This window comes from Thermococcus sp. LS1, from assembly GCF_012027395.1.
Taxonomy (GTDB): Archaea; Methanobacteriota_B; Thermococci; order Thermococcales; family Thermococcaceae; genus Thermococcus.
This window is the reverse complement of record NZ_SNUJ01000003.1, coordinates 1-51,722: the sequence shown is the minus strand read 5'-3', so window position 1 is coordinate 51,722 and position 51,722 is coordinate 1. Positions and strand designations below refer to the sequence as shown.

The window sequence follows — 51,722 nt, the reverse complement described above, 5'->3', positions numbered from 1 at the left end:
TCAAGCGTGAGAACATTGAGTTTCATGTTCTCGCCGTAATCATGGTAGATTATTGCCCCATGCCCGGAACTCGTTGCTATTGAAAGCCAAAGCTTATGTTTTGCCACTGGGTCATGAGTGTTATAGGCAAAGGTGGCGTTCAGCGGAAGGCCCCAGACAGTTTTGTTGAAAAGAGCGGCAGTTGCCGAATGATTCTTAAACAACACGTATCCTTCAAGTGATCCAGAGAGCAACACTTTGCCCCGAGGAGCCGTGATGCTCAGGTAAAGCCCATTCTCGGTGGGTTCCATGGAAAGGTTTTCCTCCAAAATGAATCTCCCTGCGACAGCCTTCACGGAGGGCTTGTTGATGATGACATTCCCCTTTGAGAGCTTCATATAATAGACCTCGATGGGGCTACCAGGTGGGAGCTCGGGAATCAGAACTCCGTAAAAGTACGTCCGTCCGTTCGGGTAGTACAGTCCATCCCGGAGGACGAATCTGTGGATATCGTTACTTACCGAGTCTTTAATGATGAGCTCCGTCGAGTTCAAATCAACCCTGACCGCTAGGACAAAGGCGTTGATACCTCCACCATTGCTGAGGTTCGTAATCCCCAACTCCATAACTAAGCTTGGGGATTCCATGGAGGCATAGGTGCAGGCCGGCTCCGAAGTTCTGAGGATCCAATACGCTAGCGACAGGACTATGATTATCAAAGCAACCCACAAAATCCTCCCACCCGGGGTTCTCATATTACACACCCAAGTTAGAATATATCCACCGTCCATAAAAACTTTTCGAAAAGGTTATTAGGATAAGGAAAAAAGTGAGAAAAACCCTCACTCCTCCTTTTGTATCTTCTTCCAGCGGCTCCAGCGGTAGAGGGCAGCAAGAGCCTTTATCGCCCTCTCCGGCTCCGGATAGGCCGGGATACCCTCCTCGTTGAGCATGTCGATGGCTTCCTTGGCCTCTATGCCGCCGACGATGGCAACGACGAGTGGCTTCTTCCTGCCGCTCTCGTTGTACTCGCGGATGACTATCTTGGCGAGGTCCCTCGGGTCGAGCACGGCCGTCTGACAGTAGAGCACAGCAATGCTGTGCATGTTCGGGTTCGCCAGGGCGTCCCTTATGGCACCCTCGTAGGCCTCCGCGCCGGCCATACCGGTGAGGTCAACTGGGTTCTTGTAAGAGCCGAAGGGCGGCATGTGGTTGGCGAAGACCTTCAGGTCTTCCAGGTTGTCGTAGAGGTGCAGACCCTCTTCCTCAGCGGCGTCGGTGGCCATAACTCCAATTCCACCGCCGTTGGTGAGTATGACGAGGTTCTCGCCCTCTGGCTCGGGCAGGTTGCTCAGCGTTCTCGCCCAGTCGAAGGCCTCGCCGATGGTTAAGGCCCTGAGGACACCGCTCTGCTTGAAGGCGGCCTCGTATATCTTGTCGGCACCGGCGAGCGAGCCAGTGTGGGAAGCTGCGGCTTTGGCTCCGCGCTCGCTCCTTCCGGCCTTGATGATGATAATTGGCTTCTCCATGCTGACCTCCTTGGCAACTTCCATGAAGCGCCTTCCGTCCTTGACGCCCTCCATGTAGATGAGGATGGCCTTGGTGTTGTCGTCGGTCTTGAAGAACTCAAGCAGGTCGGCGTCGTCGATGTCGCTCTTGTTTCCAACGCTGACGACGGCTGAGAGACCGACCTTTTCGAGGATTGTCCAGCCCATGAGAGCAATTCCAAGGGCACCGCTCTGGCTGATGAGGGCGAGGTTACCTGGCATGACATCGGTTGGGCCGAAAGTGGCGTTCATCTTGGCTGGAGTGTAGACGACGCCGAAGATGTTCGGGCCAAGGATTCTCATGCCGTACTTGTTGGCTATCTCCACGAGCTGCCTCTCGATCTTCTTGCCCTCCTCGCCGAGTTCGCCGAAACCAGAGCTTATGATGGGAAGGACCTTAACGCCCTTCTTGCCGCACTCCTCGACGACCTGCGGGACAAACTTGGCGGGAACAACTACGACAGCCATATCGACATCATCGGGAACATCGAGGATGCTCTTGTATGACTTGAACTTTCTGCCGTTAATCTCGATCTCGACACCCTTGACGTTAACAGGATAGATCTTGCCCTCATAGCCGTATTCGACGAGGTTTTTCATAATTGCGTAACCTATCTTGCCCGGTTTCTCCGAAGCTCCGATGACGGCGATGCTTTTTGGTCTGAAAAGCGCCTCCAAACTCATTTTCACCACCCCTGATGATATTTACAGTTTCACGTTAGTAAAACAAGTTATAACTTTTCTCTTCTCGTTTTGACGATAACCGAATCGGCATCCGTCAAAGGAACCCTTGGTTTCTAACCTTTAGAATAAAGCATTTAAAATCTGCCGCCCAAACTTCCGAGTGATGATGATCCTTCCCCTCACCTGAATGGTGATGAGCCTACGGTAGGCTGATGAAGATGACGAAGATTGAGAACGAGAAAACGGCCCAATACACGCAGGTGCACAGGCTGTTTAGGAAAACCCTCGAGATAAGCTTTGACTTCGTGGTGATGGCATTTCTGTTTTTCATACTCTATCTCACAGTGTACTCCATCTACCTGAACTTCAAGCTGACATACGGTGTAACTGAACCGAAGCTCCTTATAGCCAATGTCCTCGTTACGGTAATCCTGATAGAGACCTACCGCATACTCATAATATATTTAAGACAGCACCGTGTGAGCCTGACCCACATCCTCGAGGTTGGTATAGTGGCACTCATCCAGAAGCTCATAGTGACTTCGGATTTTGAAAACATGGATGCGTTCAAACTGCTGTCAATAGCGGCCCTGCTTTTTGTTTTGGGATACCTCTACATCAAGGTGGGTGAGGAGTGATGGGGGTACAGATTGGCGAGCTCATCCCGAGGAAGGAAATTGAACTGGAGAACCTCTATGGAAGAAGGGTTGCAATAGATGCCTTCAACGCCATCTACCAGTTTCTCTCAACCATCCGCCAGAGGGACGGAACTCCGCTGATGGATTCCCAGGGGAGGATAACCTCCCATCTAAGCGGGCTCTTCTACCGCACGATAAACCTCATGGAAGCGGGTATAAAGCCGGCCTATATCTTCGACGGCAAGCCGCCGGACTTCAAGAAGAAGGAGCTCGAGAAGAGGCGCGAGGCGAGAGAAGAAGCCGAAGAAAAGTGGTACGAGGCACTGGAGAGGGGCGACCTTGAGGAGGCCAAGAAGTACGCGATGCGTGCAACCCGCGTCAACGAGGAGCTCATAAACGACGCCAAAACGCTCCTCGAACTGATGGGCATCCCTGTTATTCAGGCTCCGAGCGAGGGTGAAGCGCAGGCTGCTTACATGGCTGCGAAGAAGAAGGTCTACGCCTCCGCTAGCCAGGACTACGATTCCCTGCTCTTTGGCGCGCCCAAGCTCGTGAGGAACCTCACGATAACGGGAAGGAGAAAGCTCCCGGGGAAGAACGTTTACGTCGAAGTCAAGCCCGAGCTGATAGTTCTGGAGGAGGTTCTCAAAGAGCTCGGAATCGACAGGGAGAAACTCATTGAGATGGCGGTTTTGGTCGGTACAGACTACAACCCAGGTGGGATTAAGGGAATCGGCCCGAAGAAGGCTCTAACGATAGTCAAGCGCACCAAAGACCCGCTCAAGAAGTACCAGAAGGAGAGCGAGGTCGACCTCTACGCGATAAAGGAGTTCTTCCTCAACCCGCCGGTCACAGATGACTACGAACTCAAATGGCGTGAGCCCGACGAAGAGGACATTATAAAGTTCCTCTGCGATGAGCACGACTTCAGCGAGGAGAGAGTGAAGAATGGCCTTGAAAGGCTGAAGAAAGCCGTAAAGGCAGGAAAGCAGTCGACGCTCGAGAGCTGGTTTGGGCGGAGGTAGTCTCTCTTTTTCCTTCAAACCGGAATCTTGAGGTTCAGCTTCTCCACCAGCTCTTTGTATCTGTTCCTTACCGTTACCTCGGTGACGCGCGCAACCTCCGCAACCTCACGCTGCGTCCTCTTCTCGTCCTCAAGCAGGCCCGCTATGTACAGGGCCGCCGCAACAAGGCCGGCCGGGCTCTTCCCGCTCGTGAGGCCCTTCTCGTAGGCCTCCTCAAGGATCGCAATGGCCCTTCTCCGGACCTTCTCGCTCAGGCCGAGCTCGTCGGCAAACTTGTTGACGTAGTCCGTTGGTTTGACGAAGAGCTTCTTTGGCGTGAGGTTGAGGTTCCTCGCGATAAAGCGGAAGCTCCTGCCTATCTCCTTCTTGTCGACGCGCGATATGTCCGCTATCTCGTCGAGCGTCCTCGGAACCTTGAGGAGCCTGCACGCAGCGTAAACACAGGCCGCTATAACACTCTCAATGGAGCGGCCCCTTATGAGGCCCTTCCTGACGGCCTCACGGTAGAGACGAGCAGCCTCCTCCTCGACGTGCCTCGGGAGCTTGAGCTGGCTCGCTATCCTGTCAAGCTCGCTCAGGGCGAATGCCAGGTTACGCTCGGCGGCATCGCTGACTCTCAGGCGAGACTGCCACTTCCTCAGGCGGTACATCTTCTCGCGCATCAAACCGGAAAGGTTCCTGTCGATGCCTATATCGGTTGAGAGACCCTTATCGTGAAGGAGAATGCTCTCTGGGGCACCAACGCGGGCCCTCTTTTCTCTTTGAGAAGCGTCAAAAGCGCGCCATTCCGGGCCCATATCTATGACGTTTTCCTCTATAACATAACCGCAAACCTTACAGACAACCTCTCCCCTACCCGGATCATAGATGAACTCCGTTGAGCCGCATACCGGGCAGACCCTACGCTTGCTCACTCCAACACCCCCAACCGGCCGGCTATTTTATAAAGCCCTTATAAACCTTCGCCCTTTTTCTTCGCCACATACCTAAGAATCCAAGCGAGGTCTTCACGTTTAAATGTGATCCTCTCAAGAACCCTAACTTCCCAGTCCTCCTCAACTATGTTGGCGTAAATCCAGAGGAAGACGGGATCATCGTCGGTTCCGACGTGAAGGTTCTTGTACAGAATATCGACCGTCCCATCCTTGTTCTTCTTAACGGAGACGGCCTTCCAGGTCTCGAGACTAACCTCTCCCTTTTCGTCGAGTATCTTAACTATCTCCTTGGCGTCCATGGAGTCACCTTCCGGACTCACCACTTAATCCTGAAGTCCCTTCTCGTCCTCGCGTCGATCTGGGCCAAAATCTTCTTCAGCTTGGCGTCGTCTATCGGCTCGCGTATCTGTCCAGCCTGATACAGCTGGACGAGGACGAGCTCCACTTGGCGGGCCAGCTCGGGCCTGACAAGCTTAACGCGCCCGAGTCTCTCCCTCGCCTCAGGGGTAAGTATGTGCCTCATTATGGCATTGAGCTGGGCCTCAAGCTCCATCTCCTGCCTTATGGCTTCCTCCTGGGCCTTCTGCTGCTCGAGGTATCTCTTCTGCAGTTCGAGGAGCTTCTTTTTTCTAATCTCCTCTATGTCCTCGGCCATTCTCTCACCTCCAAGTTAAGGTTAGACCCCGAGTTAAAAAGGTATTGGGAGCAAAAAACTTAAACGGTTCGACACAATCTTTCGATGTAACTCAAAGAATTAACGTTGGTGATAAAAATGAGAGCCCATTCGATAGTGTCCGTACTCATTGCGTTTCTCCTGCTCACCACACTTCTCCCACCTATCAAAGCGTACAGCACCGCTTGGTGTGAAAGTTGCCATCAGTTTATCGTCGAGAATGATGGCGTCTTTGCGTACAATGGAAGCACCTTCCAAGATTTGACCTGGGAGCTCCAGGCAAAAGGGCTAACACGTGAAGAGTTTCTGGATTTTGTTCAGACGATTAGCGTTGCTAATGCTGGGAACATCACATTGCTCTATTTCTTCCCCTACGACAGCCTGTACATGGCCATATACAACGGCGACACCCCTGTCGTTTTTAAGCCCGTCCTCGGCTACTGCGTCAACGGCATATGGGACTTCGTTTACTACAACGGGAACATCTTTTTCGTTGCCTCACTCGGAACACCTCACTTCGCGGCTGATTCAGTTATACGGCTCGACCCAGAGACGCTCAACGTTACCGAGGAGTGGAACCTGGCCTGGGACGCTCGCGAGAGGATAGCGCCAGAGAACGCGACCCTCATTCCCTATGCCTGGGTTCGTCTCGGTCTCGATGACCACGAAAGGCTTTGGGCCCGCGTGGACCTGATCATGCCTAACACCACTCTCTACTACCTCTACAACGGAACGAACTTCACACCCGTGAACGCGAGTCCGAAGCTCCACATCCCAAAGCCGAAGGCATCCTTCAGGATTGAGGTTCGGCGCGGGGTAACCTACTCCCTACCCTACCTGCTGCCCAAATACACTCCAACAAGATACTTCCTCGTCAAAAACGAAACTGAAAGGGATGTAACCGGCGAGGTAAAGGCTCTCGCCTATTCGGTGGAACCCCTACGCGCACTCTATGGCTTCTGGGATGATGAAAGGAAGGAATGGGTAGTTTCCTTTGGAATGTACGGCCTCACGGTTACCTACGCGGTAAGGGGAAGCTGCCGCGCACCGCTCGATGTGAGCGGCCTGCCCCTCGCGGCCTACAAGGGTTCCTACGTTATCCTGAGCAATGGTACGCTGAGCTGGAAGAACCACACGGTTAAAACACCCATCCAGAGCGAGTACTGGCTTGACAATCCCAATTACTCGCGCGGCTATGTCTCAGTCAGGGTTTACCAAAAGAGCGGTCATCAAGTAATAGCCTTTCCCTGGGAAGTTATCGGAAACGGAAGCATAAGACGGGGTTTCATAGCCTACGAAGTTACCGGAGATGGTTTCGTAATCTTCAACACGACGGACGAGAGGGAGCTCGGCCAAAATCTCGTTCCACTGCGTGTAATTCCAGAGGGCAAAGGAGACTCAAAGTGGAACAACGTCACCGGGACACTGATAATAAGCGAGGAGAACGGAACCGCGTTCCTAATAACGGAAGATGGGAGGGTTTCCGTAAACTTTACAGTTGCACGCAAAACGTGGAGCGTTATTGTCGGCAACGGCACGTTCTTGATGGTCGGGTTGAAAGATGCATACGTAGTCCCACCGTATGACAAGCCTGTGAGCGTTCTCCGCATCCCTAGCTGCGAAACACAAGGAAAAGGAGGAAATAACTGGTCGGGTGTGGTAACTCCACTCCTCGCTGGCATATTGGCTATTGCGGTCTTTGCCACGTTGCTTTTGATTAGAAAGCGTTAAGCCCGGTGCTCATAATCGGAACATCTGTGGACGTTGCTCAGAGCTGCCGCTGATGCTCAAAATCTGGACTGAGATATGGACAACTAAGAGAGAAGAGAGGCTGAAAGCCCTCAGTACTTCTTGAGCTCCGGAATCTGCTCCTCAAGCTCCTTCTTGAGCTCGGTGGCAATCTTGTCGAGGAAGCTCTGTCCCTGCGGGGTGACGATTCTTCCTTCGCCGGGGACCCTCTGAACAAAGCCGGCAGCCTCAAGCTGCTGGAGGGCCTTCCTGATAATGCTTCCACCGGCCTTATAGAAGTGCTCCGGGGCGTGACCGCGGTTCTTCCTTCCACCGTACCAGGTCCTGAGCCTCTCAATTCCGACCGGCCCGTCAATGTAGATCTTCCTGAAGATGCTGGCAACCCTGTAGTACCACCAGTCCTCCTGCTCTGGAAGGCGCTCCTTGTGCCTGCCGGTCTTGACGAACGGGGCCCACTCGGGCGGCTTTATAGCCTCTATCTCCTTGAGCTTCTGGGCAACCCTCTCGACGAGCAAATCACCAGGAACGTCATAAACCGTAGCCATCCTTCAATCCCTCCCCTTCTTGAATTTCCTCCTGAATTGAGCGATGTCGAGCTTGACTTTCTTAACGGGCTTCTCTTCCCGCTTTTCCTTCGAAAGCTCCTTTCTCTGGAGCTTCCTTAAATACTTTTCCCACCCCTCTCTCGGCTTGAACAATATAAACCTTTTGCCCCTGACTTCGATGAGTTCGCTGTCGGTGAGCTCGGCCACCTTCTCTGCCAGCTCCCTTCTTTCCATGCCTGTGCTGATGAGAGCACCCTTCCTGATCTCGACCTTGAGTATGCCGTCCTTCTCGAGCTGGGTGTTAATCTCACTTATAACGCTCTCATCGAGCCCTCTCTTGCCTATCCAGGCTCTGGGCTCGATGTCGTAATATTTAGCGCGAATGGCTCGCCTCACTTTTCCGGGTAAGCGTTTCTCCATCTCTCTCACCTCTAAGGCCTCTCGCCGTAGGCTGAAGGCTTTATAAAAGTTTGGCTTTTAAAGGTTGCCTAGCAAACTTCGCCTTTGCAAAGTTGCTCGATAGAGATTCATCAAAGTTTGTACGTCCCCTAATTAAACCCCAAGACCTTTAAATCTCTCGTCATAGTGGGAAGCATGAGGTGAAACAATGAAAGTCCACCATCTCTACTCCGGCGGGAAGGATTCCAGCTTAGCTGCGTGGATTCTAACGAGACTCGGCTACGAGGTTAGACTTGTAACGGTGAGTTTCGGCCTGCTCGACAACTGGAGATACGCAAAGGAAACCGCCCAAACCCTCGGCTTCGAGCATGAGGTTCTTTATCTGCCGAGGGAAGTGCTTGAGAAAGCGGCGGAGATGGCAATTAAGGATGGTCATCCCAACAATGCCATCCAATTCATCCACGAAAAAGCCCTGGAAGCTATAGCCTCCATGCCTGAAGTCGAGAGAGTGAGCGACGGTACGAGGAGAGACGACAGAGTTCCGTTCCTCGACCTCCCAAAGGCCCGCTCGCTGGAGGACAGGTTTGGCGTCGCATACATAAGACCGCTCCTCGGCCTCGGCTACAAGACGATAAGAGAGCTTACGGAATGGCTGTTTATCGTTGAAATCAGAGAGAGCGAAGAACTTCAGAAGGCGGACTACGAGGTCGAGCTGAGACACCTGCTCCGCGAGAAGGGCATCGACCCCCTGGAGATATTTCCAAAAAGGCACTACCAGTCGAGGGTTCTCGGCTGGAGGGAGAAGTAGAAAAGAAATCAGAGCTCGAGGCTGAGCTTCCTGACGACGGGGTCTTCAGCCTCTTCCGGCTTTATCTCTTCGATGCTCTCAATCCATATCTTGGCCCTCGGAACCCTGTGCTTGCTGCCTATCTCAGAGTAAACGAGCTCCTTGACGTGCTCCTGCTTGAGAGCCCTGTATTCCTTGGTGAAGGGCTGCTTCTTTCCGAGCCTCTCGAACACACCCTTAACGCGGAAGACCTTAACGTCCATTCCTCACACCTCCCTCAGTCAAGGAATCCCAAAGCCTCTTCAATCTTCACAATCTCGGGTCCAGTAGTGAGGTGTCCGACAACGACACCGTGAGAGTTCGCCAGCATGCACGAGCCGACGAAGGGAACGCCCATGTTGGCGGTTCCGACGTATATATCAACCTTGAAAAGGTCGCGGAGCCACTCAAGCTCCTCATCGGTGGCCTCTGGGTGAACGAGGCCGCCCCTGTTGGTGACGACACCCACACTGCCAACCGCGTGGTAGTCGCCTATCATTCCCCTCTCGACCTCAACGCCGAGTATGTCCTCGAGCTTCTTTGCCTCCTCTCGGGTGAACTTGACGCTTATGAGTGCGGCTTTGTCGTTGGCAAGGATCAGGTTGCCGAAGGCTGTAAGCGTGCTCTGGAAGGGCTCTATCCTCATGTCGATGTCGAGTTCGTTGAGTTCGTTCTGGATGTGCTCGAGCTCGGCGTCCCAGATGTACCAGGGGACAACTATCGCGTTGGAATTGCCGGCGGCGAATACGCCAACTATCCTGGATTTCATTATGCTCGTCTCGATGAGCGGAACCTTGAGAACCTCGCGGAGAACCTCGAGCTTCCTCTCTCCGAGACCCTCCCTGATAAGGGCTACCCTATCCGTAGCGGTACCGTAAACACCGAGGTACGGCGAATTCTCAAAATCGAGTCTTTCGATGTGCATCTCGTCACCTCGTGGGAATTAAAAGGAAAGGAATTCAGTCGGCAAGGTTGACGTAGGCAACCCTCTTGCCGTCCTGCTCCTCGACCTTGACCTTAACGCGGAGCTTGTTGGGCGGCTTCTCAGTGCCCCTCTCCCAGAGCTTCTCGTTGACGGCCGGGTCGATGATGACCTCCTCGGCCTTGGCGTGCCTCGCTATCCACTCGCGGACGAAGCGAGCCGCTCTGGGGGCCCTCTTCCAGCGCGGAACCCTCTTCTTAACCTTCCTAATCGGAACGGTGAATATGACCTCGTCTCCCGACTTAATCGGCATCTACATCACCTCACTCCTTAAGCTTGGTCCTTCTCCAGTGTCTCCTCTTGGGGTGGGTCATGACCTTTCTGTTGGTCTTAACGATGACCCAGACCGGAACACGCCTGTTCTGCTTCGCAGCCTTGGCAAGTCTGAGCTTCTTTGCAAGCGGCTTGTTTCTCGCCATTCACAATCCCTCCCGAGGTTATCGTGATGTCTAACGTTGCTTGACCTATCCTTTTTTAAGCTTTTTCGTGGGGTTTTAAGGTTTTCTGAAGGGCGGGATGAGAAAAAGGAAAGGCGAAATTCAGAATATCAGCGGCGCCCTGTACTCGCCCCAAACCTCGCGCAGGACGTCGGTGACCTCTCCAAGGGTCGCGAGGTGCCTGTGGGCCTCGATGATGTACGGCATGAGGTTCTCGTCCTCGGTTTCTGCCGCCTTCCTGAGCTTGTCGAGAGTCTCCTCGACCTTCTTGTTGTCGCGCTCGCTCCTGAGCTTCTTAAGGCGCTCTATCTGCTTCTCCCTGATGCTCGGGTCGACTTTGAGTATCTCGACGTCCAGCGGCTCGTCCACGATGAACTCGTTGACGCCGACGATGATGCGCTTCTTCTCTTCAACTTCCCTCTGGTACTTGTAGGCACTCTCCGCTATCTCCTTCTGGATATAACCGCGCTCAATGGCCCTCATCATGCCGCCCATCTTCTGGATCTTTTCGATGTACTTCAAAGCTTCTTCGTAGATGTGGTCAGTGAGCCACTCGATGTAGTAGGAACCGCCGAGCGGGTCTATCGTATCAACGACGCCGCTCTCGTAGGCGATGATCTGCTGGGTCCTGAGGGCGATCCTAACGCTCTTCTCGGTCGGAAGGCTCAGAGCCTCGTCGTAGGAGTTGGTGTGAAGTGACTGCGTTCCGCCGAGGACAGCCGCGAGGGCCTGTATAGCAACGCGGACTATGTTGTTCTCTGGCTGCTGGGCGGTGAGCGTTGAACCTGCCGTCTGCGTGTGGAAGCGCAGGAGCATTGAGCGCGGGTTCTTGGCGTTGAACCACTCCTTCATTATGTAGGCCCAGAGCCTTCTCGCGGCCCTGAACTTGGCAATCTCCTCAAGGAAGTTGTTGTGGGCGTTGAAGAAAAAGCTCAGCCTTCCGGCGAACTTATCAACGTCCATGCCCCTGTCTATGACGGCCTTAACGTACTCTATACCGTCCGCCAAAGTGAACGCGACCTCCTGAACCGCGTTTGCCCCAGCCTCGCGAATGTGGTAGCCGCTTATCGAAATCGGGTTCCACTTCGGCACGTGCTCGGCGCAGTACATGATGATATCGGTGGTGAGCCTCATGCTCGGCTGCGGCGGGAAGATGTAGGTTCCCCTGGCTATGTACTCCTTCAGAATGTCGTTCTGAACGGTTCCCCTGAGCTGGTGGGGCTGAACGCCCTGCTCCTCGGCGACGAGAATGTACATGGCGAGAAGGTTGGCGGCGGTTGAGTTAATCGTCATCGATGTTGAGACCTTATCGAGCGGGATTCCATCGAAGAGTATGCGCATATCCCAGAGAGAATCGATGGCAACACCGACCTTTCCGACCTCACCCTCGCTCATCGGGTGGTCGGAGTCATATCCTATCTGAGTGGGCAGATCAAAGGCGACGCTCAAACCCGTCTGTCCCTGGCTGAGGAGATACTTGTAGCGCTTGTTGCTCTCCTCCGCCGTTCCAAAACCTGCGTACTGCCTCATCGTCCAGAAACGGCCGCGATACATGGTTCCGTAAACGCCCCTCGTGAACGGATACTGCCCAGGGAAGCCAAGCTTCTCAAGGTAGTCCCAGTCCTCTCCGAGGTCAGCAGGTGTGTAAACGCGCTTTATCTCGAAGCCATCATCCGTCATGAACTTTTCCTTTCTTTCCGGCCTCTTCGCTATGAGAGGCTTGACAACTTTCTCCTCCCATTCCTCCTCAGCCTGCTTAATGGCCTTGAGCTTCTCCTTATCGAAAGTCATGCCTACCACCTGCCCTTATTTGGGCGAGCGACTATAAAAAGCTTTTACATAACGAAAGATCAAACTTGATGTTGGATATATTGTCCATCACTCAGGGAACTCCCTCCGGAGGAGAACAGCCCACGCTAGCAGCAGGAGAAGAACGGTAGCAGCTCCAAAGAAGAGTGCCGTATGGGCAGGATTTCCATGGAAATCAGTGAGATTAAGCTTATCGAATCCTGACTTAAGCAGCACGACCGTCTGATAGCCAAGGGTATAGCGCTCAGAGTTTTTCACGTAGGGTATCTGGGGAAGAAGGAACTGCAGGAGGAAAACGAGACCGAAAGTAGCTATGGAAGCGTAGAGCGGCCTCGTGACAATGACAGAAACCAGCATTGCAAGGGCTCCAAGGGCCGCGAGAACCAGTAGCGTCGCCCCTAGGATGAGGGCGAAGTCGGAAAGACCTTTCCACAGCCCCTCTATTCCTGTACCGTAAACGACAGGATTGTAGAGCCAGATTATTAAGTATGGAACTCCAAAGAGAACCGCCAGGGAACTCATCCCTGCCAAGAATTTTGCCGTTACGACCTCGCTTAAGCGAACTGGACGCGCAAGGAGTAGTCTTATCGTGCCCCGGTCGATTTCGCTCGCGAGGAGGTCGCTCATGAGGATTATCGCGAGTAGCTGGCCGATTATTCCGAGCCAGTAGTTGGGTACGAGGTCGAGCATAAGGGCCTGGAATGCTTTCTGCATAGCATCGACGCCCGTTCCAGTAGCGTTCGGGCTTATTAGGTAAATGAGTGTCGGAAAGAACGTGACAACGAAGAGCACCTTGAGCTTCCTTGAGCGAAGGTGCCTCCTGAATTCAGTCTCGAAAATAATCCAGAAGCCGCTCTTCGTCAATCCCCTCCCGCTTGTTGCAGCATTCTCGCTCATCCTTTCCACCCCACATTGAAGCGCTTCATGAGGATTCTCTCCAGCGGACTGGTGTGGGGCTTGAAGAGCTTAAGGGCGAGTTTCTCGCGGGCGAGGAAAGCTGGAACCTCCTCGAAGAACCGCTCGGCAAAGCGCTCGTCGAGCTTCACCCGGAGAACCCCTTCCTCCTTCCATGCCTCGCGCACGTAAACCTGCCCCTTCAGGAATTCAAGGAGCTTGGTATTGTCCGAGACGATGACATCGTAGTCAGTGCTTTCAACGTTCACCAGATCCCTCACGCGGCCCTGCTCTATGAGTTGACCGTCCTTGATGAGCCCAACGTAGTTGCACATCCTCTCTATCTCACTAACTATGTGTGAGCTAATGAATATCGTCTTGCCGACTTTTGCCAGCTCAAGAATCTTCCCGATGAACTCCATTCTGCCGAGCGGGTCGAGGTTGCTGGTAGGCTCGTCAAGGATGAGCATTTCGGGGTCGCCAAGAAGGGACGCGGCGAAGCTGACACGCTGCCTCTGGCCGCTAGATAGCTCCTTGATTTTGTTAAAGGCGAGTTTACCAACTCCGGTGTAGGCCATCAGCTCACGGGCCTGCTTAATGGCTTCTCCCCTTGGAAGGCCGAGCAGGCGCCCCATGTAGGTGAGGAACTCGAAGATGGTCATGTCCTCGTAAGCCAGGGGCTTCTCGGGCATGTAGCCGACCCGCTTCATTATTCCGACCCTCTCGCGCGGCATCTCAAGGCCGAAAATCCTTATCTCGCCGTAGGTCGGCTTGAGCGCACCGGTCAGCATCTTTATGGTGGTGGTCTTTCCGGCGCCGTTCGGCCCTAGGAAGCCGTAGACAGCCCCCTTAGGGACCTTGAGATTAAGATGATAGACGACGTTTCTTTTGCCGAAGAACTTGGTCAGTTCACGCGTCTCGAGTATGTAGGTGACCATCTCAACACCGAGATTACTATCGAAACGAAGCTAAATAAGGATTTCGGGCACTTATTCAAGTAATGATAATACGGAACCTCGGCCTCGACAGTTCGGCTAAGATTGCCTTCCAGAGTCATGCGCATACAGATCATTTCGTGAGCGGCGAGGTTATCTTCGCCACCAAAGCGACAAAGTTCCTCAGCCACCTCCGTAAGGGCGGCTTCTATCGCGAGGTCGAGTTTGGAGAGACCTTCTACCTCGGCGAGTACAAAGCCAGGCTCTATCCAGCAGGCCACATGCTCGGCTCGGCGGGAATAAAGCTCTGGCTGGACACAGAGACGGTTTTCTATACCGGCGACACCAAGTGGTTCAAGCTGAGAACCGCCGAAAAGAGCCACTTTCCGAGGGCCGACGTTCTCATAATCGAAGCTACCTTTGGGGTTCCCTCGTTCACGTTCCCATCCCCGCGAGAGGCCGAGAAAAAGCTGGTGGCCTTCGTGGAGGAGGCTTTAGACCGGGGAAAGAGGCCGACCCTCTACGTCAACCAGATGGGAAAGGCCCAGGAGGTCATGAAGATACTCGACGTTCATGGCTATACTGTGAAAGCCTCTAGGGAGATAGTGAAGGTCGCTCGGATTTATGCGAAGTTCGGAATCGAGTTTCGCAACATCGAGGGGGATGGCGATATCGTGCTTCGCTCCTATCGCTCGCCAAGGGTTGAGAACTCTCTTTCACCGTGGGAGCTTACTGTTTCGGGCTTTGGGAGGCTGAAGCTGAGCAATCATGCGGATTTCTGGGAGCTGATGAAGATAGTGGAGAGGGTAAAGCCCGAGAGAATTTTCACAGTCTATGGTTTCGCCGGGGAGTTCGCCCGTATACTGGGGGGTCTGGGTTACGAGGCGAAGGCCCTCGAGCCTAACTCTGTTCTGGAGCTCTAACCTTAAAAGGCGCAGGAACAACCTAAAATAGGGAAATCCCATGGAACTCGAAAAGCTGATTTATGCAATCCTCATAATCGTGATTGGCTCTCTAATCTCAAAGATCATAGGAATTAGCATAAGGAAATCCATGAACAGGTTTAACATCCACGACCTCATCCTCGACTTCCTCGAGGACTTTGTCGTCGTTGTAGGAGTCATGTTCTCAATCTTTACAGCTTTAAGTTACTTGGGCTACCAGATTGAGGGCCTGACGATAAGCGTGACCGCCTTCATCGGCATCCTCATGGGCTTTGGACTGCACGACATGCTGAACAACATAGCCGCAGGGGCTTGGATATCGGCAGTGAGGCCCTTCGAGATAGGTGACTACGTGAACCTAAAGGGCTACAAGGGCGTCGTTAAGGAGATAAACGCCACGAACATCGTTCTAATTGGGGACGACGGAGAGACCGTCACCATCCCCACCAAGCTCGTCTGGAACGCGCCCATTGTGAGGTTCAAGGAAAAGAAAACCAAAGAATGAAGCAGGTTTTAGTCACCGATGCACACTAAAAGACACAAAACTTTATAAACTCTTCTTTTTTAGTTACTACTGGTAACCAAAAGGTGAAGGGGGTGGTGCCGGTGGTCTGGAGGAGGGACCGCCCCTACTGGGACCCGTTCGACATAATGAGAGAGATTCAGGAGGAGATTGACGCAATATTCAGGGACTTCATGCGCGGGCCAAGGCTCTGGAGCCATCGCGAGGGGCCAGCTTACGAAGAGCTTACCAGCGAGGTCTGGAGGGAGCCATTCGTTGACATCTTCGACAGGGGCGACGAGTTCGTCATCACCGCTGAGCTTCCAGGAGTCAGAAAGGAGGACATCAAGGTCAGGGTCACCGAAGATGCGGTTTATATCGAGGCCCAGGTCAGGCGCGAGAAGGAGCTTGAGCGCGAGGGAGCCATAAAGATCGAGCGCTACTACAGCGGCTACAGGAGAATCATCAGGCTCCCAGAGGAAGTCATCCCAGAGAAGACCAGGGCCAAGTACAACAACGGCGTCCTTGAAATCAGGATTCCAAAGAAGCACCCGACCAAGAAGGAAGGAGAGGGCTTCGAGGTTAAGATTGAGTGACGCTTTCGTTTTAAGGGAAGGCAAGGGGGCACCCCCTTATCTTCCTCTACCATCAAACCCCCCGTAGTGGGGCTTCGCCCCACAACCCCGCCTTTCCTTAAACTCCTGAGGGGGCTCCGCCCCCTGCAACCCCAGATAAAATCAAGCTGCAAAAATCAAGATCATCGGTCATGAAAAGTTGGAGGTGGTAAATAATGGCCGAAAAAAGGGAAGCTAAGCTGAAGGTCGCGTCTGCATATCAGCGCGACGTTGGAAGAGGGATAGTTAGGATAGACAGGAAAGCCATGCGCGAGATTGGCGTCCAGCCGGGTGATATCATCGAGATCATCGGAACCAAGAACACCGCCGCGGTCGTTTGGCCAGCGTACCCAGAGGACGAGGGACTTTCCATCATCAGAATGGATGGAACCATCAGGAAGAACGCTGGAGTTGGACTTGGCGACGAGGTTACTGTCAGAAAGGCAGAGGTCAAGGAAGCCAAGAAGGTCATAGTTGCCCCGACCGAGCCGATACGCTTTGGACACGACTTCGTTGAGTGGCTCCACAGCAGGCTCGTCGGTAGGCCAGTCGTCAGGGGAGACTACATCAAGGTAGGTATACTAGGTCAGGAGCTCACCTTCGTCGTCACCGCGACCACTCCAGCTGGTATAGTCCAGATAACCGAGTTCACCGACTTCACCGTCAGCGAGAAGCCCGTCAAGGAGGTCAGCAAGACGGCAGCACTCGGCGTCACCTACGAGGACATAGGCGGCCTCAAGGACGTCATCCAGAAGGTCAGGGAGATGATAGAGCTCCCGCTCAAGCACCCGGAGATATTCGAGAAGCTCGGCATCGAGCCGCCGAAGGGTGTGCTCCTCTACGGTCCACCTGGAACTGGAAAGACGCTCCTCGCTAAGGCCGTCGCCAACGAGGCTAACGCTCACTTCATAGCCATCAACGGGCCGGAGATAATGAGCAAGTACTACGGCGAGAGCGAGGAGAGGCTCAGAGAGGTATTCAAGGAGGCAGAGGAGAACGCCCCAGCGATAATCTTCATAGACGAGATTGATGCAATTGCTCCCAAGAGAGAAGAGACCCACGGCGAAGTCGAGAAGAGAGTTGTCAGCCAGCTGCTGACTTTGATGGACGGCCTCAAGAGCCGCGGAAAGGTCATAGTCATTGCCGCTACCAACAGGCCCGATGCGATAGACCCTGCTCTAAGGAGGCCCGGACGCTTCGACCGTGAGCTTGAGGTGGGTGTGCCGGACAAGCAGGGCAGGAAAGAGATACTCCAGATACACACCAGAGGGATGCCAATCGAGCCAGAGTTCAGGGTCAGCAAGGTCAAGAAGATACTCGAGAACCTCCGTGGTGACGAGCGCTTCAGAGACGTCATCGACAGGGCCATCGAGAGAGTCGAGAAGGCCAAGACTGAGGAGGAAGCCAAGGAGATACTCAGGGAGCTCGATGAGAGGCTCTACGATGAGGTCAAGGTCAAGCTCATCGACGACCTGCTGGAGGAGCTCGCTGAGAAGACCCACGGCTTCGTTGGAGCTGATCTGGCAGCGCTGGCAAGAGAGGCAGCGATGGCCGCTCTGAGGAGGCTCATCAAGGAGGGCAAGATAGACTTCGAGGCTGAGCACATACCGAAGGAGGTCCTAGAGGAGCTCAAGGTCACCAAGAGGGACTTCTACGAGGCCCTCAAGATGGTCGAGCCGTCAGCGCTCAGGGAGGTGCTCCTCGAAGTCCCGAACGTCCGCTGGGACGACATCGGTGGCCTTGAAGATGTTAAGCAGGAACTCAAAGAGGCTGTCGAGTGGCCGCTCAAGTACCCGGAGGCCTTCCTCGGACTGGGCATAACCCCACCGAAGGGAATACTCCTTTACGGTCCTCCGGGAACCGGTAAGACGCTCCTCGCCAAGGCCGTCGCTACTGAGAGCGAGGCCAACTTCATCGCCATCAGGGGTCCAGAGGTGCTCAGCAAGTGGGTCGGCGAGAGCGAGAAGAACATCCGCGAGATATTCAGGAAGGCAAGGCAGGCAGCTCCAACGGTGATATTCATCGATGAGATCGACGCAATAGCCCCGCGCCGCGGCACTGACGTGAACAGGGTCACCGACAGGCTCATCAACCAGCTGCTCACCGAGATGGACGGCATAGCCGAGAACAGCGGTGTGGTTGTCATTGCTGCAACCAACAGGCCAGACATCATAGACCCAGCCCTGCTCAGGCCCGGAAGGTTCGACAGGCTGATACTCGTGCCAGCGCCAGACGAGAAGGCCAGACTGGAGATATTCAAGGTGCACACCAGGAACGTGCCGCTCGCTGAGGATGTCAGCCTCGAGGAGCTCGCCAGGAGAACGGAGGGCTACACTGGAGCCGATATCGCAGCAGTGGTCAGGGAGGCTGCCATGCTCGCCATGAGGAAGGCCCTCCAGGAGGGAGTCATCAAGCCTGGAATGAAGGCGGACGAGATAAGGCAAAGGGTCAAGGTTACAATGGCCGACTTCGAGGAGGCGCTGAAGAAGATAGGCCCCAGCGTGAGTAAGGAGACCATGGAGCACTACAGGAAGATACAGGAGCAGTTCAAGCACTCACGCGGCGCGTGAGCCAGTGAACGATAGTTCACGCGGGGCGAGGGGCCGATGCCCCAGCCTCTAACCTTTTAACCTTTTGAAACCATCTTTTCTGGGGATGCTATGGAAGTAATAAGAAAGCTCCAGGGAGCCTATGGGCTAACTCTAATTCTCATGATGTACCTCTACCCCCCCACTATAGTGGGCCTGCTCCTTCTTAGGGGAGCGCTCGAAAAGCTCGGCAGGGAAGAGCTCGGCCGCGCGGTTAGGCTTTCGATAGCTGCCTTCCTCCTCTCTGTGCCGCTCTACGTGGCAAAGATATTCCTGGGCATATCTGGCTGGGCGAAAGTGCTTGGGATAACCCCGATTGAAACGAGCCCGCTCGTTTACAACGGCGTTCACGTGGTCTTCCTGTTCCTGCAGGCGCTCTCGCTCTATTACCTCTACAAGACCCTCGATGTGCTTGCCGAGATGACCGAACAGACGATACTGAAAACCGCCGGACTGATTTTGATACTCGCAATCCCGATGCACTTCGTCAGCATCAAAGTCTACTTTGCCGCGACGCTAACTGGACTGGTGCTCATCCTGTTCGGTTTAGAAAATGCCAAGGAAGCAGTTGCATGGTAGCGTGCTGTTGAGCATGCCCAAAAGCTGGTCTCAAATACGAGGACGTCGTCATGCTCGCCCGCTCGAACGGGGCGGCCAAGAGATAGCTACCAAGCTTAAAGAGCTGCTAATCAACGTCGATGTGATAGAAATCGGAGGATGAGACTAAGCTATCATCTCGACTTCGAAGTCTACGGCCTTAAACTCTTCCATCTTCTCCTTTGCAATCTTCTCGGCCTTTTCGATGCTGTTAACTGCAATAACGAGCTCCTCCGGAAGGGTGTTTGCCCGGTAGTAGACTATCCTCGCCAGCATGAGGTCACCCCCAATATATCACTGAGAGTGATAGAAAATTTTGACCTTTTTTAAAAACATTGCTGCACAATTGAGAACGTCAATGAACGGAAAACCACAGCCGAAAGTGAGCATTGGTGCCTATTACTTACAAGGGACCCAAATGTGGGCATCAGCGTGGGGAAGAGTAAGAAGAAAGAAAACCACATAGAATTCACTCAAGCTTCTCGAGCTCGAAAACCCTCGCGTCCTTCCGCTTCAGTTCCCTGACCGCGACCCTTCTGGCCTCGTCGGCGGTTTCAGCGTGGAAAACAATCCTTTCGCCAGGGTTCTTGCCACCGTGGAGGGTGAGGGCCCATTTCATTTTACCACCGCAAAATCCTGTCACTCGTCCAAAATTTATAAGCTTAACGGGCATATTCTCGAACATGAAGTTAACGATTCGACAAGGAAATCTAAAGCAGATTATCGAGACGGCAAGGAAATCCGAAATCGAAATATGCGGCTTCCTATTTGGGAGGAAGGAACAAGAGGAGGCTATTGTTGAAGAAATTCGCTTCATCACCAATCGCCTGAACTCATCCACGGGATTTGAAATGGAGCCCCTTGAGATGGTGCAGGCCATAGATGAGGCAGAAGAAAGGGGACTTGAAGTCGTCGGCATCTTCCACTCACACTTGAAGTGCCCGCCGAGGCCGAGCGGGCATGATCTGCCTGGTATGAGGCTCTGGCCAGTTGTGTGGCTGATAGTTGATGATAATGGGAACTACAGGGCTTTTGTGCTTGAGGGAGAGAAAGTGCGGGAAGTTCCGGTTGAAATTGTGGGTAGCATTACGGACTGATGGCGAATATAGTCAAAGAAGAGAGAATGTTGAGGGAAGAGGATCGAAAGTGTGGGATTTGGGAGACTTCAAAAGGTTCAATCCTCCCTTATGATTATCTCTATCTTCTTCCCACCTCTGTAGCCCTTCATGGCCGAGAGCATACCCTTAATCGTCTTCTCGACGAGCTCCTGTACCCAGTCCTTCATCGGAAGAACCTGGCCGTCTATCTTAACGGTGACCTTCGGCTTTGAGCTGAGAACCACACAGTCGTTGAGCGTTTTCTCGCCTTTGACAATCATCCTCGCCATCTCGGCACACTTGTACCCACACATCCTGCAGTCTATATTGGGCAGCATGAAGGCGCGCTTTTCCACGAGGTCGGCGAGCCTCTCGGGCTCGGTGAGGGCGTTTATAACCGGCAATCCATCAACCTCGTCAATTCCGCTCTCGGCTATGACCCCGCTCACCGCTATCGCTAGACCATCGCTGAGCTCGAGGACGTCCTTGGCGTCTCTGGCGCAGATGACCCTGGGCAAGTGCTGCACCGATTTAAAGCCCTCCAGCAGAAGAAAATCGGCGTTGACCATTGAAAAGAGGACATTTATGTCCTTGGCCCTGAAGAGGAGCGCATCGGTGTCGTGGGCCTTCACGATGACAGCGTCGGCAATCTTTGAGAAGCGCCAGGTGTCGCTGTTCTCTTTGTCAAAATCTGCATGCATGCTCTTGGCTATCGCAACTCTGTAACCGCGCTCTTTCAGAACTCTCGCGACCGCCTCAACCGTCGCCGTTTTTCCACTCTTTTTGTAGCCAACAAATGCTACGGCCTTCATAGTATCCCCTCACAGGAGCATTATCCAGTTAAGGTCATCGATTTTAACTATCAACGCCTTGGCCTTGTTTCCGGCTATGTCCACGACGTCCCTCAGGAGGATAACCTCCTCGTCGAAGTCTTCGAGTATTCCCGTGAAGGAGTGCTCGTTGCTTACGGCTAGGGCCACCCTCTTACCCTTCCATGTTTCAAGAGTCTTGTCGAGGAGGTACTGCCTCTCGCTCATATCCTCACCTCCAGAAACCAAAAACCTATAAGGCTTTTAATCGTTTCCCGTTCGGTGATAGAATGAGGTTCGTCACGAAGAACGAGGCGGTCAAAAGGTCGCTGCTGGAAGACCTCAAGAGAGAAGGTATCAAGTTCGAACTTCATGAGAGACTGAGCTTCGAGAGCTTCGTAGGTTATCTTCTCGAGGGAACACTTGAAGAGATAAGTGCTCAGATAGACGTCATGGAAGGAGCCGACAGGGAAGCGCTCAAAGAAGGTTTTCTGTCCTTCAAGGAGAGTCTGAACCACATTCTGGAGCACATAAAGGTTGGCGAGAGATTCGAGACGCTCATCCAGGAGGGCCCGTGGGTCGCTGAAATCCTCGACCAGCTCACGAGAAACGAGGCGATAGAGTACAGCGACGGGATAATAAAGCTCAAAGAGGGTGTTGATATCACCAAGCTTAGGTTTGAGTTTAAGTTCCCCTTCAACCTCGTTCACAACCCGGAGAGCACCGAGAAAATCGCCAAGCAGTTCGCCTTCACCGACCTGACCATGGAGTACGAGTTCGAGATTCTCGAGCTCGACATACGCAAGATAAACACCCTCGGAAAGCTCGCCGCCAGGTACTTCCCCGAGGACTACCTCCTAAAGGTCTACTTCGGGCTAATCGGCAGGGCTATTCTCGCAGGGGAAATCCTCAAGGCCCTCGAAAACGAGAAGGTTCCCGAGGAGGATCTGGTGAAGGGCTTCGTGAGGGTTTCACCGATGGCCATACCCACCGAGAAGGGAACCCTCGTGATAAACTATTCGCCGAAGGCTCTGGAAGAAATCCTTCGCCTCCTGAAGAAGCTCGGTTACCTTGAGATAAAGGCAGGAAAGGTGAAGAAGCTGAGGGACCTCGTTTGAGTCCCTCTTTTTTAACATTCAGGACAATCGGAGGATTTTTCGAGTTTTCAATGGGTGGACGGTTCTGAGGGGAGCAGTCTGACCTCCTCCCCGCCTTAGCCAGGTTCCAACGAATTAACCCCTCGCCAAAGGCAGGGAGGTTTGAGGGGCTTCATTAAAGCCTAACAAGGGTGGGCTTTTTAGCCCCTCGGGGAGGGCCTTCCCCCCATTACCCCTACCTCCCGACAAAGCAGAGAGGCTCGGGGTTATGGTTCTTACCACCCTCTTCAAAATGTTGAAGGCTCCAACAAGGTCTGCGTTCATAACAACACCCTCTCTACGGCACTTAAACAAACCTCTGAAAATCCTCCCGTTTGGATGGCGTTGGCCGCAGAAAGGGCAGGATTGAGAAGTAAAAGCCTCATCAACAACTACAATAGAAATACCATACTCTTCAGCAACCTCTTTAAGGCGTTTTATGACGTAGTTAAAACGCCAGACGTGGGAGAGTAGGTAATTCTGTTTTCTGCCTTTATCAGAGTCCCTACTGATGCCTTTCGGGTAACCGACGACTATTCTTGAAACTCCAAGATGATAGAGCCTTTCCACAGTTTGCCTCACGGCAGTGTTAATGTAATGCCTCGCTTGAAGCTTAGCCCTCTCATGCATCTTTCTGAGCTTCCTGCTCTTTTTAGCTCCCGACTTGTTGAGTTTGGACTGATACTCAGCTATTTTCTTTCGCCAGTAAAAGGCTATGCTCTTCAGAGGCCTACCGTTCACGAGAAAGCTTTCACCATTCTCGACGTAAACGGCCATTAAGTTGTTTACTCCCAAGTCAATGCCCGCTGAGAGAGTTCCTAACGGTTCCCTCGGAACTTTAACCCACCTTTCTTCCCACAATCTCTCTTCTACCGTGAAGCTAATGTGAGCATACCATTTTCGCTTTACGGGATTGTAGGCTATTTCTAAGCGTCCTTGCTTTCCCCTCAAATGAATCCTGCCCTTGAACTGTATCCTTAAACGCCCGAACTTTCCGAGCCGTCTTAACTCTATGACGTTGCAATCAATCCGATACTGGTCGTTTCTCAGAGGAATAATGAACAGTTTTCTACTGTTTTCTTCCCTGATGAATTTCGGTGGTTTCGGCTTGAACCATTCTGGTAATTCTCCTGACTTTTTCTTCCTGTTGATGGAGAAAAAGCTTCTCCACGCTTCGGCATTCTTTCTGGCAAGAGTTTGGACTGTTGAGCCACCAATCCAGTCCTTAAACTGATAATATGCCTCTTGTTGAGTCCCCAAAAAGTCTATTTTACCGAACTCTTTGAATTGTTTTAGTCGTTCATAGTTGAGCTTGTTCCAGATTACGGCTGTTGCATAAGCTAACTCAAAGAGCGCTTTTTCCTGTTCTTTTGAGGGTTGTAGTTTCACTGTAACTGAGCGCTTCATCACAAGTTATGGTATCTCTCTAAGGTTTTAAAAGAGTAACGCTTTCCCATTAAAGAGCTGACTTTCAGAAATCCTTATCCCGCTCTAAAGGGTGAGATTTGATGAGCGAAAATATAAAAAAGTTATCCTCCCCCACCTGAGACGGAGAACCGGATAATCTTCGCTTTTCCATTTTTGGCCAACCAGTCCAGCAGCTCCTTCGCAAAGGTGAACTTCTTTCGCTTGCTCTCCCACACCGGCGAGTGCTCCTTCAGATCAGGTTTGCTCCATCTGCCGACCGTTTCACCGAAATCAAAGCCGACCAGGACTACCTCCTCGGCCCCCAAGGCCTCAGCCAGAAAAGCCGCCCTGTCACCGTCGGTGAAGCCACCGAAGTTGTAGACGATGTCCAGAGGTTCGGTCTGACACGTTCCGAGGATTCGCTTGAAAATGGGCACGTAAACACTCATCTTATCGATGTTGTCTCCGTGGGCGTGGATTACCATAAATGCCCCCCTATCGTTGGCTATCTTCAAGTCAGAGATCCTCCCATCGAGGTCAGTGACGACAATGTCTGGAACCAAGCCGAACTCAAGCAGTGCGGAAGTTGCCCCATCGGCCGCTATGAGCGTCCCATCGGAGAAGTCAAACTCCTTTAAGGCCTCCTCGAGGCTCGGACCGGCGCCAAAGATATAGACCTTTTTATCGATAATCGCCCCGAGTTCCTCCTTCAGGATGTACTCATCTCCCTCAAGAAGAAGTGCACGGAGTATCTGGGCTGCTTCGCGGTCCTTCTCAATGGAATATCCCATCTCCCGAATGATTCTCAGGTAGAATGGCTCCCACTCGCTCCACTCCATTTGCTCACCAAACCGAGTTAGGGAGGAGGTTTTTAAATCCTCCTCAGCCTTCCGTCGATTTTCAGCATCTCCTTCCACTGCCTTCCCGGCCAGTATATCTGACCACAGCTCTCGCAGATATAGAACTCGTCGTACTTCGCGTGAACGCTCGACGGAACTTTGTCTCTGATTTTCTCTTTCTGAATCGACCTTATTAGCCCGTTGCACTTCGGGCATCTCGCGTTGGCGGGAAGGAGCTCTTTGAACTCCAGCCCATGCTCCTTGAGCTCCTTAACCTGCCCCTCAAGTGAGTTTGAGTGGATAAGAATCACTTCTGCGCCGAGCCTTTTCGCCACTCCGGCCAAACCGAAATCTCTCGTGAGTATTATACGCCCCTCCTCCAAGGCAATCCTGAGTATCTCATTGTCATTCTCGATTCCGTAGAGTGTATCGTAGCCGTAGAGCCTCAACCAGCGGGCCAAACGACCGAGCATCATGTCGGCGATGAACCTCATGGATTAGAGTTGGTGGTAATCCTTATAAGGGAGTTATTTCACGACCGTAAAATAGGTGGTGGGATGATAGTCTACTTTATCGGCACCGGCGGGAGCGAGGGAATTCCGGCTCACCTCTGCACCTGCTCCTCATGCAACGAGGCGAGGAACTTTGGCTTCGCCCAGAGGAAGCCCTCTACAGTGGCAATAATCACGGAGAACAAAAAAGCCGTCCTCTTCGACGTTGGAACGGACATAAGAGACCATCTCAACGTCCCCCTTGCGACCATTTTCCTGACACACTGGCACCACGACCACATCTACGGCCTCTACAAGCTACGCTGGATGGCACTGAAGACGCCCCTATACGCCCCGGAGGGACACGCGGATGCGCTGATACTCAACGACCCCAAAAACCTGCAACCGAACTTCATAAAGCCCGGCGATACTCTGAAAATCGACACGCTTAAGATCACTGCCCTAAAGCTCAATCACCAGGTCGAAACTCTCGGTTATTTAATCGAGGAGGACGGAAAGAGTGTTGCAATACTCTACGACACAAAGGGACTTCCAGAGGAGACGTGGAAGGTTCTGGAGAAAAAGGCCCCACTGAGGCTGGCCATCGTTGACGCCACTTATCCCCCAGGTTTCGATGATCCCTACCACAACAACGTTGATGAGGGCGCTGAAATCGGGCTTGAGCTTACCGAGAGAACCGTTCTCAGCCACATATCTCACAAAAACCTGCCCTTCCTCGAACTCACGGAGTACGTCCGCAAAAGATGGGGCAACAAAGTTCTGGTCGCATATGATGGAATGGTTTTCTACGTTTGAGGCTAAGGTTTTTATCTCCGTTCTCCTAACCCCTACGGTGGTGGCATGAGAGTTTTTGAGCTCGCAAAGCGGAGAAAGACTGTGAGGCAGTTCCTACCGGATAAACCATCACTTGATGCAATCATGAAAGCCCTCGAGGCTGCAAAGGAAGCTCCATCCGGAATGAACGCCCAACCATGGCGCTTTGTTGTAATAGACGACGAGTGGCTCAAGGGAAGGATAAGGGAGCTCTGCGAGGAAGAAGAGAAGAAGTTCTACAAGAAAGTCTCAGGAGATTTGATGGTCTGGCTCACCGATAAGGGCTTTTCGCCCGAGAAACCTTTCCTAAGCGAGGCTCCATACCTAATACTGGTCTTCGGCCACACAAAGGCCCCCTACTGGCTCCAATCAACGTGGATAGCAGTCGGATATCTTCTTTTAGCACTTGAAGAGCTGGGCCTCGGGACGGTAACATACACACCGCCCAACCCGAAGCCTGTCGAGGAACTTTTGAACGCCCCCAGAGACTACAAGCTTCAGGTCATCCTGCCCGTTGGATATCCGGCAGACCCGAAGCCGAAATATGAGAGGAAAAAGCTTGAGGAGGTAGTGAGCTTCAACGGTTTCTGAGGAGCTCCTCAAGCTTCTCCAGGACTTCAATCTGCTCCCGAGTCTCAACGGCGCTTGGTTTAAGTGAGCGCACCCTCGAAAGGGCTTTACGAAGGGACAGGCCTTGAGAGTACATCAGCCACGCGGTTGCCACCGTCCCGCTCCTGCCGGAGCCACCCATACAATGGATAAGAACGCATTTGTCTTCCGCAGTGTTTTCCTCAATCCAGCGGAGGATTTCAAAGAGCTGTTCGATGCTCGGCGCCATGAAGTCAGGAATCGGGCTGTGAAGAACCTCAACTCCGCGCTTTTTCCATTCCTCCAGCGAATAGGGGAGCTCAAACTCTTCGACGAGGACAACGATGGCATCGAATTTCTTCGCTACCTCGTCCAGCTCTCTTTCCGTCGGCATCCTTGAGAAGGCAACTCTGCCGGACACGAACCTTGGATTCATGATATCCCAAGAGCAACTCGCAGAATGTGAAATAAACCTTTCGAAGCAAAGTTTTATTTCATATCCATGGAAGAACCAAAATGTATTTATGAACCTCGGAATAGATACCATTTTGGGAAGTCTAGGGAACAACTCCCCGAATAGGTGATAATATGAAAAAGATTTACGCATTTTTCCTGATGGGGATGTTTGTATTGAGCGTTCTCGCAGCAGGGTGTGTCAGCACAACAGAGACTTCAACGACCTCCACAGAAAGCCCAACTCCAACGGACACGATAACAATAGTCACGGACTTAAACGGGACCGTTGCGGTGGGTGATTTACAGTCCTACATAAACTCCCTCCCAGCGGCACCACTGACGGAGGAGGAGAAAGCGGGCCTCCTCTACATGGTCGAAGAAGAAAAGCTGGCCCATGACGTCTACGTCAAGCTCTACGAGAAGTGGGGACTTCCCATCTTCAACAACATAGCCCAGAGCGAGAGCACCCACGTTGAATCTGTAAGACTGCTCCTCGAGAAGTACAACCTCACTGATCCGACGGCAAATAGGGGAATAGGCGAATTCCAGAATCCTGACCTCCAGGCACTGTACGACCAGCTCATCGAGATGGGCATGAAGAGCCAGATCGACGCCCTGAAAGTCGGAGCGCTCATAGAGGAGACAGACATAGTTGACCTCCAGGAGAGAATAGCCCAGACAAACAAGATAGACATCATAACCATCTATGAAAACCTCATGATGGGCTCAAGGAACCACCTAAGATCCTTCGTTAGCACCCTTAAGAACTACGGCGTAACCTACGAACCGCAGGTTCTCAGCAAGGAGGAGTACGAGGAGATCATCAACAGCCCGATGGAGACCGGTGGACAGAGCGGACCGCAGGGACACGGCAACAGCGGATGAACTATTCTTTTTCTATCCTTTTCCAAGTTCGTAGATCAAAATCTCTTCCCCACGGCTCTGGGCTAGGAGCTCTCCGTTCCCCTCAAAGACCCATGCTCCACCAGGCGAATGAGCGTTAACGATAAACGTCCTAACCCCCAAAAGCCTAACACGTTCAGACATCGCTTCGATGTCCTCCACGGCGATTTCTCCACCCTCTGGGGAGTACTCCATAGGCACAAAGATGTAGTCAGGCCTTTTTCTCCGAATCCACTTCACTATCCTCTTGTTGTAGAGGTCGCCGCAGATGATTATCGCAACTTTGCCGAACTCCGTTTGAGCTGTTTTCACGGTGTTGCCGGTGCAGAACTCCATCGGCTCCTGGAACTTGCGGTGCTTGAGGAGAACCCTCCCATCGCGGCCAATCAGCAGGGCAGAGTTGTAGGTGCAGTTCTTGTAGGGCTCAAGGAGGCCAAAGATAACGTAGACGCCGTATTTCCTCGCAAGAGTGCTTACCCTTCTGACGATCTCATTGTAAAGCTCCGCCCCACTGAAGTCCCACTCTCGAAAACCCATAAGGTAGTACTCGGGGAAGACTACAAAGTCGGGACCGTGCTCCAGGGCCTCCTTAAAGCGTTTCTTAAACTCCCGCCAGTTGGCCTCGAAGTTTCCAACTTCAACGCGCATCGGGATTAGAGCTACCTTCATTTTTCAGCCTCCTGATTGCTGAAACCGTCACGAGAACGGTGAAGATAGTGAACAGCCTCCAGTCCCACCTCCCGAGCCTCTCCATCATGAGGTGAGCGAGCACGAGGGCAAAGAGGATAGATACAGCCTCGGAAAGCCATCGGGGACCCCACCGTTCCGCCAGATAAAGGCTCACGAGGTATAGGAAGGCGAACGCAAAGTAAACCGGCCCAAGTAGCAGGGCGGGGGCAAAGAAAAGAGCCACGGCTATGGCGACCAGAACTATGGCGAGGTCCTCCCTCACGAAGCCCACCGGAACCAAACTCGGGGATAACCTTAAAAACTTTTTTGTGTGGTAATTTTGGGGTGTTGAAATGAGAACCTACTCCTTCGGCGTCGAAACGGTTCCTGTTGCCCTCGCCGGAGATTTAATTGTTGGAAGCGTCCATGACGGAAAGAACTACAGGATAATGCTGGCAAAGCTCTGCGGTGAGGAAATAAAGGAAGTGAAATTCCTCTCAGGCAAGAACGACTGGGAAGGGCACTGCGTAACAAAGCTCGACGACGGCTACCTCATCGGAGGAGCGGTTGAAGGAATCGCAACTCCTGAGGGCGGCAGGAACTGGAAAGCATACCTCGCAAAGATTAATGAAGACCTCGAAGTTCTCTGGGAGTGGAAGTACCGCATCCTTGGAAACGAGTGCGTTTATTCAATCCTCTCCCTCTCGGACGGCTTTCTGCTCGGCGGTGAAGCATCAGACGAGAATGGGCGAAGCCTCTTCCTGATGAAGGTTGATAGAGAGGGGAATCCTATCTGGACGAGGACGCTCGGCCCGTGGAAAGACGCTGTGTTTGGCGGCCTCCTCAGAAGGAAAGACATCCTTACCCTTATCGGGAGCGTGAAGGAAGAGGGATGGAGGGTTACAGCATTTGACTTTAACGGTGAGGGTAACCTAACCGGCAAAAGGGAGCTCACAGAAGGAATCGCCCTCAGCATGACGAAGCTGGACGGCAGAACTCTAATTGCTGGCTACAAGGGCAGGGACTTCTGGGTCGCTTTGGTTGGAGAGGGAATCTCGTGGGAGGTAACGCTTGGAGAGGGCACTGCAACCGCTATCCTGCAGGAAGAGGACGGCATCCTCGTCGGAGGAGAGCTTGGGGGAAAGGCCGCCGTTTTGAAGCTCGACTTTGACGGAAAGCCCCTCTGGAAGAAAGAGCTCTGGGAGAACGGCTGGATGGAGGCGCTCGGAAAGAACATCGCGCTTGGGGTTAGAGAGGAAGGAGAAAAGACGGTGATGGTCATTCAGAGGCTTTAGTGCTATTTTTCTTTCTCAACTTAACTCCTGCGTAAGCCATGATAGGCATCGCTCCACCTATGGCAACGCCCCACAGCAGACCATCTGGCGAGTAAATTCCCTTGAGGTAGTCCCAGACTGTCCTGAGTTCGTCCCAGAAAGCAATTGGCGGCACCACAGCGAGAAGAACAATCGCCGCAGTGAGCGTTTTTCTCGCCCTTTCATACTTTATCAGCGCCCATGGAATCATGTTGCCGAGCCAGTGGATCGCCATGACAACGAGCACGCTTTTTGTGTAGAGATAGCCAAGGCTCAGCACGAAGCCCGTGAGGACGTTGGAAACGAGCATCCCACAGCCCCTCTCCGGATGGGAGAACTTGTGGCTGAGACCGAAGAAGATGGAGACAGCGATTAGGCCCGCAAAGGGATTCCAGAGCGAGAGGAGGCCTAAGAAGACGTACCGGAAGACGAGCTCCTCAGGGAGGACGGCGCTTATGATTTGAAGAACCGCAAGCTGGATAAAGCTCGCCTTCCGGATTAGCTCCACCATTTCCCTCTCTTCTTTGGACTGCGGGTTGAGAAAGCGATGAAACTCCCCAATGGCAGGTAGAAAGCTGAGAACGGCGAAGGCGAACAGGATTAGGAAGTCCCTGACCGGAAAGCTCCAGCGGAGGAAGTAAACATTTGGACAGAGGAGTGTCACGAAAATTGCGAGGACTACGTCAAAGATCGAGACAACAGTCCAGTAAGCGGCTATTTCGTTCGTCCGCATGCTCAGGCGTTCTACTATGGGGCGCAGGTAGAGCCCCTTGGAGAGCCAGAGGGCGAACGCCAAGATGAAGACCGCAAGAGAATTCATAACGTTACACCCTTTTGTTTCTCTCTACCCCAACGAGGTACACCGGAATCAAAAGGAAGGCCCCGATGAGAGGTGTGATGGTTAGGATTACACCCCCTCCCCCACCTCTCCACCAGTATCACTGAATTAAACTTCAAGGATAAAGTCTTTAAAACCCTTATCCATAGTAATCACGGTGGGAGAATGAGAAAGCTCGTCCTCTTCGCCCTCACTGATTAGATAGGGGTGATCGAATGCGCCCGATAATACTGAAAGGTGAGAAAGTCTCTCTGGGCGTAATCCTCCGAGAAGACATTCCGAAAATCTGGGAATGGAACAATGACAGAGAAGTTACCAAGACTCTCGCCGACCCCTCAGATGTTTCGACGCTTGAAGAGTGGATGAAGTGGTACGAGAATCTGACAACCAAAAAGTTAACCAAAAGGGCCTTTGCAATACTCAACGAGGAGGGCAAAATCGTTGGGACAGTCATCGTGAGCAGAATAGACTTCAGGAACGGAACGGCAGAGATAGGATACTTTCTTGGAAAAGAGCACTGGAACCGGGGTTATGGGAGCGAGGCAGTAGAACTAACCTTAAAGTACTGCTTTCGCTACATGAATCTGCGCAAGGTCTTTGCGAGAACCTATGAAAACAATGCTGCCTCAATAAGGATTCTTGAGAAGAACGGCTTCAAGCTGGTGGGAAAGTTAAGGAAGCATGCGTGGACACCAGATGGATATGTTGACATTTTGCTCTATGACATAATGAAGGAGGAGTGGAAGGATGCGGCGGATTCTGACCGCTGAGGATGTCAAAGAAACAAGCGCCCGTGGATTATTGCGCTTGCTTTGATTATCTCTGCCCCATTCATAGCAAACCATACTCCGGAAGAAATCAGGCAATACGCAAGGCTGGCGTTCCCATACGTTGTCATAATAACCCCAATCGTTGCAGGCTGGTTCGCCGGACGGAAGATAAGAAGGAGGCATGATAAGTATGACTTTCCCGATCGAAGAGGTCTTCCGCGTTGATGATTACATGTATTTCTACTCCGAAAAGCTAACGATTCTCATGTTTACGGCGGGTTCGGCGGCAGGGAGCTTTCGCTTGACGCACCGAGAATAATTGTGATTGCGAAAAAGATTTGAGAACCGGAAACGTTTAATCAGTGGGGGCCAGAGCATGAAATACCTTTCGTTGAACCTCGTGCTGGACTTCGAGACTGCCACAATTTATGGATATGCTAAAATAGAGTTTGAGAACCCCCAAAGAACCGTTCTCCTCAACAAAGGGCTTGAAGTTGTAAACTCTTCCGTTCCCTTCGCCCAGAGCATTAAACCACTTAAAGGATTTGAAGACTTTAAGGTTAGAGCTGTTGAGCTCGAAAGCTCGGCTGGAGAACTGTCCCTAGAATACCGCGGAAAGCTTGAGAGCTATGCTGGAGTTCTGCCATACCTCAAGGACAGCGTGAATCCCGAGTACACGCTCCTCCGCACGGATTCACTTTTCTATCCAGTCCCGAGCAAAGCCAACGTTCAGGAACTCATCGGGAAAGTCTCCTCCTCGAACTTCGATGCAGAGATAAAGCTCTCCGGAGTTTCAGAGGGATACGCAATAGGCTTCGGGGGCGAAATAAAGGGAAATATTCTGAAAATTAGAGGCACCAATAGGCTCGACATAGCCATCGCTCCCTTTGATGTCGTTGAGAGGAAAAACCTCCGCTTCTTCGTTCTCGACGTGGAAGGAATAGAAAAAACTGCAAGACTCGTCGAGAGAGCCTTTGAATTCTACTCAGGCCTCTTCGGTGAGAGAGACGTTTTTTATACCATCATCGAAATCCCTGACGGCTACGGTGGGCAGGCCGGCAAGGGTTACCAGCTGGTTGAGGGGAGAGCCCTAAGGGCTGAAATACCAGCTGGCATCTATCACGAACTCGCCCACCTATGGAATCCGAGGGCGACTCCGGAGGCCCATCTAAGCAGGTTCTTCGACGAGGCCTTTGCGAACTACCTGACGGCCCTCGCGATTAGGGAAATTCACGGGGAAGACGCCTTCAGGCGCTTCATGGAGAACCTGCGGAGGAATTACAGGGCAATAGTTAGGAAGTTCCCCGAGGCGGAAAGGCTCAAGCCCTCGGAGTGGGGAAGGCTTGGCCTCGGGGAGCTCTCCTACACGAAAGGAGCTTTGATTCTCCACGAACTCCACAGGAAGGCCGGCAATTTCTTCTATGAAATCCTGAGGAGGCTCGTTAGAGAGGAACGCGTTGACTTCGAGGTGTTTCGGGAGATTGTGAAGGAAACCACCGGGCTTGAGCTAGATATTTAGGTTAGCGCCGTAGAAACAACTTACGAGGGAAAAGTATTTATGATCCAAAATCCAAAAATATCCGGGGTTCCATGAGACGCATCAAACTTATTGTTTCACTTATCCTTATAGTTCTGATCACAATGTCCAATGGATGTATCAATAGTCCCGGAGAGGAAAAAACAGAAAGCCCGGTGATTGAGACGGTCCACGAAGGCGTGGACGAACGTATCTCCGAGAACACGTCACCTCCGGAGGAAGCAAAAGCCACGTTCCCCACGGGAACGTTCGGACCGAAGCCGCCTGATTGGTTCCTGTATTCTCCAAAGTACGCAGTTCTCGACGTGATCTCCAGGATTTCGAAGAGATACAACGTCACAGAGAGTCCCGCGAACATACCCCAACCCCCGAGGAGCCTCTCAAGCTTTACCGGAACGGCGAACGACACCGAGTTCGGCCTCTTTGCATACCCCAATTCAACCGCGGCCAGAGAAGCCATGAAATACGTGGTGGAAACCCTGAGGGAGAAGGGCTTCCAGCAGGGAGACGGAGGAAAAGCCTTCTGGGAGAGGGGAAACGAGACCTACACGGTGTTCTACACCTACGAGCATTACTTCTATGTCCTGTTTGTTGCGAGAACCGCCGGAGGGAGCGCGGAGGAGAGAACGGCACGCCTCTCAGAATTCGCGTGGAGCGTCATCACGGTTGGACCCAGTCCCGGCAAGGTTCTTGGTCTCTTCCTGCCCATCAAAGTGGTCGAGGACAACTGGAGCGAGGGGATGGGTTTGAGGTTCTCCGGTTACTTGGACGCCCTGAAGGGAACCGTTGAGGGAACCAACGTGAGTGCAGTTTTCCTTGTTTACCGGCCTCGTGAAGGGAGGGAGGTTTACCTCCAGCTCAAGGAGGCTTTCCTGGACAACGGCTGGGTTGAGAGGGAGTACATCAACACCTACACACAGAATCCAGCGGGACGTCTCATGGCGAGCGACTACTTCGAGGCCAACGGCTCCGGAATCTACATTGAACTGGCCGATGTGGCAGGAATGGAAAGGCTGACCCTGCTCTTCGGAGACGAGAGCGAGATTAAGGAAACCGTCCGGGAACTGTGGGAGTGGGGCGATCCGACGAAGGGCCTATCTGTGGAAGGAAACGGACTGCCGAGGGGGACCTTCCAGCCGGTCAGTGAGAGAGGCGTGAGGCCGGGGACGGTAATATCGATGGTTCTAGATGACCTCAGGAAGGACTTCAACATCACGACTGACTTCGTCGATATTCCCAAAGTCCCCGCGGCGGCCTGGTACACGGGCAGAACCGGCGACGTCGAGTTCATGCTCCTCGTTTATCCGAACGCCACAGCCTACCTCACCGCGCTCGACGAGCTGACCGAAAGACTCCTGGCTGAGGGCTGGGAGAGAACCGACAATGGAAGGGAACCCTACGCGAGAACCTTCGCTCGGGACTCAGATACCATAACGGTGTTCGTCCAGTACCGCTACAACCACTACCTCGCGATCGTCGTCAAGAAGCCCAAATACTCGACCAGCGACTTCTTCTGGCACGTGGTTGGCACGGGTGGAGCCAGTCCCGGCGAACTGCTCTCCTTTGGCAAACTTAGAAACGACGTGAAGCCATTGAACTGGACGGCGGAGGAGGGGCTGAGGTTCGACGGATACATATACAAGCTGGAGGGAAACGTTTCCTCCGGAGGCGCAAGGGCCACGGTGCTGTTCTACCCCCATGGCCTCGGCTGGGAAGTCTATCTCCAGCTAAAGAAAGCGTTCCTTGAAACGGTGTGGGCCGAGGAGGACTACGTCAAGCTTCCGTCCCACGATGAAAGGAGACACCTGGTGGCCAACGACCTCTTCGAGAAAAACGGAAAAGCGGTTTACATTGAGATTTCCACCTACGGGGACATGGACGTCCTGATACTGCTCTATGGGGACAAGCCAGGCGTTAAAACCTCCGCCAGGGCGATGTGGGAGTGAGAAGGGGAAGTGGCTATCTCCTAGAAAACCTGAAAAGCGTCTCCCTGAGCGGCGTGGAGGGGTCAAACTCCTCCACCAATCTCTCAACGATGTCCTCAGGAAGACTGCTCTCGATTAGAACCTTTCTGAACCTCCTCTTTCCGCAGTTTATTACACCCACTAACCCGGCCAGCTTGAAGAGTAAAAGGGGAAGTCGGAGAAAAAAGCGAAGGGGAAGTCTCAAGCCCCCTCCTCTCCATCGTTTCCAGGCTTTTTAGGTGCCTGCCCCATCATCTTCATCCAGTTGCCCTGCTCTTTCCCATAGCCCATCACGCCTCCAAGGGCCTCCATGAGCTTCTTGACGACATTTATGCTGTCCATGTACTCTTTGGTCAGAGTCAGGGCCTCCTCTTTATCCATACCCGCTTCAACGAGAGTTTTGTAGAACTCTGCCACGCTTCTGCCCATGGACTCTATCCTATCGGGGCTGTAGAGCTCTGCGAGGAGGTCCTTCAGCGGCCCCATAAGGTTCTCCATAACGTCGCCGAGCTTCTCCACGAGCTTTCCGACCTGCTCAAGATCTTTGTCTCCCTCGTAGGCTTCTATCAGCTTTCTGGTGATCTTCGCCTTTTTCTCAAGCAGCTCTACTTCCTCCGGCGTCTTGGCGTTTCTTATTCCCTCGGCCAGCTCATCTAAAAGCCTTTCCAGCTGCTCGGGAGTTTTCTTCCCAATCTCAACATCCACCATATCAACCACCTCAGTAATCATTAAGCTGGTCAAGCCTAATCGGCATTCCGATCATTTCAAGCCACTTCCTGACCACTTCCCTTGAGAGGGAGTAGGTCTTCCCCCTCTCGCCGGGAACCTCGATGATGATGCCGAGCTCCTTAAGCTCAGTCAGCTTTGCACGCACGGTATTTCTGGAGGCCTTCCCACGCCTGCCTTTGAGCTCGCGCGCTATCTGACTCACATTCGCGCGCTTGAGGTCAAAGAGAATCCTCACTATCTCCCTCGCTATGGGATCGCCCCTTACCTCCGGGACTGCCACATCGATGCTCAGCTCCCCATACTGAGCGTAAATATTGAGCAGCTTGAGATAAGCCTGGGCCAGTTGAGAGACCAGGTTGAAGCTCTCCCTGAGCTCGGCAAGGGCTTTCTTGAGCTCCTGGACTTCCCTGGCAAGGTCATCGTCAGGCATGTTTAAGGCTATGGTGGTCAATGCTTTAGCCTTTCCGGTCAGGGGTGAGCAACAACTCCGCAATCCAGATGTATCTATTTACCCTCTCGAACCGGTATCGGAGGTCAAACTTTTCGCAGATTTCCCGCAGGTGCTCTAAGGTTGCGAAGTACTCGTCCTCTATCTCATCGGTTATTCCGTCCTCCCCACCAATCCTTCTTTTCTCCTCTTCGGACTCAAACATGACGTCTCCTATAATGATCCTCCCGCCCGGTTTCAGGATTCTGAGCATCTCTTTCAGCGCGGCTTCTTTTTCCTCGTCGGGCACGTGGTGGAAGGCATAAGTGCTTATCACAGCATCGGCCGTTCCGTTCGGCAGGGGGATCCTGAGAAAGTGCCCATCGAGGGGCTCAAAGCCGTGTTTTCCCCTGAACTTCACCCGCATCCCGCGAGATGGCTCAACCCCTATATAGCGCTCGCATTTGAGAAAGCGCAGGATGTTCCCAGTGCCACAACCGATGTCCACAACTACGCCTTTAGCCTTCTCAGCGACCAGCCTTAAAACTTCCTCGTAATCTGTATGTATCCAGTCGTTTCTCATAACGTCCTCATCATAACTTTCCGCCCAGCTGTCAAAGTCCCACTCCAAACAAACCACCAATGAACGAAAGTTCATAAATCTTTTAACTATTATCTTCCTCAGATTCACTCATGAAACGAACCCTCTACCGCCTGCACATGCTCACATCCTCCTTTAGAATCGTTGGAGATGCCATCGAAAGCATCGCCTTACCCTGGAGCCTCCTCAACAGCACAGGCTCGCTGGTAAGCATAGGCGGCTATGCACTCTTCACACACCTGCCGTGGGTTATCCTGCCTCCCCTTCTCGGCAGAACCCTCGATAGGACGACCAAAAAAGTCAGGCTCGCTTTTCTCGCGCTCATTCTCCAGGCTTTCCTGGCGGTTCTCATAATCCCCTCTCCTCAAACGTCTGGGCCTTCTATCTCCTCGTTTCAGGGATTTCAGCTCTGGACATACTCCACCGCTACTACGGTTTCTCGCTGATAGCTTCGATGAACCTTGACTCTTCAGAGCTTCAGGGCCTCAACGCAAGGCTCGCAACCGCCGGAAATGCTGTCTCCCTCCTCGCTTTCCCGCTGGCCGGCTTCTTGGCCTATCGTTTTGAGATAAAGGCCATGCTCCTTGATGCACTGCTCCTTCTTCTCGGAGCGCTCACGCTGGTTCCGTATCTGAACGTTGAGGTAAAGAGGGAAAGGATTAACAAGGTAGCGGAAGAGAGGCCCATGGGCCTAAACAGAAAGCTCGTGATTGGAACCCTTGCCTCTGTGCTCCTCTTCAACTTCGCCCTCGGCTCCTTCAGGGTATTCGTCTTCTCATCTCTGAGGGAACTAGGAAAGGGGGAGGTCATCTACGGCCTCCTTCAGTCACTCACAACGGCCGGAAGCCTCGCGGCGGTGGTTTTACTGGCTTATTTGGCGCGAAGAAAGCTGGCTGGTTTAAAGCGACCACTTGTTGTAGGAATGCTCCTCCAGAGCTTCGCGTTACTCCCCACCGGATTTCCCGCCATGGTGGCCCTATTCCCTGCGGTCTTCCTGCTCGGCTTTGGCGGGGAAATGCTCAACGTATCATTTGATAGCCTTATGCAAAGATATATCTCGCTTGAGACCCTTGGAACTCTGAGGGGAGTTTTTGACGCACTCGCGACGCTGGTGATTCCACTCTCGCAGTTGGCCTTTGCGTGGCTGATAGGGAAGGGTATTGAAACGTTTAACCTCTCCCTAGGGGCTTTCCTTATTGGAGTCTCCGCCACTGCCTTCTTTGCCCTCACCACGAGAGACCTTCCGTCAGATTGAGGAGCTGGGCGGTCATGTTTTCGGTGACGTTGCCCGTTGCCCACACCTGATATATCCTTGAGATCTCGCCCTCAATCCTCAGGAGGACGTCCAGATTCCCGGCCACGAGTTCCCCCGGATCCTCGCTGTTCCTAGCGTGATTGAAGAAGTCGGCGAGGTTTGCAGATGCAACGTGAACATTCCAGTACACTCCTCCCCGGTGATGTCGTAGAGCGACGCCGAGGCCTCGCTGGGGGTGAGGGAGCAGAAGGCGTACCTCCCAATTCCCTCCCTCACGAGTTCCTCGCTCGTGTTGTTTTCGAGCATCGTTTCGAGCGCACCTATGTCCGTCAGGCAGAATAGGGCAGTGTTGGAGACAGCTATTAAGCCTCTCTTGGCATCATCAACCTCTGCTCTCTTCTCGTAGTAGGTGTAGCCAAAGGGGGGATGAGAGTATAAGCAGGATAAAGACAACAACGAGGAGACGCCTCATTAACACCATCAAGCGTAATTGAGAAAGGGCCTTAAAAGGTTTCCCCAACTACATGGGGGAAGCACGATGATTGTTCGAGAGGCACTGCCAGAGGACAGGCCGTTCATCGAGGAGATAGCGAAGCTGACGTGGGAAGGGGAAGACTACCTCGCGAGGGTCTTCGACGAGTGGCTTAAAGACGGCGGTTTTTACGTGCTCGAAATGGACGGAAAGGTAATCGGGACGGCAAAGCTAACCCTCCTGCCCGGAAAGGTCGGCTGGCTTGAGGGGCTGAGGGTTCATCCGGACTACAGGGGCAGGGGCTATGGGTGGAAGCTCCACTACTTTATGCTCCAGCTTGGCGAAAGGCTTGCGAGGGAAGGCAGGATTGATGCCCTTGAGTTCGCAACCTACTTCCTCAACCGCGAGAGCATTGCGATGGCTGAAAGAACCGGTTTTCACGTCAAAGCAAAGTTCTTCGTCTTTGGGACCAAAACGGAAAACTTTGAGCTGGAGGAGCCGGAGAGGGTAGAACCAACCATGAGTGACCTAACTTTAGGCCTCATTCCCGTTGGCTGGCGCTTCGTGAGGAGGAGCGAAGAGGCCTTAAAGTGGATTAAGCTCAACGCAGAGCTTTACGACTTCAACGGCTTCCGCTTCCTCGCTCCGAAGGAAGGGGAAACCTTCACGCCCCTCGACGTCGGTTTAGCCACGCTCAAGGCGATGCTTCCGGCGATGGCGTGGGTTGCAATGGAGAGAGAAAGAGAGAGCTTTGACGTAATGCTCCCGAGCGGGGTCAAACCGCTCCTGCCCGGCCTTAAAAGGCTTGGTCTCCTACTCTGGGACGAGACGGAGGAGCCAAACGTCCTGGTGTTTAGGAAGAGGCTCAGGTGATGTCGGGGGCACTTTTTCAAGTATCGTTCACGGCAGAGGAGGTCTGCATCATGGACATTCGTCTCCTCAGTAGAGCGGATGAGAGAACTGACTGCCTCCAGATAGCCAAGGGTCTTCCGGAGTGGTTTAACGAGGCCGGCCTAAAGGCGATGGAACGGGATTTGCAGAGGGAAACAACTTTCGTTGCGGTTGAGAAAGACCAAGTTCTCGGCTTCATAACTGTCAAACCCCTCAACGAGAAGGCCCTCGAAATTCTCTGGACGGCCGTTCGGCGGGAGTGCCACGGAGAGGGAATCGGAACGGAAATGCTCCGCTTCATCGAGGAGTGGGCAAAGGGGAGAGGCTTTGAGGTTCTCGTCGTTAAAACGTCGGGCGATTTATCGTACAAACCCTACGACGAGACAAGGCGGTTCTACGAGCGGAGGGGCTTCATCAGGATAGCGCTGATTGACCCCTACCCCGAGTGGGGCGAGCCGGCTCTGATTTACACCAAGTGCTTAAAGAGAAAGGAAGAGCGTTAGGCTTATAGGTCCGTTCTAAAAACCTATACGGTGTTCCTATGCGCTGGAATGAAATTCCGCGAGATGCCAAAGCTTACATGCTTTACCACACCATTATAGCACCCCAGCTCATAGTCTGGATTCTTCTGCCTCTCTACATGATGTACTCCGGCTACTCCGTCCTCGAGGTCGGGGCGTTCTTCACAGCCGTCAACATCATCGCAATTCCACTCACCTATCTCCTCGGAAGGGCGTTCAACAGATGGGACATCAAAAAAGGGCTGATGGTGATTGACGCCCTCGACGGAGTAGCATACATCCTCTACGGCTTTGCCAAAGGTGCTATAGCTCCGATCATGCTCTTTGCAGGAAGAACAGTAGAGAAGCTCTCGACGGTGCTTTACCCTCTCTACCGTGCCTATGAGCAGATTATCTACCCGGAGGACAGGTACGAAGAAATCTTCGCCTGGCACCTGCGCCTGCCCGAGATAAGTCGGCTGATAACCTTCCCGATCCTCGGCTACCTCTTCGGCTACGTCTGGAGCTCAGCAGAGCACTACCGCCTGGCGTTCATCTTCTTCGGCCTGCTCTCGATACCGACCATCGCCTACATCTGGCTCTTCCTTCCGTCGGTTGGCAAAGAGGAGAGGATAACCCCTGAGGGCTTTACCTTCAGGGTCGGCGAGTTCAAGCTCCTGCTGGTCTTTGAAGCGCTGCTGACTCTGGCGTGGTCCCTCGCGCCTGAGCTGGTGCTCATCAACTACGTTGTCTTCGTGCTCCACAAGACGGTCTTCGAGGTAACGCTGATAGCCTGCGCGAGCAGTCTGGCCTCGATAATTGGAACCTATGCCATCGAGAGAGTCCCGAAGGAGAGGGGTTTTCAGGCGATTGGCCTAGGAATGTTCCTCAACGCGGTCTATGCCCTCGTCATGGTGCTCTCGCCGCCATTCTGGCTGGCGCTGGCGGTGTACGCCCTCGGCGATTTCGGGAACACACTCTGGTTCCCGTTCTACCGCTCGTGGCAGTTCTCGCTGATTCCGAAGGAGCGCGCCAGCGAGTTCCACGCGGCGATATCGAGCTACAACAGGCTGATTGGCCTTGTCACGCCATTCATCGCCGGCGCACTGGCGAGCGTACATGCGACGCTTCCTTACGCGGCGAGCTTGGGGCTGTTCCTCTTAGCCGGGGCACTTTTCGTTAGAGGGGAAGCCTTTAGAAAGGCGAAGGTAAGAAGCAACCTCCAGTGAGGGGATGGAAAATGAAGAAGGTCGCGGTAATAGACATCGAGGGGACTTTAACAGACTTCGAGTTCTGGAGGGAGATGGCCAGAATAACCGGAAAACGGGAGATAGAGGAGCTTCTTGAAAAGGGCCTCTCCGGGGAGGTGGAGTGGCTGGATTCCCTCCTCAAACGGGTGGGGCTCATAAGAGGTATCGACGAGGGGACGTTCCTCAGGACGAGGGAGAAGGTAAACGTGAGTCCTGAGGCGAGAGAGCTCGTTGAAACGCTCAGGGAGAAGGGCTTTAAGGTGGTTCTCATCAGCGGTTCCTTTGAGGAGGTTCTTGAGCCCTTTAAGGAACTCGGAGATGAGTTCATGGCCAATCGGGCAATCTTTGAGGATGGGAAGTTCCAGGGAATAAGGCTAAGATTCCGGGATAAAGGGGAGTTCCTCAAAAGATTCAGGGACGGTTTTATCCTCGCTATGGGAGATGGTTACGCGGACGCCAAGATGTTCGAGAGGGCCGACATGGGGATAGCCGTCGGCAGGGAGATACCCGGGGCGGATCTTCTGGTAAAAGACCTGAAAGAGCTGGTGGATTTCATAAAGAATCTAAAGCCTTAGTTCTCAGCCGCCAGCCGTCAATATCAAAACCACCCATTTTCTCAAAGATGTGCGTTATGACTCTCTCCAGATTTTCAGCCTTGCTTCTCTCAAGAGCATTCAGGAACAGCTCTACGAACTCCCTATCAGGAAATTCCTCAAACATGTACGCTTTTCTGAACCTCTCGTCTCTGAAAAGGCGGTAAGCCTTGCTCACTGGAGGAATTTCAACACCCAAGAACTTCGAATAAACCTCAAGGGCTCTGCTGAGAGCCAGGTGGTAGAGGTAGCCAGAGCTGGGATCGTTCCTGTCTTCAGCGTCCTTCAGACTGTCGAGCATGTCCCAGAGGGAGTACTTAGCTACTTCCACCCATGTCTCATCGGGCCGTTCAAAGGGTCTCTTCATGTATTCCAGCGCTTCTGCTTTGAGAACCTCAGCTATTCCAGTCCTGTCAAAGAGCACTTTCCCAATTACTATAATCCTCGCCGTGGCCCGGCTGTTCTGGGCAAACTCCTCCTCAAAGTAGTGTCTGATCTGTCTTACCGGGTTTGCGAAGTACTCGATTAAAGTCCCATTTATAACGACGTTTCCCCTCTCCCTCCATTCCACGTCATCGGAGAGCACGATGTAAACGTCTACCTCGGAGTATTTGGTCTGTAGCCCAACTGCATAACTTCCAGTTAGCAGAGCGGCCTCAACGAAGTCCTTAATTTTCCAGTCCTCGATGAACTGTTCCAAAGCGAGTTTCCAGTCTGCCTCCATACATATCTCCTCTATTCAAAGTAAAATAAAGAGATCCAAGGCTTCTAAAACTCCGGAATCCTTATCGGCGCCTGAAGTTCCTTCTCCGAGCTTTCGAGATTTGTGGCGAGCATCTTTATCCTTTCAACACCCTTGATTTCCTTTATGAACTCGGCAACGCTCTTCGGCACGAGCTCCTCCCAGGGTTCTCCTTCCACCATGCGCTTTCTTATTTCGGTTGCCGAGAGGATGTCCTTCCTGAACATGGGTTGTACTATGACCTCGTATCCCCGCTCACGGAAGAGCTGAGCGACAAGAGAGTTTCCAGTGAAGACGACGTCAAATCTTGGAACCATGCTCTGGACGTAGGTTGACCAGATGGCGTTGAAGTTGATGTCCGGTAGTGGAATCAGATAGTAGCGCTTCTCCAGACCCGCCTCGTCCAGAGCCCTTATGAGCATCTCCATCCTTTCGCTCGTCGTGAAGGGGTTCTTGAGCGTGTGGCTGGCCTGGGCGCTACCGATGCCTATTATCACCTCATCCACCTGCGAGAAAACAAACTCAAGGGCCTTTATGTGCCCGTTGTGAACCGGCTGGAAACGGCCGACGAACAGACCGCGCTTCGGCATTTTAATCACCTCTCATTGAACCAACCTCACCCTCACCTCATCCCCAACCTTCAGCCCGAGCCTCTCAGCAGCAGAGCCCTGGTTGACGGCTATCTCGAGGTAGTCGTGACTTCCGGGTAAAGCCAGAAGCTCACCGGGCTTTACCAGGCCATAGGTTTCGAGGTAGGGAATGAGTAACTCAAAGTCGATGAGCTCAACGGCTTTTGGCCTTCTGTAGTCCTCAAGGTTGAGTATGACGTTCCCAAAGTCGTCTATGTAGATTACCTTGAGCTTCCAGATTTCTCCTTCTTTTTTGGGCTCGACCTCAAGCCTAATTAAGCTTTCCAAGGGAATCTCCCGGCCGAGCTCTTCTGGAGAATGCCCAGCATCCAGCAGGGCTCCAGCTGGCCCGAAGATGTCCCTTCCATGGAAGGTCGAGCTTATCCTCCAGCCAGTAAAGCGCTTTATCTTCTCAAAGTCTATTTCGTAGGCTGCTCTAGGTTTTATGTGCTTCATGGGGAGTGTTGCCAATCCATTGTCGGGGACAACCAGAAACTGCTCGCCCTCTATAATGATAGCCCTCCTGCTCGTCCCGACACCAGGATCAATCACTCCAACGTGGACGGTGCCTTTAGGCGAATACTTGACAACCTGCTCCATGACAAAGGAGCCTTCTATAATTGAGTGCCTCGTTACTGAGTGGGTTACGTCAACGAGCACTGCCCCTGGGTTAACCCTGAGCATTGCCACCTTCATCTCGCCGACGTAGGGCCCCTTCAAACCGAAATCTGTCGTCAGCGTTATCACTGCCACCACCCAAACTTTATTAACGTCAGTGCTTAAGAGACTTTGGAAGATGGTTATGAGGAAAGGTCCCGCGGTGATTCTCCTGGTCCTCCTGGTGCTGGTTTCAGGCTGCCTCTTCAAGCCACCGGCCGAGGTCAGATTCTCGGTTGACAAGACCCTGGTAAGGCCTGGTGGAACGCTCCATGTGATGGTCTTCGTAAACAACACCGGAAAAGTCGGCCTAACGGGAGCAACCCTTGTCCTGGGTGATGACAACTTCCAGATACTCCAAGAGCCGAAGTTTCCCGATGTCCTGAGGGTTGGAGACAGCGTTCAGCTCGTCTGGATCCTGAGGGCACCCATGAAGCCGGGCGTTTACAACCTCAAACTCTCCTTAGAGCTGACCGATGAACTCAAACGCTCTTGGACAGGCTTCTATGGACAGTTCAGGATAACAGTCTCGAACGAGGCCGGTCCTCCTGACGAGCTCAAACTCAACGTGGAAGCCCCAACAACTCTGAAAGGAGGAGAAACGGCTAGGATAACCGTCACAATCGAGAACACCCTCGAGGTTCCAGTTGAGCTCCGCGATATAAGCTTCAACCTCCTCGACGGAATGAGGCTCGTCAGTGCCAATGCCCTTCCTGACACAATAGATGGCAATGGGAAGATTAGACTGAGCTATACCGTCAGCGTGCCCTACGCATACAGGGACGGTTACGTCTCGGTAATACTCAAGTATGCAATCAGCGGGGCAGAGGGCAGCGTGGTGAAGAGTGTGCCCCTTAAAGTAGTGTGGACGCCCTGGAACGAGAGCAACGAGACCCTGAGAGAGGCATATGGACTCAAATACCACTGGATAACCGACGAGTACATAGTTGACGGCTACTGGGCAGAGCGCTACAACTCAACGCCGGCTTTCAAGGGAAGCGAGCTGAGGGACATGGCCCTCAATATTATCGGAAACGCTGTGTCAGAGTCCCATGCAGTGAAAGCCATCTACAACTGGATGATGAGGACGTACTCATTCGGAGACACAACCTCAACCCTCGAGCCGTCCAAGATACTCCAGCAGGATAGGATAAGCTACGCTGAGGCACAGATACTTATGACTGCCATGCTGCGCTCCGTTGATGTCCCTGCCAGGGTTATAACTCTCTCCAACGGCACGGACTGCACGCTGAGACCGATGACAGAGTTCTACACCGCCGACGGCTGGTACGTAGTTGATATCAGGCACGGCTTCGTGGGTTCTCTCGATGAGTACCTGGCGAGTCCCTACTTCCCCAAGCTCTATCAGCTTGTGACGCGTGACGGTTATCGTATAGTCGCTCAAGCCCCAGAGACGCTCGAGGGCCATGAGCATGTGGACGTTACCGGGGATTTCTTGGCCAATCTGGAGGACAGGCTTCTCAGGATTGTCACAGAGAGACTCAAACCAGAGCTCCGTTCCAAGCTAATGCTCGTGATGAGCAACCTCGACGAGAACGAGAGGCTCTACGCACTCTTCCTCTTCGCCTCGGCTCCGAACGAGGAGGACCTCAACAGGGTCATCGCGGAGTACAGCACGGGCAAGATAGAGCAAGACGTAAAAACCATGTACGAGTTCTACAAGAACATGACCTGGGGAGACGATTTCACAAAGTACTGGAGAATATTCGCGGGGGAGGTCGGATGATAGTAGTACTTCGCCTTGGACACAGACCGGAGAGAGATAAAAGGATAACCACGCACGTGGCCTTAACAGCTAGAGCCCTCGGGGCGGATAAAATAATAATCGCAGCTGAGCTCGACGAACACGTTAAGGAAAGCGTGGAGGATGTCGTTGAGAGGTGGGGTGGGCCTTTCGAGATAGAGTTCAACCCGAGCTGGAAAAAGGTAATGCGCGAGTGGAAAGAGATGGGTGGAATAATAGCCCATCTGACCATGTACGGTATTCACATCGACGATGCCGTTCCAAAGATTAAGGAAGAACTGAACTCGGGAAGGAACATTATGGTGGTCGTCGGTGCCGAGAAGGTGCCAAAAGAAGTTTACGAAATGGCCGACTACAACGTGGCCGTCGGAAATCAGCCCCACAGCGAGGTGGCGGCTTTAGCAGTCTTCCTCGACAGGCTTCTCAATGGTGCTGGCCTGAGGAAGGAGTTCCAGAACGCGAGGCTCAAGATAATACCCCAGGAGAAGGGCAAGAAAGTGGTAGAGCTGGGGGAGTAAGGCATGGTGCTCAACAGGTACCGGGCCAACGTCAAAGGCTTCCTTGAGGCCATCGTAAGGCCGCTCGCAAAAGCTGGGGTTACACCGAATCAGATAACCTTCGTTGGGCTTTTGATAAGTTTAATCGGCGCCTACTTCTTCTACCGCGGCGAGCAGGTTATAGCCGCCCTCGTCCTTCTCTTTGGTTCTCTCATTGATGCACTCGACGGAACCCTCGCCAGAATGACGGGCAAGACGAGCCGCTTCGGAGCGTTCCTGGATTCAACCTTTGACAGGATAAGCGATGGGGCCGTGCTCTTCGGAATAGCCCTCGGAAACCTTGTTGACTGGAGGATAGCTTTCATCGCCTTCATGGGGAGCTATCTCGTCAGCTACGAGCGCTGCAGAGCTGAGCTTGCCGGCTCTGGAACTTTGGCGGTGGGAATAGCGGAGAGGGCAGAAAGACTCCTCATACTTATAATCACCGCCTTGTTCGGATACGTGAAGTACGGCGTCTACGCCGTCGCCGTTCTGGCGTGGATAACAGTTCTCCAGAGGATGTGGGAGGCCTACAAGAGATTGAAGTGAAAAGAAGGGGAATGACGAGAATTTCGCTAGCTGAGACGCGCTTCGCGCTGGATGATGAGCCCTGCCGTTGCCGACCCCCTTTCTCATTTCTCGAGCATGCTCCTGGCTATTTCGACGACCTCGCTAAGCTTTGAGACAACAAAATCGCAGTTCTTCCAGAGCTCACGCTTTGTCCCGCTCGGGTCGAGCAGAACACTGATCATGCCGACGTTTTTCGCCCCGACGCAGTCCTTTGCCGGGTTATCGCCGACGTAGATGGCCTCCTCGGCTTTAACTCCCGCCTTCTCCATGGCGAGCTGGAAGGGTCTCGGATGAGGCTTGTAGTAGCCAGCGTCCTCGCTGGTCGTTATACTGTCGAAGAGCTCGTAGATGCCGAGAGCCTTAAGGTGAGCCTCGATGTAGTCATTGTCGGAGTCGGTTATAATACCAACATGGAGGCCAAGGTCTTTCAGGGCCTTGATTGTCTCAACGGCATCGTCGAAGAGTTTTCCATATTTTTCGTGCATGGCGATGCTTATCTCCCAGAAATCCTCGGGAACAGGGAAGCCGTAATGCTCGGCAACCTTTCTTATGGCCTCGGTGTCGACGTCCCTTATCTTAACGTAGGGCTTTCCGGCGAGCTCCTTGAAGAGGGCCGAGCTTTCAGCCTCGTACTCCCCCCAGACTTTAACGACGTCCAAATCTTCCCTGCCGGCCCTTCTGAGAACCTCCCCAACGATGTGCTGGTGGGTTACGTTTTCCCCTTCCTTTGTTATGAGCGTGCCAACGAAGTCGAAGAAGACCGCCCTGAGCATCTTTACCACCGTAGGAACTTAGGGAGGGACGTTAAAACCGTTCCCTTGGCACAACGACAACTTTTGGTCGAAAAATTTTCATGAACTTGCCTTGATGACGGAAAAACTTTGGAAAGACTTTTATCGATGGGCAGAACACGGAGGGGAAACGGAAGGGGGTGAGCGAAATCGAGGCAATACTCCTCGTCTGGGGCGTCCGGGACGAGGTTTTAGAGAAGCTCCCCGTTGAAGGCTACTGGCTCTACGGGGAGTACGACTTCATAGCGAAGGTGGAGTTCATGAGCGAGAAGGAAGCCGAGGAGTTTGAGAGGAAGCTTAGAAGGCTCATTCACGGAGGAACATTCAAGCTCATTCCGGTAAAGCTCTCCGCCGTCAAGAACAGTGAAGGAGAAGGAGTTAAAGTGAGCATGCTCGAGAGCGTCAGAGCTTCGGCCCCATGAGGCCCCTCTTTTTCAGCTCTTCATAGGCCCTCCTCAACGCGTCTCTTATCAGATAGCGCTTGTTCAAACCTCCAAGCCTGTAGGCAGCTTTCCTCAGACTGCCCGCCTGGAGGAAGAGCTCGATGAGCTTTCTGTCCTCCTCAGGAAGGTCAAGGTGCTTCAGGGCCATCTCGGCTATCTCAATCGGCAGGTTCCCTTCGTAGGCGTAGTCAGATGAGGTAACCGGCCTATCAAAGCGCTCAACGATGCGGAAGACTATCACGTGGGCCTTTGAGTCATCGTCCACGTACCTGTAGTGCTCCTTCAGGGCTTTAATCAGCTCTTCCCTGCTTGAAAATCCATCGAGAAAAGCGTCCTCATCGGTGAGCTCTCCAACTGTTTTGCTTTCGACCCTCTCGATTACTGCCTTTGCTATAGCGTAGCCGCCGGAGTGGATGAGCACCTCGTCGCCAGGCTTGAGGTTCGGCTTCCTGCCCAACCTCACTGTGGCCCTCTTCTTGCCCTTGAGGATTAAATCGGCGTATTTGCCGTCGAACTCGAGGTGCTTCATGACTCACCCCTCGCCAATCAGCTTGAACCTTATAGCTATTACCCCATACCGGTTCTCCTTCCACTTGGGGTACATATTGTGAAACCTCTTAAGGGCCCTTTCAAAGCTCGGCTCGTCGGGGAATATCTTCTTAATCGGCTCCTCGCGAAGAACCTGTCTGAACGTCTCGTAGCGCTTCACTCCAGTAACAACGGCAGGAACTTCGTTGTTGAAGAGTATCTTGTCACCTGGCTTTATGTCCCTCAGCTGAGGATATGCCACCCTAACCTCTATCCCCTTCTCTCCGGACTTGATGTAGTCGAGGTATTCGTCTCTCACGCGAAGCCTGTAAACCTTCATTTTCACCACGCTTTCATTTCTCGCTCCGCTTAAAAGCTTAGCCGATGGAAACTTTTAAATCCTTTAGCGCCGCAGATAGTTTAGGTGTAAGAGATGATGAGAAAAGCTCAGAGCGCGATTGAGTACCTTTTCATGCTGGCCGCTGTGCTCGTGCTCGTAGTTATGGCGGCTAGGATCGTGCTCAACGGAACGAAGAACCTCAATGAGGCGATATCCAATTACACCACTCAGGTTAGGAAGCAGATTCTCGAAGACCTCTGAGGTGAAATTATGGACTATGTTCCCCTCATTCTGGGGCTGGTTATAGGAGTCGTTACTTCGTACACTGATATGAAGACCGGCTTCATAGATGACCTCCATGTATTCCCGATAGCTGGTCTGGGCATAGTTTACTACCTCTACAGGGGTTTCTTCGTTGAGCACAACACCATGCTTGCACTCTCAGGACTTATCGGCTTCTTCATCGGGCTTATCCTGGGCTTTGTTCTATACTTCCTTGGCGCCTGGGCGAGCGGGGACGTGGTCATACTGGCGGGTTTCTCCGCCCTGCTGCCATATCCCCCATCAACAGCCTCCCTAATCCCACCATATGCCCTGAACTATCCGCTCTACCCCATCTCCATACTCCTCAACAGCGTCATTGCGATATTCCCCTTCATATTCCTCTACTCCCTTGGAGTGCTGATTGTCAGGAAAAAGTTCGCCGAGCTGAGGGAGATACTCACCAGTGGAGCGAAGATCACAGCTGAGGTGGCACTCTGGATAACCGCGGCGCTGGGATTGCAGATAGTCCTCTACGAGACTACTGGAATAGCGCTTGGCGGCATCCTCGGGTGGCTGACAACCGTTGTCATCATAATTCTCCTCGGAAAGGCAGGGAAAATCGGAGACGTACTCGGGTTCATCGTCCTCGGCTACCTCATCTACCTCGACCCAGAAAAGGCTCTCTGGGTCTTCGTCAGACTGCTCGCGGTGATATACCTCTTTAAGGTGTTCTTCTCGACCGTAAAGTTCATGCGCACCGAGGTTCTCATGGAGGAAGTTCCAGTTGAGAAGCTGGAGGAGTGGGACGTTCTGGGCGAGACAATATTCGAGAAGGACGGAAGGATTGGAAGGGACAGAACGGATCCATTCATGCGCATGAAGACCGCCATCATGACGGCCAACCTCGAACTGCTCAAACCTGACTACGGCAGGGTAATAGCGTCACCCACCGCGGAGGGGCTGAAGAAGGAGCAGATTGAGGAGCTCAAACGACTTGTTGAGGAAGGAAAGCTTGAAAACAGCTTTTTGAGAAAAAAGACCATGCCATTTGCCCCTGCACTCTTCATCGGCTTCCTGATATCGTACTTCTGGGGCGACATCTTCTGGTGGATACAGCTCAAAATAGCCGGGCTTTAGTAATGCTTTTTAACTTCTCGCCGAACCCTCTATCGGCCCGGCTGCCCGCCCTCTCCGCTGAGAAGTGAAGCGGGGGTTCCGGTCGGGCCGACAGGGGGATGACGAGCTTTTGCTTTGCTGAAGCCACGCGGCGTTGTGATGACCACGCCCTTCACCGACCCCGAGAAAAGCATAGAAAATCAGTCAAGGAGTCCCTTGATGATCTCCATGACCTCATGCAGACTCTCAACGTTGTGGTCTCCCTCAACTCCCTCGTGCGGGTTTATGGCGATGCTGACATCCGCAACGCTGAACATGCTGAGGTCATTGTAGCCGTCGCCGACTGCTACCGTCAGCTCAGGATTGAGCTCCCTCTTGAGGTTTTCCAGAATTTTTCCCTTGCTCTGGAAATCCACGGCAGGATTTACCTCCCCCGTAATAACCCCGTTCTCGTCAAAAATTAGCTCATTGGCAAAGACGTAGTCAACGCCGAGCTCGCTAGCTATCCTCCTCGCAAGGCACATCAGTCCGCTGCTCAGTATCGCTATTTTGAAGTCGTTCTCCTTCAGAAATTCGATCAGCTCCCCCGCACCGTCCATGTACTCTACGGAGTTCGCCCACTCCATGACCTCTTCCTTTGTATGCCCCTTCCAGAGAGAGGCGTCCAGCTCAGCCCACTTTACGTAGTCGATCTTCCCGGAGAAGAAAAGCTCGGCGTACTCCTTACCCTTATCCCAGGTTCCAAACTTCTTGTGAAGCTCCACCCAGCTTGAGACGGATTTGACCAGCGTTCCCTCAAGGTCAAAGGCAATTAGTCTCACCATGATACCACCAGAGGAAAAGCTCATCACGACTTAAAAGCCTACTCCTTCCAGCCGTGCTCCCCGATGAGGGGTACGAAGGCGACTCCCCCGTGCCGCTTGACTTTCACGCTTCCGTCCTCAAGCTTTGTTACCTCGTACAACTCCTGCCAGAGGTGGTAGCTCCCGACGGGGATTATGAGCTTTCCTCCAGGCTTGAGCTGTTCGACGAGAGGTTCTGGGACATTTGGTGCTCCAGCAGCGACCAGTATCCTGTCGTAGGGCGCTTTAGGCGGGAAACCTTTGGTGCCATCGCCAAGGATGACGTGAACCCTATCAGCATAGCCGGCTTTTTCAAGGTTTTTCCTCGCGAACTCGACGAGCTCCGGAATCCTCTCGACTGTATAGACGTCGGTCTTAACAAGCTCCGCTATCAAAGCTGCGTTCCAGCCGCTTCCGGTACCTACATCAAGAACATTCATACCTTCCTCAAGTTCGGCGAGCTCGAGCATTATCGCGACCATGTGGGGGGCGCTTATCGTCTGACCGCCGGGAATGGGAAGCGGCTCGTCAACGTGCGCCCACTTTTTATGCTCAGGAAGAACAAAGAGATACCTCGGAACCTTTAGAAATGCCTGTCTGACCTTTTCGCTCCGGATTATGCCCTCCCTAACAAGGGCCTCAACGGTCCTCTCCCACTTCCGATATAGTTCATCACTCATGGATAAAAATACTCCCTCATGGATATAACGTTTGCGAAGAAGCGAGGAATAGTGGCCGGCGGCGTCCCCGGTTTCCCGCCCCCTCTCGGAGGGCAGTACACCCGGGATCGCTGGCGGGCTTAACTTCCGGGGTCGAAACGAGACCGGG

Annotated in this window: 69 protein-coding genes and 1 rRNA gene (1 of these 70 running past the window's edge); 30 read left to right on the top strand and 40 right to left on the bottom strand. The window is 53.0% G+C overall.

The features are described from left to right. Both E3E26_RS08190 and acs read right to left on the bottom strand, forming a co-directional pair. Positions 1-734, bottom strand: partial view of a hypothetical protein gene (locus tag E3E26_RS08190; RefSeq protein ID WP_167900858.1) — the 5' portion only. It extends 124 nt beyond the left edge of the window; 734 of the gene's 858 nt are visible here — the first part of the coding sequence; it begins with the start codon at positions 732-734; its stop codon lies off the left edge, out of view. An 87-nt stretch (positions 735-821) separates the two neighbouring features. Continuing rightward, positions 822-2,210, bottom strand: coding sequence for an acetate--CoA ligase alpha subunit (gene acs / locus E3E26_RS08185; RefSeq protein WP_167901020.1), 1,389 nt, complete (start codon positions 2,208-2,210; stop codon positions 822-824). Between the two features lie 212 nt (positions 2,211-2,422). On the opposite strand from acs, the gene E3E26_RS08180 reads away from it, so the two are divergent. Further along, the gene (locus E3E26_RS08180) at positions 2,423-2,848 is read left to right on the top strand and encodes a phosphate-starvation-inducible PsiE family protein (RefSeq protein ID WP_240911696.1); all 426 of its coding nucleotides are present in this window, start codon (positions 2,423-2,425) and stop codon (positions 2,846-2,848) included. Next, the gene (fen, locus tag E3E26_RS08175; protein WP_167900857.1) at positions 2,848-3,873 is read left to right on the top strand and encodes a flap endonuclease-1; all 1,026 of its coding nucleotides are present in this window, start codon (positions 2,848-2,850) and stop codon (positions 3,871-3,873) included. The genes E3E26_RS08180 and fen overlap by 1 nt, the downstream gene beginning before the upstream one ends. A 14-nt stretch (positions 3,874-3,887) precedes the next feature. Here fen and E3E26_RS08170 read toward each other — a convergent pair whose 3' ends face one another. From E3E26_RS08170 to E3E26_RS08160, 3 genes are read right to left on the bottom strand one after another with little or no spacing between them, the layout of a single operon-like run. After that, a complete protein-coding gene (locus E3E26_RS08170; protein WP_012572060.1) occupies positions 3,888-4,787 on the bottom strand; it encodes a transcription initiation factor IIB in 900 nt (299 codons plus the stop codon). A gap of 38 nt (positions 4,788-4,825) precedes the next feature. After that, positions 4,826-5,107, bottom strand: a complete 282-nt coding sequence (locus tag E3E26_RS08165; RefSeq protein WP_012572061.1) for a hypothetical protein — start codon at positions 5,105-5,107, stop codon at positions 4,826-4,828. Between the two features lie 17 nt (positions 5,108-5,124). Then, positions 5,125-5,463 carry a DNA-binding protein gene (locus E3E26_RS08160; RefSeq protein WP_012572062.1) on the bottom strand — a complete coding sequence of 113 codons (339 nt, stop codon included), beginning with the start codon at positions 5,461-5,463 and terminating at the stop codon, positions 5,125-5,127. Between the two features lie 117 nt (positions 5,464-5,580). Here E3E26_RS08160 and E3E26_RS08155 point away from each other — a divergent pair, with 117 nt between their 5' ends. Further along, positions 5,581-7,212, top strand: coding sequence for a hypothetical protein (locus tag E3E26_RS08155; RefSeq protein WP_167900856.1), 1,632 nt, complete (start codon positions 5,581-5,583; stop codon positions 7,210-7,212). A gap of 110 nt (positions 7,213-7,322) precedes the next feature. On the opposite strand, the gene E3E26_RS08150 is transcribed toward E3E26_RS08155, so the two are convergent. Continuing rightward, positions 7,323-7,775: a 30S ribosomal protein S19e gene (locus tag E3E26_RS08150; RefSeq protein WP_167900855.1), complete on the bottom strand. Its 453-nt coding sequence runs from the start codon at positions 7,773-7,775 to the stop codon at positions 7,323-7,325. A gap of 3 nt (positions 7,776-7,778) precedes the next feature. Next, a complete protein-coding gene (locus tag E3E26_RS08145) occupies positions 7,779-8,195 on the bottom strand; it encodes a YhbY family RNA-binding protein (protein WP_167900854.1) in 417 nt (138 codons plus the stop codon). A gap of 187 nt (positions 8,196-8,382) precedes the next feature. Between E3E26_RS08145 and E3E26_RS08140 the strand changes: the two genes are divergently transcribed. Next, entirely contained in the window at positions 8,383-8,982 is a 600-nt protein-coding gene (locus E3E26_RS08140) for an asparagine synthase-related protein (protein ID WP_167900853.1), read from the top strand. Between the two features lie 8 nt (positions 8,983-8,990). On the opposite strand, the gene rpl18a is transcribed toward E3E26_RS08140, so the two are convergent. The 7 genes from rpl18a to E3E26_RS08105 form a co-directional block, all read right to left on the bottom strand. Further along, positions 8,991-9,224, bottom strand: coding sequence for a 50S ribosomal protein L18Ae (gene rpl18a, locus E3E26_RS08135; protein ID WP_167900852.1), 234 nt, complete (start codon positions 9,222-9,224; stop codon positions 8,991-8,993). A gap of 14 nt (positions 9,225-9,238) precedes the next feature. Then, on the bottom strand, positions 9,239-9,925 hold the full coding sequence (locus E3E26_RS08130) for a translation initiation factor IF-6 (RefSeq protein WP_167900851.1): 687 nt from the start codon (positions 9,923-9,925) through the stop codon (positions 9,239-9,241). 34 nt (positions 9,926-9,959) lie between these two features. Next, the gene (locus tag E3E26_RS08125; protein WP_167900850.1) at positions 9,960-10,235 is read right to left on the bottom strand and encodes a 50S ribosomal protein L31e; all 276 of its coding nucleotides are present in this window, start codon (positions 10,233-10,235) and stop codon (positions 9,960-9,962) included. A gap of 10 nt (positions 10,236-10,245) precedes the next feature. Then, on the bottom strand, positions 10,246-10,401 hold the full coding sequence (locus E3E26_RS08120) for a 50S ribosomal protein L39e (RefSeq protein WP_010477181.1): 156 nt from the start codon (positions 10,399-10,401) through the stop codon (positions 10,246-10,248). A 120-nt stretch (positions 10,402-10,521) separates the two neighbouring features. Continuing rightward, positions 10,522-12,210 carry a methylmalonyl-CoA mutase gene (locus tag E3E26_RS08115; protein WP_167901018.1) on the bottom strand — a complete coding sequence of 563 codons (1,689 nt, stop codon included), beginning with the start codon at positions 12,208-12,210 and terminating at the stop codon, positions 10,522-10,524. 87 nt (positions 12,211-12,297) lie between these two features. Further along, complete coding sequence (locus tag E3E26_RS08110) at positions 12,298-13,125, bottom strand: ABC transporter permease (RefSeq protein WP_167900849.1); 828 nt, start codon at positions 13,123-13,125, stop codon at positions 12,298-12,300. Then, a complete protein-coding gene (locus E3E26_RS08105; protein WP_167900848.1) occupies positions 13,122-14,060 on the bottom strand; it encodes an ABC transporter ATP-binding protein in 939 nt (312 codons plus the stop codon). The genes E3E26_RS08110 and E3E26_RS08105 overlap by 4 nt, the downstream gene beginning before the upstream one ends. A 62-nt stretch (positions 14,061-14,122) precedes the next feature. Between E3E26_RS08105 and E3E26_RS08100 the strand changes: the two genes are divergently transcribed. From E3E26_RS08100 to E3E26_RS08080, 5 genes are all read left to right on the top strand, one after another. Further along, a complete protein-coding gene (locus tag E3E26_RS08100) occupies positions 14,123-14,980 on the top strand; it encodes an MBL fold metallo-hydrolase (protein WP_167900847.1) in 858 nt (285 codons plus the stop codon). Between the two features lie 40 nt (positions 14,981-15,020). Then, entirely contained in the window at positions 15,021-15,506 is a 486-nt protein-coding gene (locus E3E26_RS08095) for a mechanosensitive ion channel family protein (protein ID WP_167900846.1), read from the top strand. 101 nt (positions 15,507-15,607) lie between these two features. After that, on the top strand, positions 15,608-16,099 hold the full coding sequence (locus E3E26_RS08090; protein ID WP_167900845.1) for an Hsp20/alpha crystallin family protein: 492 nt from the start codon (positions 15,608-15,610) through the stop codon (positions 16,097-16,099). Positions 16,100-16,293: 194 nt separating this feature from the next. Beyond that, the gene (locus E3E26_RS08085) at positions 16,294-18,687 is read left to right on the top strand and encodes a CDC48 family AAA ATPase (protein ID WP_167900844.1); all 2,394 of its coding nucleotides are present in this window, start codon (positions 16,294-16,296) and stop codon (positions 18,685-18,687) included. A 90-nt stretch (positions 18,688-18,777) separates the two neighbouring features. Beyond that, positions 18,778-19,284 (top strand): transposase, encoded by a 507-nt coding sequence (locus E3E26_RS08080; protein WP_167900843.1) that lies wholly within the window; start codon positions 18,778-18,780, stop codon positions 19,282-19,284. A 144-nt stretch (positions 19,285-19,428) separates the two neighbouring features. Here E3E26_RS08080 and E3E26_RS08075 read toward each other — a convergent pair whose 3' ends face one another. Together E3E26_RS08075 and E3E26_RS08070 are read right to left on the bottom strand one after the other, a co-directional pair. Beyond that, on the bottom strand, positions 19,429-19,578 hold the full coding sequence (locus E3E26_RS08075; protein ID WP_167900842.1) for a hypothetical protein: 150 nt from the start codon (positions 19,576-19,578) through the stop codon (positions 19,429-19,431). 193 nt (positions 19,579-19,771) lie between these two features. Next, positions 19,772-19,921, bottom strand: a complete 150-nt coding sequence (locus E3E26_RS08070) for a hypothetical protein (RefSeq protein ID WP_167900841.1) — start codon at positions 19,919-19,921, stop codon at positions 19,772-19,774. Positions 19,922-19,985: 64 nt separating this feature from the next. On the opposite strand from E3E26_RS08070, the gene E3E26_RS08065 reads away from it, so the two are divergent. Next, positions 19,986-20,399 carry a M67 family metallopeptidase gene (locus E3E26_RS08065; RefSeq protein ID WP_167900840.1) on the top strand — a complete coding sequence of 138 codons (414 nt, stop codon included), beginning with the start codon at positions 19,986-19,988 and terminating at the stop codon, positions 20,397-20,399. 77 nt (positions 20,400-20,476) lie between these two features. Here E3E26_RS08065 and E3E26_RS08060 read toward each other — a convergent pair whose 3' ends face one another. Continuing rightward, complete coding sequence (locus E3E26_RS08060) at positions 20,477-21,211, bottom strand: molybdopterin-guanine dinucleotide biosynthesis protein MobB (protein WP_167900839.1); 735 nt, start codon at positions 21,209-21,211, stop codon at positions 20,477-20,479. A gap of 9 nt (positions 21,212-21,220) precedes the next feature. After that, positions 21,221-21,436 carry an LSm family protein gene (locus E3E26_RS08055; protein WP_167900838.1) on the bottom strand — a complete coding sequence of 72 codons (216 nt, stop codon included), beginning with the start codon at positions 21,434-21,436 and terminating at the stop codon, positions 21,221-21,223. A gap of 62 nt (positions 21,437-21,498) precedes the next feature. Between E3E26_RS08055 and E3E26_RS08050 the strand changes: the two genes are divergently transcribed. Continuing rightward, entirely contained in the window at positions 21,499-22,326 is an 828-nt protein-coding gene (locus E3E26_RS08050; protein ID WP_167900837.1) for a hypothetical protein, read from the top strand. A 114-nt stretch (positions 22,327-22,440) separates the two neighbouring features. Here E3E26_RS08050 and E3E26_RS08045 read toward each other — a convergent pair whose 3' ends face one another. The 3 genes from E3E26_RS08045 to E3E26_RS08035 all read right to left on the bottom strand — a co-directional run bounded on the left by E3E26_RS08045 (position 22,441) and on the right by E3E26_RS08035 (position 25,084). Continuing rightward, on the bottom strand, positions 22,441-23,751 hold the full coding sequence (locus E3E26_RS08045; protein ID WP_167900836.1) for an RNA-guided endonuclease TnpB family protein: 1,311 nt from the start codon (positions 23,749-23,751) through the stop codon (positions 22,441-22,443). Between the two features lie 122 nt (positions 23,752-23,873). Continuing rightward, complete coding sequence (locus E3E26_RS08040) at positions 23,874-24,590, bottom strand: 6-hydroxymethylpterin diphosphokinase MptE-like protein (RefSeq protein ID WP_167900835.1); 717 nt, start codon at positions 24,588-24,590, stop codon at positions 23,874-23,876. 32 nt (positions 24,591-24,622) lie between these two features. Beyond that, the gene (locus E3E26_RS08035) at positions 24,623-25,084 is read right to left on the bottom strand and encodes a Mut7-C RNAse domain-containing protein (protein WP_167900834.1); all 462 of its coding nucleotides are present in this window, start codon (positions 25,082-25,084) and stop codon (positions 24,623-24,625) included. Between the two features lie 63 nt (positions 25,085-25,147). On the opposite strand from E3E26_RS08035, the gene E3E26_RS08030 reads away from it, so the two are divergent. Together E3E26_RS08030 and E3E26_RS08025 are read left to right on the top strand one after the other, a co-directional pair. Further along, positions 25,148-25,897: an MBL fold metallo-hydrolase gene (locus E3E26_RS08030; protein ID WP_167900833.1), complete on the top strand. Its 750-nt coding sequence runs from the start codon at positions 25,148-25,150 to the stop codon at positions 25,895-25,897. A 45-nt stretch (positions 25,898-25,942) separates the two neighbouring features. Next, the gene (locus E3E26_RS08025; RefSeq protein ID WP_167900832.1) at positions 25,943-26,506 is read left to right on the top strand and encodes a nitroreductase family protein; all 564 of its coding nucleotides are present in this window, start codon (positions 25,943-25,945) and stop codon (positions 26,504-26,506) included. Here the strand turns inward: E3E26_RS08025 and E3E26_RS08020 are convergent. Then, positions 26,493-26,897, bottom strand: a complete 405-nt coding sequence (locus E3E26_RS08020; protein WP_240911695.1) for a dual specificity protein phosphatase family protein — start codon at positions 26,895-26,897, stop codon at positions 26,493-26,495. The two genes, E3E26_RS08025 and E3E26_RS08020, sit on opposite strands and share 14 nt — an antisense overlap. A 194-nt stretch (positions 26,898-27,091) precedes the next feature. Here E3E26_RS08020 and E3E26_RS08015 point away from each other — a divergent pair, with 194 nt between their 5' ends. After that, positions 27,092-27,844, top strand: a complete 753-nt coding sequence (locus E3E26_RS08015; protein ID WP_167900830.1) for a DUF2202 domain-containing protein — start codon at positions 27,092-27,094, stop codon at positions 27,842-27,844. 12 nt (positions 27,845-27,856) lie between these two features. Here E3E26_RS08015 and E3E26_RS08010 read toward each other — a convergent pair whose 3' ends face one another. Both E3E26_RS08010 and E3E26_RS08005 read right to left on the bottom strand, forming a co-directional pair. After that, positions 27,857-28,531, bottom strand: a complete 675-nt coding sequence (locus E3E26_RS08010; RefSeq protein ID WP_167900829.1) for a carbon-nitrogen hydrolase family protein — start codon at positions 28,529-28,531, stop codon at positions 27,857-27,859. Continuing rightward, entirely contained in the window at positions 28,500-28,823 is a 324-nt protein-coding gene (locus E3E26_RS08005; RefSeq protein ID WP_370520105.1) for a hypothetical protein, read from the bottom strand. Before E3E26_RS08005 ends, E3E26_RS08010 begins: the two co-directional genes overlap by 32 nt. A gap of 61 nt (positions 28,824-28,884) precedes the next feature. Here E3E26_RS08005 and E3E26_RS08000 point away from each other — a divergent pair, with 61 nt between their 5' ends. Then, on the top strand, positions 28,885-29,826 hold the full coding sequence (locus E3E26_RS08000) for a hypothetical protein (RefSeq protein WP_167900828.1): 942 nt from the start codon (positions 28,885-28,887) through the stop codon (positions 29,824-29,826). On the opposite strand, the gene E3E26_RS07995 is transcribed toward E3E26_RS08000, so the two are convergent. Continuing rightward, complete coding sequence (locus E3E26_RS07995) at positions 29,810-30,664, bottom strand: CPBP family intramembrane glutamic endopeptidase (RefSeq protein WP_167900827.1); 855 nt, start codon at positions 30,662-30,664, stop codon at positions 29,810-29,812. The genes E3E26_RS08000 and E3E26_RS07995 overlap by 17 nt on opposite strands. 233 nt (positions 30,665-30,897) lie before the next feature. Between E3E26_RS07995 and E3E26_RS07990 the strand changes: the two genes are divergently transcribed. The 3 genes from E3E26_RS07990 (at position 30,898) to E3E26_RS07980 (ending at position 34,935) form a co-directional block, all read left to right on the top strand. Continuing rightward, entirely contained in the window at positions 30,898-31,452 is a 555-nt protein-coding gene (locus tag E3E26_RS07990) for a GNAT family N-acetyltransferase (RefSeq protein ID WP_167900826.1), read from the top strand. A gap of 376 nt (positions 31,453-31,828) precedes the next feature. Then, entirely contained in the window at positions 31,829-32,971 is a 1,143-nt protein-coding gene (locus E3E26_RS07985; protein ID WP_167900825.1) for a M1 family metallopeptidase, read from the top strand. A 71-nt stretch (positions 32,972-33,042) separates the two neighbouring features. Beyond that, on the top strand, positions 33,043-34,935 hold the full coding sequence (locus tag E3E26_RS07980; protein WP_167900824.1) for a hypothetical protein: 1,893 nt from the start codon (positions 33,043-33,045) through the stop codon (positions 34,933-34,935). Positions 34,936-34,948: 13 nt separating this feature from the next. On the opposite strand, the gene E3E26_RS07975 is transcribed toward E3E26_RS07980, so the two are convergent. From E3E26_RS07975 to E3E26_RS07960, 4 genes are read right to left on the bottom strand one after another with little or no spacing between them, the layout of a single operon-like run. Then, positions 34,949-35,095, bottom strand: coding sequence for a hypothetical protein (locus tag E3E26_RS07975; RefSeq protein ID WP_240911694.1), 147 nt, complete (start codon positions 35,093-35,095; stop codon positions 34,949-34,951). Between the two features lie 59 nt (positions 35,096-35,154). Beyond that, positions 35,155-35,661 carry a hypothetical protein gene (locus tag E3E26_RS07970; protein WP_167900822.1) on the bottom strand — a complete coding sequence of 169 codons (507 nt, stop codon included), beginning with the start codon at positions 35,659-35,661 and terminating at the stop codon, positions 35,155-35,157. A gap of 10 nt (positions 35,662-35,671) precedes the next feature. Continuing rightward, on the bottom strand, positions 35,672-36,112 hold the full coding sequence (locus E3E26_RS07965) for an ArsR family transcriptional regulator (protein ID WP_167900821.1): 441 nt from the start codon (positions 36,110-36,112) through the stop codon (positions 35,672-35,674). 25 nt (positions 36,113-36,137) lie between these two features. Continuing rightward, positions 36,138-36,740 carry a class I SAM-dependent methyltransferase gene (locus E3E26_RS07960; protein ID WP_240911693.1) on the bottom strand — a complete coding sequence of 201 codons (603 nt, stop codon included), beginning with the start codon at positions 36,738-36,740 and terminating at the stop codon, positions 36,138-36,140. A 62-nt stretch (positions 36,741-36,802) separates the two neighbouring features. On the opposite strand from E3E26_RS07960, the gene E3E26_RS11185 reads away from it, so the two are divergent. Together E3E26_RS11185 and E3E26_RS07955 are read left to right on the top strand one after the other, a co-directional pair. Further along, on the top strand, positions 36,803-37,156 hold the full coding sequence (locus E3E26_RS11185) for a hypothetical protein (protein ID WP_240911692.1): 354 nt from the start codon (positions 36,803-36,805) through the stop codon (positions 37,154-37,156). An 8-nt stretch (positions 37,157-37,164) separates the two neighbouring features. After that, positions 37,165-37,965, top strand: a complete 801-nt coding sequence (locus tag E3E26_RS07955; protein ID WP_240911691.1) for an MFS transporter — start codon at positions 37,165-37,167, stop codon at positions 37,963-37,965. Here the strand turns inward: E3E26_RS07955 and E3E26_RS11270 are convergent. Together E3E26_RS11270 and E3E26_RS07950 are read right to left on the bottom strand one after the other, a co-directional pair. Next, complete coding sequence (locus E3E26_RS11270; RefSeq protein ID WP_255453726.1) at positions 37,937-38,071, bottom strand: hypothetical protein; 135 nt, start codon at positions 38,069-38,071, stop codon at positions 37,937-37,939. The two genes, E3E26_RS07955 and E3E26_RS11270, sit on opposite strands and share 29 nt — an antisense overlap. Continuing rightward, a complete protein-coding gene (locus tag E3E26_RS07950; RefSeq protein WP_240911690.1) occupies positions 38,044-38,421 on the bottom strand; it encodes a hypothetical protein in 378 nt (125 codons plus the stop codon). Before E3E26_RS07950 ends, E3E26_RS11270 begins: the two co-directional genes overlap by 28 nt. A gap of 82 nt (positions 38,422-38,503) precedes the next feature. Between E3E26_RS07950 and E3E26_RS07945 the strand changes: the two genes are divergently transcribed. Genes E3E26_RS07945 through E3E26_RS07930 form a run of 4 tightly spaced genes read left to right on the top strand, consistent with a single transcriptional unit; the run spans position 38,504 to position 41,653 of the window. Next, entirely contained in the window at positions 38,504-39,310 is an 807-nt protein-coding gene (locus E3E26_RS07945; RefSeq protein ID WP_167900820.1) for a GNAT family N-acetyltransferase, read from the top strand. A gap of 50 nt (positions 39,311-39,360) precedes the next feature. Next, a complete protein-coding gene (locus tag E3E26_RS07940) occupies positions 39,361-39,831 on the top strand; it encodes a GNAT family N-acetyltransferase (protein ID WP_167900819.1) in 471 nt (156 codons plus the stop codon). A gap of 38 nt (positions 39,832-39,869) precedes the next feature. After that, positions 39,870-41,057: an MFS transporter gene (locus E3E26_RS07935; protein ID WP_167900818.1), complete on the top strand. Its 1,188-nt coding sequence runs from the start codon at positions 39,870-39,872 to the stop codon at positions 41,055-41,057. Between the two features lie 11 nt (positions 41,058-41,068). After that, positions 41,069-41,653, top strand: a complete 585-nt coding sequence (locus tag E3E26_RS07930) for an HAD family phosphatase (RefSeq protein ID WP_012572121.1) — start codon at positions 41,069-41,071, stop codon at positions 41,651-41,653. Here the strand turns inward: E3E26_RS07930 and E3E26_RS07925 are convergent. Genes E3E26_RS07925 through E3E26_RS07915 form a run of 3 tightly spaced genes read right to left on the bottom strand, consistent with a single transcriptional unit; the run spans position 41,631 to position 43,789 of the window. Then, positions 41,631-42,395: a nucleotidyltransferase domain-containing protein gene (locus E3E26_RS07925; protein WP_167900817.1), complete on the bottom strand. Its 765-nt coding sequence runs from the start codon at positions 42,393-42,395 to the stop codon at positions 41,631-41,633. The two genes, E3E26_RS07930 and E3E26_RS07925, sit on opposite strands and share 23 nt — an antisense overlap. A 44-nt stretch (positions 42,396-42,439) precedes the next feature. Continuing rightward, positions 42,440-43,003 carry a nicotinamide-nucleotide adenylyltransferase gene (locus tag E3E26_RS07920; protein WP_167900816.1) on the bottom strand — a complete coding sequence of 188 codons (564 nt, stop codon included), beginning with the start codon at positions 43,001-43,003 and terminating at the stop codon, positions 42,440-42,442. Positions 43,004-43,015: 12 nt separating this feature from the next. Then, the gene (locus tag E3E26_RS07915; protein ID WP_167901015.1) at positions 43,016-43,789 is read right to left on the bottom strand and encodes an S-adenosyl-l-methionine hydroxide adenosyltransferase family protein; all 774 of its coding nucleotides are present in this window, start codon (positions 43,787-43,789) and stop codon (positions 43,016-43,018) included. A 49-nt stretch (positions 43,790-43,838) separates the two neighbouring features. On the opposite strand from E3E26_RS07915, the gene E3E26_RS07910 reads away from it, so the two are divergent. Genes E3E26_RS07910 through pgsA form a run of 3 tightly spaced genes read left to right on the top strand, consistent with a single transcriptional unit; the run spans position 43,839 to position 46,549 of the window. Then, entirely contained in the window at positions 43,839-45,446 is a 1,608-nt protein-coding gene (locus E3E26_RS07910) for a transglutaminase-like domain-containing protein (RefSeq protein ID WP_167900815.1), read from the top strand. Then, positions 45,443-45,982 carry a tRNA (cytidine(56)-2'-O)-methyltransferase gene (locus E3E26_RS07905; protein WP_167900814.1) on the top strand — a complete coding sequence of 180 codons (540 nt, stop codon included), beginning with the start codon at positions 45,443-45,445 and terminating at the stop codon, positions 45,980-45,982. The genes E3E26_RS07910 and E3E26_RS07905 overlap by 4 nt, the downstream gene beginning before the upstream one ends. Positions 45,983-45,985: 3 nt before the next feature. Further along, positions 45,986-46,549 (top strand): archaetidylinositol phosphate synthase, encoded by a 564-nt coding sequence (gene pgsA / locus E3E26_RS07900; protein ID WP_167900813.1) that lies wholly within the window; start codon positions 45,986-45,988, stop codon positions 46,547-46,549. An 83-nt stretch (positions 46,550-46,632) separates the two neighbouring features. Here the strand turns inward: pgsA and E3E26_RS07895 are convergent, their stop codons facing one another. Beyond that, complete coding sequence (locus E3E26_RS07895; RefSeq protein ID WP_167901014.1) at positions 46,633-47,343, bottom strand: TIGR02253 family HAD-type hydrolase; 711 nt, start codon at positions 47,341-47,343, stop codon at positions 46,633-46,635. A gap of 158 nt (positions 47,344-47,501) precedes the next feature. On the opposite strand from E3E26_RS07895, the gene E3E26_RS07890 reads away from it, so the two are divergent. Continuing rightward, a complete protein-coding gene (locus E3E26_RS07890; protein WP_167900812.1) occupies positions 47,502-47,783 on the top strand; it encodes a hypothetical protein in 282 nt (93 codons plus the stop codon). Here the strand turns inward: E3E26_RS07890 and E3E26_RS07885 are convergent. After that, positions 47,764-48,333, bottom strand: a complete 570-nt coding sequence (locus E3E26_RS07885) for an ASCH domain-containing protein (RefSeq protein ID WP_167900811.1) — start codon at positions 48,331-48,333, stop codon at positions 47,764-47,766. The genes E3E26_RS07890 and E3E26_RS07885 overlap by 20 nt on opposite strands. A 3-nt stretch (positions 48,334-48,336) precedes the next feature. Further along, a complete protein-coding gene (locus E3E26_RS07880) occupies positions 48,337-48,672 on the bottom strand; it encodes an ASCH domain-containing protein (RefSeq protein ID WP_167901013.1) in 336 nt (111 codons plus the stop codon). Between the two features lie 93 nt (positions 48,673-48,765). Here E3E26_RS07880 and E3E26_RS07875 point away from each other — a divergent pair, with 93 nt between their 5' ends. Both E3E26_RS07875 and E3E26_RS07870 read left to right on the top strand, forming a co-directional pair. Then, positions 48,766-48,933 carry a class III signal peptide-containing protein gene (locus E3E26_RS07875; protein WP_167729665.1) on the top strand — a complete coding sequence of 56 codons (168 nt, stop codon included), beginning with the start codon at positions 48,766-48,768 and terminating at the stop codon, positions 48,931-48,933. A gap of 9 nt (positions 48,934-48,942) precedes the next feature. Further along, a complete protein-coding gene (locus E3E26_RS07870; RefSeq protein ID WP_167900810.1) occupies positions 48,943-50,073 on the top strand; it encodes an A24 family peptidase C-terminal domain-containing protein in 1,131 nt (376 codons plus the stop codon). Between the two features lie 179 nt (positions 50,074-50,252). Here E3E26_RS07870 and E3E26_RS07865 read toward each other — a convergent pair whose 3' ends face one another. From E3E26_RS07865 to rrf, 3 genes are all read right to left on the bottom strand, one after another. After that, complete coding sequence (locus E3E26_RS07865; protein WP_167900809.1) at positions 50,253-50,876, bottom strand: HAD-IB family phosphatase; 624 nt, start codon at positions 50,874-50,876, stop codon at positions 50,253-50,255. Between the two features lie 38 nt (positions 50,877-50,914). Next, positions 50,915-51,574 carry a protein-L-isoaspartate(D-aspartate) O-methyltransferase gene (locus E3E26_RS07860; RefSeq protein WP_167900808.1) on the bottom strand — a complete coding sequence of 220 codons (660 nt, stop codon included), beginning with the start codon at positions 51,572-51,574 and terminating at the stop codon, positions 50,915-50,917. A 53-nt stretch (positions 51,575-51,627) separates the two neighbouring features. Next, positions 51,628-51,722: ribosomal RNA gene (rrf, locus tag E3E26_RS07855) — 5S ribosomal RNA — on the bottom strand; the annotation flags it as partial.

Bases quoted from the DNA above. Each gene is read 5' to 3' on its own strand.
- acs (WP_167901020.1), bottom strand. From the start codon at position 2,210: ATGAGTTTGGAGGCGCTTTTCAGACCAAAAAGCATCGCCGTCATCGGA.
- E3E26_RS08180 (WP_240911696.1), top strand. From the start codon at position 2,423: ATGAAGATGACGAAGATTGAGAACGAGAAAACGGCCCAATACACGCAG.
- fen (WP_167900857.1), top strand. From the start codon at position 2,848: ATGGGGGTACAGATTGGCGAGCTCATCCCGAGGAAGGAAATTGAACTG.
- E3E26_RS08165 (WP_012572061.1), bottom strand. From the start codon at position 5,107: ATGGACGCCAAGGAGATAGTTAAGATACTCGACGAAAAGGGAGAGGTT.
- E3E26_RS08160 (WP_012572062.1), bottom strand. From the start codon at position 5,463: ATGGCCGAGGACATAGAGGAGATTAGAAAAAAGAAGCTCCTCGAACTG.
- E3E26_RS08155 (WP_167900856.1), top strand. From the start codon at position 5,581: ATGAGAGCCCATTCGATAGTGTCCGTACTCATTGCGTTTCTCCTGCTC.
- E3E26_RS08150 (WP_167900855.1), bottom strand. From the start codon at position 7,775: ATGGCTACGGTTTATGACGTTCCTGGTGATTTGCTCGTCGAGAGGGTT.
- E3E26_RS08145 (WP_167900854.1), bottom strand. From the start codon at position 8,195: ATGGAGAAACGCTTACCCGGAAAAGTGAGGCGAGCCATTCGCGCTAAA.
- E3E26_RS08140 (WP_167900853.1), top strand. From the start codon at position 8,383: ATGAAAGTCCACCATCTCTACTCCGGCGGGAAGGATTCCAGCTTAGCT.
- rpl18a (WP_167900852.1), bottom strand. From the start codon at position 9,224: ATGGACGTTAAGGTCTTCCGCGTTAAGGGTGTGTTCGAGAGGCTCGGA.
- E3E26_RS08130 (WP_167900851.1), bottom strand. From the start codon at position 9,925: ATGCACATCGAAAGACTCGATTTTGAGAATTCGCCGTACCTCGGTGTT.
- E3E26_RS08125 (WP_167900850.1), bottom strand. From the start codon at position 10,235: ATGCCGATTAAGTCGGGAGACGAGGTCATATTCACCGTTCCGATTAGG.
- E3E26_RS08120 (WP_010477181.1), bottom strand. From the start codon at position 10,401: ATGGCGAGAAACAAGCCGCTTGCAAAGAAGCTCAGACTTGCCAAGGCT.
- E3E26_RS08115 (WP_167901018.1), bottom strand. From the start codon at position 12,210: ATGACTTTCGATAAGGAGAAGCTCAAGGCCATTAAGCAGGCTGAGGAG.
- E3E26_RS08110 (WP_167900849.1), bottom strand. From the start codon at position 13,125: ATGAGCGAGAATGCTGCAACAAGCGGGAGGGGATTGACGAAGAGCGGC.
- E3E26_RS08105 (WP_167900848.1), bottom strand. From the start codon at position 14,060: ATGGTCACCTACATACTCGAGACGCGTGAACTGACCAAGTTCTTCGGC.
- E3E26_RS08100 (WP_167900847.1), top strand. From the start codon at position 14,123: ATGATAATACGGAACCTCGGCCTCGACAGTTCGGCTAAGATTGCCTTC.
- E3E26_RS08095 (WP_167900846.1), top strand. From the start codon at position 15,021: ATGGAACTCGAAAAGCTGATTTATGCAATCCTCATAATCGTGATTGGC.
- E3E26_RS08085 (WP_167900844.1), top strand. From the start codon at position 16,294: ATGGCCGAAAAAAGGGAAGCTAAGCTGAAGGTCGCGTCTGCATATCAG.
- E3E26_RS08080 (WP_167900843.1), top strand. From the start codon at position 18,778: ATGGAAGTAATAAGAAAGCTCCAGGGAGCCTATGGGCTAACTCTAATT.
- E3E26_RS08075 (WP_167900842.1), bottom strand. From the start codon at position 19,578: ATGCTGGCGAGGATAGTCTACTACCGGGCAAACACCCTTCCGGAGGAG.
- E3E26_RS08070 (WP_167900841.1), bottom strand. From the start codon at position 19,921: ATGAAATGGGCCCTCACCCTCCACGGTGGCAAGAACCCTGGCGAAAGG.
- E3E26_RS08065 (WP_167900840.1), top strand. From the start codon at position 19,986: ATGAAGTTAACGATTCGACAAGGAAATCTAAAGCAGATTATCGAGACG.
- E3E26_RS08060 (WP_167900839.1), bottom strand. From the start codon at position 21,211: ATGAAGGCCGTAGCATTTGTTGGCTACAAAAAGAGTGGAAAAACGGCG.
- E3E26_RS08055 (WP_167900838.1), bottom strand. From the start codon at position 21,436: ATGAGCGAGAGGCAGTACCTCCTCGACAAGACTCTTGAAACATGGAAG.
- E3E26_RS08050 (WP_167900837.1), top strand. From the start codon at position 21,499: ATGAGGTTCGTCACGAAGAACGAGGCGGTCAAAAGGTCGCTGCTGGAA.
- E3E26_RS08045 (WP_167900836.1), bottom strand. From the start codon at position 23,751: ATGAAGCGCTCAGTTACAGTGAAACTACAACCCTCAAAAGAACAGGAA.
- E3E26_RS08040 (WP_167900835.1), bottom strand. From the start codon at position 24,590: ATGGAGTGGAGCGAGTGGGAGCCATTCTACCTGAGAATCATTCGGGAG.
- E3E26_RS08035 (WP_167900834.1), bottom strand. From the start codon at position 25,084: ATGAGGTTCATCGCCGACATGATGCTCGGTCGTTTGGCCCGCTGGTTG.
- E3E26_RS08030 (WP_167900833.1), top strand. From the start codon at position 25,148: ATGATAGTCTACTTTATCGGCACCGGCGGGAGCGAGGGAATTCCGGCT.
- E3E26_RS08025 (WP_167900832.1), top strand. From the start codon at position 25,943: ATGAGAGTTTTTGAGCTCGCAAAGCGGAGAAAGACTGTGAGGCAGTTC.
- E3E26_RS08020 (WP_240911695.1), bottom strand. From the start codon at position 26,897: ATGCCGACGGAAAGAGAGCTGGACGAGGTAGCGAAGAAATTCGATGCC.
- E3E26_RS08015 (WP_167900830.1), top strand. From the start codon at position 27,092: ATGAAAAAGATTTACGCATTTTTCCTGATGGGGATGTTTGTATTGAGC.
- E3E26_RS08010 (WP_167900829.1), bottom strand. From the start codon at position 28,531: ATGAAGGTAGCTCTAATCCCGATGCGCGTTGAAGTTGGAAACTTCGAG.
- E3E26_RS08000 (WP_167900828.1), top strand. From the start codon at position 28,885: ATGAGAACCTACTCCTTCGGCGTCGAAACGGTTCCTGTTGCCCTCGCC.
- E3E26_RS07995 (WP_167900827.1), bottom strand. From the start codon at position 30,664: ATGAATTCTCTTGCGGTCTTCATCTTGGCGTTCGCCCTCTGGCTCTCC.
- E3E26_RS07990 (WP_167900826.1), top strand. From the start codon at position 30,898: ATGCGCCCGATAATACTGAAAGGTGAGAAAGTCTCTCTGGGCGTAATC.
- E3E26_RS07985 (WP_167900825.1), top strand. From the start codon at position 31,829: ATGAAATACCTTTCGTTGAACCTCGTGCTGGACTTCGAGACTGCCACA.
- E3E26_RS07980 (WP_167900824.1), top strand. From the start codon at position 33,043: ATGAGACGCATCAAACTTATTGTTTCACTTATCCTTATAGTTCTGATC.
- E3E26_RS07970 (WP_167900822.1), bottom strand. From the start codon at position 35,661: ATGGTGGATGTTGAGATTGGGAAGAAAACTCCCGAGCAGCTGGAAAGG.
- E3E26_RS07965 (WP_167900821.1), bottom strand. From the start codon at position 36,112: ATGCCTGACGATGACCTTGCCAGGGAAGTCCAGGAGCTCAAGAAAGCC.
- E3E26_RS11185 (WP_240911692.1), top strand. From the start codon at position 36,803: ATGAAACGAACCCTCTACCGCCTGCACATGCTCACATCCTCCTTTAGA.
- E3E26_RS07955 (WP_240911691.1), top strand. From the start codon at position 37,165: ATGAACCTTGACTCTTCAGAGCTTCAGGGCCTCAACGCAAGGCTCGCA.
- E3E26_RS07945 (WP_167900820.1), top strand. From the start codon at position 38,504: ATGATTGTTCGAGAGGCACTGCCAGAGGACAGGCCGTTCATCGAGGAG.
- E3E26_RS07940 (WP_167900819.1), top strand. From the start codon at position 39,361: ATGGACATTCGTCTCCTCAGTAGAGCGGATGAGAGAACTGACTGCCTC.
- E3E26_RS07935 (WP_167900818.1), top strand. From the start codon at position 39,870: ATGCGCTGGAATGAAATTCCGCGAGATGCCAAAGCTTACATGCTTTAC.
- E3E26_RS07930 (WP_012572121.1), top strand. From the start codon at position 41,069: ATGAAGAAGGTCGCGGTAATAGACATCGAGGGGACTTTAACAGACTTC.
- E3E26_RS07925 (WP_167900817.1), bottom strand. From the start codon at position 42,395: ATGGAGGCAGACTGGAAACTCGCTTTGGAACAGTTCATCGAGGACTGG.
- E3E26_RS07920 (WP_167900816.1), bottom strand. From the start codon at position 43,003: ATGCCGAAGCGCGGTCTGTTCGTCGGCCGTTTCCAGCCGGTTCACAAC.
- E3E26_RS07910 (WP_167900815.1), top strand. From the start codon at position 43,839: ATGGTTATGAGGAAAGGTCCCGCGGTGATTCTCCTGGTCCTCCTGGTG.
- E3E26_RS07905 (WP_167900814.1), top strand. From the start codon at position 45,443: ATGATAGTAGTACTTCGCCTTGGACACAGACCGGAGAGAGATAAAAGG.
- pgsA (WP_167900813.1), top strand. From the start codon at position 45,986: ATGGTGCTCAACAGGTACCGGGCCAACGTCAAAGGCTTCCTTGAGGCC.
- E3E26_RS07895 (WP_167901014.1), bottom strand. From the start codon at position 47,343: ATGCTCAGGGCGGTCTTCTTCGACTTCGTTGGCACGCTCATAACAAAG.
- E3E26_RS07885 (WP_167900811.1), bottom strand. From the start codon at position 48,333: ATGAAGCACCTCGAGTTCGACGGCAAATACGCCGATTTAATCCTCAAG.
- E3E26_RS07880 (WP_167901013.1), bottom strand. From the start codon at position 48,672: ATGAAGGTTTACAGGCTTCGCGTGAGAGACGAATACCTCGACTACATC.
- E3E26_RS07875 (WP_167729665.1), top strand. From the start codon at position 48,766: ATGATGAGAAAAGCTCAGAGCGCGATTGAGTACCTTTTCATGCTGGCC.
- E3E26_RS07870 (WP_167900810.1), top strand. From the start codon at position 48,943: ATGGACTATGTTCCCCTCATTCTGGGGCTGGTTATAGGAGTCGTTACT.
- E3E26_RS07865 (WP_167900809.1), bottom strand. From the start codon at position 50,876: ATGGTGAGACTAATTGCCTTTGACCTTGAGGGAACGCTGGTCAAATCC.
- E3E26_RS07860 (WP_167900808.1), bottom strand. From the start codon at position 51,574: ATGAGTGATGAACTATATCGGAAGTGGGAGAGGACCGTTGAGGCCCTT.